Raw genomic sequence first — 57671 nt, forward strand, 5'->3', positions numbered from 1 at the left:
AAAGTCTTTATTGGTTCTTTTAAATCTGGAGAAAATGGAATAATTTCTACTGTATTTTGAAGGCTCATTGTAATGTATTTTAAAATCAATTGTTTCACAGAGATTCGCGAAGATTGCACAAAGGTTCACAAAGTTTCTTATTTATTTTTTGCGTTTCTCTGTGAAAAACTTCATGAACCTCTGTGTTATAGTTTTACCAATTAAGCTAATTTCAATTCTCTTTTTCCATCTGCCAATAACGCAATGGTAACTGTAGAATGTTCATCAGGAATTAAACTGCCGATTTTTTCAGACCATTCAATAAAACACCAGTTTCCGGAATACAAATAATCATCAACTCCCATATCAAGAGCTTCAGTTTCTTTGTTTAATCGGTAAAAATCAAAATGATAAACAATTTCATTTTTGTTGGTGTAATATTCATTCACTAAAGAAAATGTCGGGCTGCTTGTAGCGTCCTGAACTCCTAAACTTTTACATAATTGTTTGATTAAGGTCGTTTTTCCAACACCCATTTCTCCATTAAAAAGAATAATTTTTTTTGGATTTGATGCTATAATTTGCGCTGCAACTTCTTGAATTTGATCTAATGAAAAAACGATATTCATTTCTATATTTATTTTATATAATAGTCGGAGTTTTCAGTCTCAGTTGAAAACTGTAAACTGCGACTGAAAACTTTTTTATTTCGGATTAAATACCAAAAACGGAATAATCATTTCTTCTAACGAAATACCGCCGTGCTGATACGTGTTTTTATAATAACTTACATAATGATTGTAGTTGTTTACGTAAGCTAAAAACAAATCATTTTTGGCAAAAATAAACGAACTACTCATGTTTATAGCAGGCAAACCAATTATTTTAGGCTCTTTTACGACATAAACATCTTTTTGTTCATACGTTAAACTACGTCCTGTTTTATAACGCAAATTTAAGCTTGTATTTTTATCTCCAACAACTTTTGAAGGGTTTTTTACATTAATCGTTCCGTGATCTGTTGTCAGGATTAATTTGAAACCTAAAAGTTGGGCTTGCTGAATAATTTCCAATAATGGCGAATTTTTAAACCAGCTTAATGTTAGTGAACGATACGCTTTATCATCAGATGCAAGTTCTTTTACAACATCCATTTCTGTTTTGGCGTGCGATAACATATCTACAAAATTATAAACTACGGTCACTAAATCATTGCCTTTTAAGGCTTTGAAATTTTCGGCTAATTTTTTACCGCCGGCGTAATTGGTGATTTTAAAATAATCTTCTTTAAGATTCAGCCCTAAACGTTTTAATTGTGCCGATAAAAATTCAGCTTCATAAAGGTTTTTTCCACCGTCTTCAACATCGTTTTTCCAATATTGGGGAAATTGTTTTTCCATTTCGGTTGGCAATAAACCAGAGAAAATAGCATTTCTGGCGTATTGTGTAGCAGTTGGAAGAATAGAAAAGTACGGAACTTCTTTTTCTAATTTGTAATAATTGGCAACAACGGTTTCAAAAGATTTCCATTGATCGTAACGCAAATTATCAATCACAACAAATAAAACGGGTTTGTCTTTCTTTTTGATTTCGGGAACTACCAATTCCTTAAATAAGTTGTGCGATTGAATAGGTTTGTCAGCTTTTGGCGCAAACCAATCTTCATAATTTCTTTCGATATATTTTCCGAATTGAGAATTTGCTTCAACCTTTTGTGATTCGAGAATTTCAATCATTCCCTGATCATTGATATTTTCAAGTTCTAATTCCCAAAAAATCAATTTTTTATATAATTCTACCCAATCTTCATAAGAATTGACCATCGCCATTTCCATGGAAATTTTACGGAATTCCTTTTGATAATCTAAAGTTGTTTTTTCAGAAATTAACCTCGAATGATCCAGATTTTTCTTCAAACTCAATAAAATCTGATTCGGATTTACCGGTTTAATTAAATAATCAGCGATTTTTGAGCCAATGGCTTCTTCCATTATATATTCTTCCTCACTTTTGGTAATCATAATCATCGGAATGGCTGATTTTTTTTCTTTCATGTCCGAAAGTGTTTCCAAACCGCTCATTCCGGGCATATTTTCATCCAGAAAAACAATATCAAAATTGTCTTCTTCAAATAATGCTATTGCATCTAAACCATTGTTACAAGTGGTTACAGCGTAGTTTTTCTTTTCAAGAAATAATATATGTGGCTTTAAAAGATCGATTTCATCATCGACCCAAAGTATTTTAATCTTATCCATAAACAAATTTAATTTTAATGCAATTTAGAAGTATAGAACTTAAAAAGTATTAAAAATAGTATAAAATTCAGAATAAGAAATAGAGTTTTTATTTATAAATGTTTTTTGATTGTATTATTATTTAACAGTTAGTTACTTTAAAATGCTAATATTAAAGTAAAAAACTAAAATCTCTTTATAGTTATTTCCTTATATTTGTTGACCTAAAAAAGAACTCTATAGTGACCCATATAAATAAATTAAAAATATTTAACGATCCCATTTACGGGTTCATTTCCATCCCAAACGAGCTTATTTACGACTTAATCCAGCATCCGTATTTTCAGCGTTTGCGCCGTATTTCTCAAATGGGATTATCTTATTTGGTATATCCGGGCGCTAATCATACGCGTTTTCATCATGCTTTGGGATGTATGCATTTAATGCAGAAAGCTATTGAAACACTTCGTTTTAAAGGAGTTGCTATTTCAAATGATGAAGAATGTGCTTTATTAATTGCTATTTTACTGCATGATATTGGTCACGGTCCTTTTTCGCATGCCATGGAAAAAAGTATTGTTGAAGATGTAAATCATGAAGCTATTTCATTGTTATTTATGAATCAGTTAAATGATGAATTTGATGGAAAACTGAGCCTTGCAATTCAGGTTTTTAAAGGTGATTATCATAGAAAATTCATGTTGCAATTGATTTCTAGTCAGTTAGATATGGATCGAATGGATTACTTAAAACGTGATAGTTTTTATACCGGAGTTGCAGAAGGAAACGTTAATTCTGAACGTTTGATTCAAATGATGAATGTGGTTGACGGGGTTTTGGTAATTGAAGAGAAAGGTATTTATTCTGTCGAAAAATTTCTGCTTTCCAGACGATTAATGTACTGGCAGGCTTATTTGCATAAAACGAGTTTGGTTGCCGAATTAATTTTGATGAAAGCTTTAAAAAGGGCTAAAGAATTGACATTAAAAGGCGTTTCATTGCCTTGCAGCGAGCCTTTGTTGTTTTTTATGCAAAACAAAATAACGTTAGAAGATTTTGATGCCGAAAAATTGGATTTGTTTTCGCAATTGGATGATTTTGATATTATAAGTGCATTAAAAGCGTGGCAAAAACAAGATGATTTTATACTCTCTACTTTGAGTAAAATGATCATTAACAGAGATTTATTAAAGATTAAACTGAGTGCGGAAAAAATTCCGATGGAAGAATCTCAATTGTTAAAAGAAGAGTTTGCCAGCGAACACCATATTACACTATTAGAAGCAGGATATTTTATATTTAGGGGAAAAATTAAAAACCAGGCATATAGTAAAGAGGCTGAACCGATAAGAATTTTGAAAAAAGATAAGACAATTGAAGATGTTGTTGAAGCGTCTGATCAGCTGAATTTGAAATCGTTATCTAAATTGGTGACAAAATATTATATCTGTTTTCCAAAACAACTTATATAAAATTAACATTTAAAATCTATTTTTTATATTTTTGTCGCAATGAAATTTACAGCAGAACAAATAGCAGGAATTTTAGAAGGAGAAGTAGTTGGGAATCCCAATGCAGAAGTTTCTCGCTTATCTAAAATAGAAGAAGGCGAAGAAGGATCGCTTACTTTTTTGGCTAATCCCAAATATATCAATTACATATATAGTACAAAAGCAACGGTAACAATTGTTAATGATACCTTTGTACCAGAAGCCGAAATCACTACAACTTTGATAAAAGTAGAAGATGCTTATGCATCTTTTTCTAAACTTTTACATTTTTACAATCAGGTAAAGTTAAATAAAAACGGAATAGAAGTGCACTCTTTTATATCTGAAGGAACTAAATATGGAGAGAATTTATATTTAGGAAGCTTTAGTTATGTAGGGCAAAATGTTGTTTTAGGTAATAACGTAAAAATATATCCTAATAGTTTTATTGGTGATAATGTTGTTATTGGAGATAATGTATATATTTTTGCAGGCGCTAAAATATATTCTGAAACTATAATAGGAAATAATTGTACGATTCATTCAGGAACTATTATAGGTGCAGATGGTTTTGGTTTTGTACCAAATGAAGAAGGAGTTTACAGTAAAGTACCGCAAATAGGAAATGTTATTATAGAAGATAATGTTGATATTGGTGCTAATACGACAATAGACAGGGCAACTCTTGGTTCTACCATTATCAGAAAAGGAGTCAAATTAGACAATCAGATTCAGATTGCACATAATGTAGAAATTGGAAAAAATACTGTAATTGCTGCTCAATCAGGCGTTGCAGGTTCTACAAAAATTGGCGAAAACTGTATGATTGGCGGGCAGGTTGGTATCGCAGGCCATTTAGTTATAGGTAACAATGTTAGGCTTCAGGCTCAATCAGGAGTGGCAAGAAACATTAAAGATGATGAAATTTTGCAAGGGTCACCATCGTTAGGATATAGTGATTTTAATAAATCATATGTTCATTTTAAAAACCTATCTAAAATAGTGGCCGAAGTGGAAGAATTAAAGAAACAAATAATAAACCCAAAAAATGGAAATAATGGTTAAACAGAAGACCATCAAAAATGAAATTTCACTAACAGGAGTTGGATTACATACTGGAAAAGAAGTTACAATGACTTTTAAACCTGCTCCAATAGATAATGGTTTCACTTTTGTGAGAATAGATTTGCAAGGCCAGCCAGTGATTGAAGCTGATGCCAATTATGTTGTTAATACTCAAAGAGGAACTAATTTAGAAAAATTAGGTGTAAAAATACAAACTCCGGAGCACGTTTTAGCAGCAGTTGTTGGTTGTGATTTGGATAATATTATTATTGAATTGAATGCCTCTGAACTTCCTATCATGGACGGTTCATCAAAATATTTTGTTGAAGCAATTGAAAAAGCCGGTATCGAAGAACAAGATGCAAGCCGTAATGTTTATGTTGTAAAAGAAGTTATTTCATTTACTGATGAAGCAACCGGAAGCGAAATTCTTGTAATGCCAAGCGATGATTATCAGGTAACAACAATGGTAGATTTTGGTACTAAAGTATTAGGTACACAAAACGCTACTCTTAAAAGCATTTCTGATTTTAAAGCTGAAATTGCAAATTCAAGAACTTTTAGCTTCTTGCATGAATTGGAATCTTTATTAGAGCACGGATTAATTAAAGGTGGAGATTTAAACAATGCTATTGTTTATGTAGACAAAGAAATTTCTGAATCTACAATGGCTAATTTAAAGAAAGCTTTTGGTAAAGAAGAGATTTCTGTAAAACCAAACGGAGTTTTAGATAACCTTACTTTGCATTATCCAAACGAAGCAGCAAGACATAAATTGCTTGATGTTATTGGAGATTTATCTTTAATTGGAGTTCGTATTCAGGGAAAAATTATTGCAAACAAACCTGGTCATTACGTAAATACTCAATTTGCTAAAAAATTGGCTAAAATTATTAAAATAGAACAGAGAAATCACGTTCCTGTTTATGATTTGAACCAAGAGCCATTGATGGATATTCACAAAATCATGGCAATGTTGCCACACAGACCTCCATTTTTATTGATCGACAGAATTATAGAAATGTCTGATCGTCATGTTGTTGGTTTGAAAAATGTTACGATGAATGAAAACTTCTTCGTGGGACATTTTCCTGAGGCTCCGGTTATGCCAGGTGTTCTAATTGTTGAAGCTATGGCACAAACAGGAGGGATTTTGGTTTTAAGTACGGTTCCTGATCCGGAAAATTATTTGACATATTTCATGAAAATTGACAATGTTAAATTCAAGCATAAAGTATTGCCGGGAGATACCTTAATTTTCAAATGCGAATTGATTTCTCCTATCAGAAGAGGGATTTGTCACATGCAGGCAAATGCATACGCAAATGGCAAATTAGTTACTGAGGCAGAATTAATGGCTCAAATTGTTAGAAAACAATAATTTTAATCAAATTTATTGTTTACGTTTGTTGCCCAAATTAGACTATTTTAATTTAAAATATAAAACATACAGATGAATCAACCATTAGCATATGTTCATCCTGGCGCCAAAATCGCTAAAAACGTTGTAATTGAGCCTTTTACAACAATTCACAATAATGTTGTTATTGGTGATGGTACCTGGATTGGTTCAAATGTAACCATCATGGAAGGCGCTCGAATTGGTAAAAATTGCAATATTTTTCCAGGAGCTGTTATTTCAGCTGTTCCACAAGATTTAAAATTTGGTGGAGAAGATTCTCTTGCAATAATTGGTGACAATTGTACAATTAGAGAATGTGTAACTATAAATAGAGGTACAGTTGCTTCAGGGCAAACTATTTTAGGAAATAACTGTTTGGTTATGGCTTATGCACATATTGCGCACGATTGTGAAATTGGAAATAATGCCATTATCGTAAACGGAGTTGCATTAGCAGGTCACGTAGTAGTTGGAAATCACGCCGTAATTGGAGGTTTGGCAGCTATTCACCAATTTATTCATATTGGAGATCATGCTATGATTTCTGGAGGATCTTTGGTAAGAAAAGATGTTCCGCCATATACAAAAGCAGCAAAAGAACCTTTATCATACGTAGGGATTAATTCTGTAGGTTTAAGAAGAAGAGGATTTAGTACTGAAAAAATTAGAGAAATTCAGGAAATTTATAGAATTCTATACCAAAAAAATTACAATACAACGCAAGCTTTAAGTATTATTGAAGCTGAAATGGAAGCTACTCCTGAGAGAGATGAAATTTTAGATTTTATCAGAAATTCATCAAGAGGAATTATGAAAGGTTATTCAGGAAACTATTAATTTTAGAGTTTAGATTTCTAAACCGCACATTAAAATTAAAAATAGAATTATTAAAAATAAAAGAATGGAAGATTTATTCTGTTGAGAATCTAAAATCTACATTCTAAAATCTAAAATAAAACAAATGGCGTCTACATCAGATATTAGAAACGGATTGTGTATTAAATTTAATCACGATATTTATAAAATAGTCGAATTTCTTCACGTAAAACCTGGGAAAGGTCCGGCTTTCGTTAGAACAAAATTAAGAAGTTTAACTACAGGAAGAGTATTAGACAATACATTTTCTGCAGGACATAAAATTGACGACGTGCGTGTAGAGACACATAACTACCAATTTTTATATGCTGAAGGTGATGAATTTCATTTTATGAATACAGAATCTTTTGAGCAAATTTCTTTGAATAAAAATATCCTGGATGCTCCGGGATTATTAAAAGAAGGAACAAGTGTAATGGTTCAGGTAAATACTGAAACTGATTTGCCTTTATCAGTAGATATGCCATCTTCTGTAATCCTTGAAGTTACATACGCTGAGCCGGGAGTAAAAGGAAATACAGCTACAAATGCAACTAAATCTGCTACGGTAGAAACAGGTGCTACAGTAAACGTTCCGTTATTCATCAACGAAGGTGATAAAATTAAAATTGATACAGCTTCAGGTTCTTACATGGAGCGTGTAAAAGAGTAGTTTTTATAAGTTTTCAGTTTTCAGTCGCAGTTAGCAGTTTGTTGATAGATTGAAAACTGAGACTGAAAACTGAGACTAAAAACTAAATATATTATGAAATTTCCAAAAGTTCACTCTTTAGAAGAAATTGCAAATTTGCTTAATTGCGAATTTATTGGTGACAAAAACTTTGAGGTTTTAGGCATGAATGAAATACATGTTGTTGAACCTGGTGATATTGTTTTTGTTGACCATCCTAAATACTATGACAAAGCTTTACAGTCTGCGGCTACGATTGTTTTAATTAACAAAAAAGTAGATTGTCCTGAAGGTAAAGCACTTTTAATTTCTGATGATCCTTTCAGAGATTTCAATACCCTAACCAAACATTTTAGACCTTTTCAGGCAACTTCTGTATCTATTGCTCTTTCTGCAACGATTGGAGAAGGAACTGTAATTCAGCCAAATAGTTTTGTTGGAAACAACGTTACAATAGGTAAAAACTGTTTGATACATTCTAATGTTTCTATTTACGACCATACAGTAATTGGTGATAATGTAATTATTCATGCAGGAACTATTTTAGGTGCCGATGCTTTTTATTACAAAAAACGCCCGGATGGTTTCGATCAGTTAATTTCTGGTGGAAGAGTAGTCATTCAGGATAATGTTGGTATTGGTGCCCTTTGTACTATTGATAAAGGGGTTACAGGTGACACTACAATTGGAGAAGGTACAAAACTTGATAATCAGGTGCATGTTGGCCATGATACAGTAATAGGAAAAAAATGTTTAATTGCATCACAAACTGGTATTGCCGGTTGCGTTGTTATTGAAGATGAAGTTATAATTTGGGGACAAGTTGGTACAACAAGCGGTATCACAATAGGAGCGAAGGCTGTTATTATGGGACAAACAGGTGTTACTAAATCGGTTGAAGGCGGAAAATCTTATTTTGGAACTCCAATTGAAGAATCAAGAGAAAAGTTAAAGCAATTAGCCAATATCAAGAAGATTCCTGAAATTCTAAATAAATTGAAGTAATATGTCTATAAAAGAATTTGTTCAAAAATTTTATAAGTCGGATGCCTTGATTGATAGTGAAATCATGAAAATTTACTTGCATCCTGAGGTAAAGTTAGATTGGCATAGCACCAAAGGATTAATCGAAATGGATTATAATTCGATGTTAGCTATGGCGAATGAACTAAGTCGTGCTTATGTACGTTCGAAAGTTAGAATAAGTCATATTATTGCCGAAGATGATTTAGTATCAATACGTTATTCTCATTTTGTAAAAACGATTGAAAACCCAAGAGAAGAGATGTTATTAGCTCATTTTGCTACAATTTGGCAAATTAAAGATGACAAATTATATCGCGGTTATCAGATGAGTCAATTTTCTTAATTTTTTTGAAGACAAAAAGGTTAAAATAGATTACAAAACCTTATTTTTGCAACACAATTTTAAAAACTACATAAAATATATATCATGAGTGTTTTAGTTAATAAAGATTCCAAAATAATTGTTCAAGGATTTACAGGAAGCGAAGGAACTTTCCATGCTTCTCAAATGATTGAGTACGGTACTAATGTTGTTGGTGGTGTTACTCCGGGAAAAGGAGGAACTAGCCATTTAGATCGTCCGGTTTTTAATACAGTAAAAGACGCTGTAGATCAAGCTGGAGCTGATACATCTATCATTTTTGTACCGCCGGCTTTTGCTGCTGATGCAATTATGGAAGCTGCTGATGCTGGAATCAAAGTAATTATTGCTATTACAGAAGGAATTCCTGTAGCAGATATGATTAAAGCAAATAATTATGTTAAAGAAAGAAATTCTAGATTAATCGGACCAAACTGTCCGGGAGTAATTACTCCGGGTGAAGCTAAAGTTGGTATTATGCCAGGTTTCGTTTTCAAAAAAGGTACAGTTGGTATCGTTTCTAAATCAGGAACTTTAACTTATGAAGCTGCTGACCAAGTTGTAAAACAAGGTTTAGGAATTACTACAGCTATTGGTATTGGTGGAGATCCAATTATTGGAACTACTACTAAAGAAGCTGTTGAATTATTAATGAACGATCCGGAAACTGAAATTATCATCATGATTGGTGAAATTGGAGGTCAATTAGAAGCTGATGCTGCTAAATGGGTAAGAGCTGATGGTAACCGTAAACCAGTTGTTGGTTTTATCGCTGGAGAAACTGCTCCTGCTGGTAGAACAATGGGTCATGCAGGTGCTATTGTTGGTGGTTCTGATGATACAGCTGCTGCTAAAAAACAAATTATGAGAGACAATGGAATTCACGTTGTTGATTCACCAGCTGAAATTGGTAAAAAAGTAAAAGAAGTACTTGGATAATATCCAATATTTGAAATAAAAAATTCCAAAAAAAGTCTCAATATTTTGTTGAGACTTTTTTACATTTTTAAAATGTTGGAATAAAATTAAAAATCTTAGCAGCTCAGATTCTCAGAACCTTAGAAGCTTAAAAAAGAAAAATATGTACAAAGAATTAAAAAAGTTTAAAGTAAGCAATAGTTTTACTTTTACTATTGAAGACAGTTTAGAACAAGTTTGCAATGCTCCTGAAGGAGGTGCAGGTGTTTTTGTTGTTTATGCAGTTGAAGGTGATGCAAAAGAATTGATTATGGTTGGTTCTACAGGAACTGTTCAGAATGACGGAACTTTGAAAAGCAAAAATGGTGGTTTGTATGATAAAATCGTAAACGGACACCAATTTGCTAAAACAGGAAGAAAATATTCTTGGCCGGCACAAATGAAATTAGAAAATATCTCTGCTCTTGAAGTGGTTTGGTATGAAACTTTTAATGCAGCTGCAAAAGCAATTCCAACTGCAGTTGAAGGACAAGTTTTGCAAAATTTCTTAGATGAAAATGCAAAATTACCAAGATGGAATGTAGCTTTCTAAAAGCTGTTTTTAAATAAAATTTATTGAAAGCCTTGCTATTTATTTAGTAAGGCTTTTTTTATTAAGTAATTAGGTTTTAAGTTTTGAGCTTTATATATTTATCATCCAAAAACAAACCAAAACTATGATAAAAAACTACTTATTATTACTGGCTTTATGCTTTTTTTCTTCTATAAATGCTCAAATAATAAATTTTACTGATGCTAATTTTAAAACAAAATTACTTCAGGCAAGCGAGAATAATAAAATTGCCAAAGATTTAACTGCAAAATATTTTAAAATTGACTCTAATAATAATGGAGAAATTGAAATAGCAGAAGCCTTAAACGTGACATATCTAGATTTAACGAATTCTAATATTTCTTCATTAGATGAAATCAAAAATTTGAACAATTTAAATGATTTAAATTGTTCAAATAATAACTTGAAATTACTGGATGTAGGTAATTTAAAAAATCTTAATAGATTAGTATGCTCATCAAATGAAATTAGCGATTTAAACCTTGCAGATTTAAACAAGATAACAACATTAATTTGTGCACAAAATAAGTTAACTTCAATAAACGTCTCTAATTTAAGCTTAAACATATTTGAATGCAATAATAATAGTTTAAATAATTTAGATGTTTCAAATAGTTCTAATCTTCAAGAACTTGTTTGTTATGAAAATAAACTTACTGAATTGAAACTTCCAAACTCTACTCAATTGTGGTTTTTAAGATGTGCCCAAAATTCATTAACTAGTCTAGATATTACAAAATTAAAAGGACTCCAATATTTTGATTTTTGGAATAATAAAATTGCAAATATTGATTTTTCAAATTCTAATAAATTAACAGATTGTTATGGCGGAATAAATCCGATAGAGTCTATTAATTTATCTAATTTGCAGCTTTTAAAAACTTTATGGATAGGGCATACGCTTATCAAAACGTTAGACTTAAGTAATTTAAAAAATTTAAAAGATCTAAATATATCGGATTGTCCTAATTTAGAATTTCTTAATATTAAGAATGGAACTATTGAAAATTTAAATTTTTTAGAAACTGCCTTAATCTCTTTGGGATATAACGGACTTAATTTTTCAAATTGTCCAAAACTTCAATATATTTGCGATGATGAATCTAATTTAGAGATTGTTACGCAAAAAATAGCTCCATATAATTATATAAATTGTGTAGTTGGAAATTATTGTTCATTTAAGCCTGGCGAAATAAATTACACATTTCAGGGTAAAAGCCAAGTCGATTTCAATAATGATGGCTGCGACGCTGGTGATATCGCAACTTCATATTTAAAATTTTCTATTTCAAATGGTAATAAAGTAGAGAGCTATATTACAGATTCAAATGGTTTATATTCTTTTAAGGTTCCTGCAGGTTCGTACACAATTACTCCCATTATTGAAAATACAAGCTATTTTTCGATTTTACCAGCTTCTATAAATATTGTTTTTCCAACACAAACTAGTGCTTTAAATCAGAATGTTTGTTTAGTACCAAACGGTTCTCATAAAGATTTAGAAATAAGCTTTCTACCGTTGGAAACTGCAAGTCCGGGTTTTGATGTAAAGTATAAAATTATTTATAAAAATAAAGGAAATGTAGTTCAATCCGGTAAAATCAATCTGTCTTTTAGTGATTCTGTTTTAGATTTAGTTTCTACAAGTTTAACAGTTTCAAATCAAACACAAAATAATTTAATTTGGGATTTTTCTAATTTAAAGCCTTTTGAGTCAAGAGAAATAACTTTAACTTTGAATGTCAATTCTCCAACAGAAATACCTGCAGTAAATAACAATGATATTTTAAAATATACCGCATCAATAAATTCTTCTGAAATTGATGAAACACCTATAGATAACATTTTTGAATTAAATCAAACAGTATTAGGCTCTTATGATCCAAATGATAAAACATGTTTGGAGGGTGATGTTATTAAACCGGAATTAATTGGAGAATATGTTCATTATTTAATTCGCTTTGAAAATACCGGAACTTATCCGGCAGAAAATATTGTAGTAAAAGACATGATCGATTTATCAAAATTTGACATTTCAACTTTGGTACCAACTAGTGCAAGCCACTCGTATACTACTAAAATATCAAACGGAAATAAAGTAGAATTCATCTTCGAAAAAATAAATCTTCCTTTTGATGATGCTAACAATGACGGGTATATAGCTTTTAAAATCAAAACTTTGTCAAGTTTGAAAGTAGGCGATAAATTTCAAAATGAAGCTAATATTTATTTTGATTATAACTTCCCAATTTTAACAAATAAAGCAACATCAACTTTTAAAACTCTAGGAACTCAGGATTTTGAATTTTCTAATTATTTTAATGTTTATCCAAATCCGGCAAAAAATGATTTAAATATTTCTTTGAATAATCAAATTGCAATCCAGTCAATCTCAATATATAATATTTTGGGACAATTGGTAATTGCTGTTCCTAATGCTGAAAAGGCTACAAAAGTCGACGTTTCAAAATTACGAACTGGAAGTTATATTTTGAAAATTAAAACTGACAAAGGAATTTCAGGAACAAAGTTTATTAAGGAATAAACTTATATCCATATAACATGATAAATTCTTACATTTTAGATATTCTTTAAAATAATATTTTTTTTAACATTTATTTAAGAAGTCTGTCATAGTCAAAGTTACAAGCGGTTTCTGTATTAAGAAACCGCTTCTTTTTTGTAAATAAATTGGTTTTTATTTATTTGCTTTTATATATTTATCGAACAAACTTAAAGAATAATGTTAAAATATTATTCTCTTACTATTAAGCAAAGCCTGTTTTCTAAATATACGACGCCTCAAATAAATATGAAAAGCCCAATCTTAAACAATAAACTTTTAGATGATAATACGCTTTGGAGTAACTTAAAAGCTGGTGATGAAAAATCATTTTCATTACTTTTTGAGAGATATTACAAAGATTTAATTAGCTACGGAAATTCGCTTTCTCCATTTCAGGAAAAAGTGCAGGATTGTGTACAGGATGTTTTCGCTGATGTGTGGGTATATCGAAATTCATTGCAGGAAAGTGTAATTGTAAAAGCGTACTTGCTATCAAGTGTAAGAAAAAGAATTGCCCGCTTATTTCAAAGAGATCATATATTTCGTAAAACAACTTCAACAGAAGCACTTGAATTTCTTTTTGATTTTTCTATAGAAAATGAATTAGTAGAAGATGAAGTAACTGCAGAACGTGTTTTGTATCTTAATAAATTATTGAACGATTTGCCTCCACGTCAAAAAGAAGCTTTGTATCTTAGATATCATCAAGGCTTGGCTGTAGAACAAATTGCAGAATTGCTGGATGTTAATTATCAATCAGCAAATAACTTATTATATCGAGGATTATTAAGTCTTCGCAAAGAATGGAAAGGTAATTTATCTTATATTTTACTAGTATCTTCAGGGGTTTTGCAATTTTCTTAAAAAAAACTTAAAAATAATCACAATTAGGTGAGTATGTAATAAGAAAAGTGTCCTCTATGTTTTTGTAACCCTAATTCTAAGATGCAAAAACGTAATAATTATACCGAAATCGAAGATTTTTTAGCTGATGAATCATTTCAATTATGGATTCTTTCCAAAATTGATGAACAAGGCTGGGAAGAATGGACATTAGAAAATCGTCAACGAGCCAAATTAGTTGAGGATGCCAGACTTTTATTATTAGCAATGAAAGTTACTGATGTGAATTTGTCTCAAAATGAGATTCACGAAGCGTTAGAATCTACCTGGAATAAAATCGAAGAAAAAGAAAACTTTTATAAGCAAACTGCAAAATCAAAAATTAGATTTTTGCAAAGATATTGGTTAAGTGCTTCTGTAGCGGCAGTTTTGTTAATCTTTATATCACTTTATGTTTTCAGAAATAATAACATCACAACCAATACTGTTGTTACCTACAATGAATTGATTGAAGAAAATAATGAAGGATTGGTTGAACAAACCAATAATTCAGATATATCTCAAATCATAACATTATCAGATGGAAGTTCTGTTTTATTACAACCTAATAGTAAATTAAGTTATCCTAAAATCTTTACCGGGAATGAAAGAAAGGTCTATTTATCCGGCGAAGGTTTCTTTGAAATTAGTAAAAATCCCAAAAAGCCTTTTTTTGTTTATGCTAACGAAATTGTAACAAGAGTTGTTGGTACTAGTTTTAGAATTAAAGCATATCAGGATCAACAAAATGTTGAAGTTCTTGTTCGCACCGGTAAAGTAAGGGTAAAATCAAATAGTCTTGTTTCTAACGCAACTGATCACGAAGTAGTATTGCTTCCAAATCAGGCACTTCGATTCATTCGTAAAGATTTGGTATTTAATAAAATAACAAATATAACTAAAGACGAAGTTCTGGTTCATAGTGTTGGAAATATTGAGCAGCTTAGTTTTGAATTTAATGATATTCCAATCACTCAAATTTTTGAGACAATCGAGCAGGCTTATTTAGTTAATATTGATTATCCAAAAGATAAACTAAAAGATTGTCACTTAACAACATCACTAAGCGATCAGCCGTTACCGGAAAAACTTAAAATCATTTGCAAAAGTATTGGAGGTGATAGTACATTCGAGATGAATGGAAATCAAATTACCATACATTCAGAAGGTTGTAATTAAGCATATTTATTTCAAATAAATTTTATCTATAAACTAAACTAAAACTAAATATAATTAAAAGCCTATGTAACAATAAAATACATTAAAAAAAGTGCCGAAATGCTGTAACATTATCGACACTTAATAAAATTGAATTTCTCTCTGTAAAGAGTTATTCATTACGTTTCTTAAAAATACACTCGAACAGTATTAATCAAAACACACCAAAATTATGAAAAAACCAGTTGTTAAACAACGATTACTCTACCGAATCATGAAAATAACGCTATTTCAGTTTGTCTTAGCACTTGTATTTTCAAGTGTTACGATGGCAAACAGTATAAACGGGCAGAAAAAACTAGATACCAAAGTTACAATTACAGTTGAAAATTTGACTTTGGACAATGCATTGTCTAAAATTGAGAAGTCTGCACATGTAAAATTTTCTTACAATTCAAGACTTCCTCAGCTAAATTATAAAGTTAGTATAGATGCTAATGATGAAGTACTGTCTAGTATTCTTAGCCGAATTCTAGCGCCTTTTAATATTACTTACTCAGAAATTAGTAATCAGATTATTTTGCAAAAAAGTGCAGCTGCAGATCCTTTTGCAAAAGCAGATAATCGCGATTCTCTTTTTGAAATATTAACGGCAGGTCCAATTATCAAAGGAAAAGTTACTGACCCAAGTGGAGTACCATTACCTGGAGCAACAGTATTGGCAAAAGGAACAAAAATTGCTGTATTGACAGATTTTGATGGTAATTTTTCTATCGAAATGCCTGCTAACAGCACAGGTCTTGTTATTTCTTATGTTGGTATGGAAACCAAAGAAGTAGGTATTGAAAATACTTCACCAACGATTATTTTAAATGAAGCAGGGCAAAACTTAAAAGAAGTTGTAGTTACTACAGGTTACGAAAAAACATCTAAAAGAACTTTTACAGGAGCAATCAGTAAAATTTCAGGAGCTGAACTTAAAGTTGATGGTGTTGTAGACGTGAGTAGAATGATTGAAGGTAAAGCTGCCGGAGTTACAGTTCAAAACGTAACAGGTACTTTTGGTACAGCTCCTAAAATTACCGTTCGTGGATCTTCTTCTATTTTTGGAGATACAAAACCATTATGGGTAATTGACGGTGTAGTTCAGGAAGATATCATTAATTTATCATTTGCAGATTTGGCCTCTGGAAATTCAGAAACATTATTGAGTTCTTCTGTTGCAGGTTTAAATGCAAACGATATTCAGAGTATTGAGATTCTTAAAGATGCATCTGCAACTTCGATCTATGGTTCAAGATCATTAAATGGAGTTGTAGTTATTACAACAAAACAAGGTCGTAGAGATTCTCCATTAAAAGTAAGTTATGGTTTAGAACAAAGTGTTAGAGCAGTTCCAAATTACAGCCAATATGATATCTTAAATTCTCAGGAATCTATGAGTATTATGAAGGAAATGGAAGCTAAAGGTTATTTAGATTTACCTTCTACAGTAAACGGAAGATATGGTGGAGCTTATAATATTTTAGGTAGAGCTATAAATACTTATGTGCCTGAAACAGATAGTTATTTAGTTAACAATGATCCGGTTAGCCGTAATAATTTTTTAAAGAAATACGAATTGGCAAATACAGATTGGTTTAATGTTTTATTCAGACCGTCTATTACACAAAATCACTCTTTAAGTTTTTCTGGAGGTGGTAAAAACAATACATTTTATGCTTCTTTAGGATATTATACAGATCCGGGATGGACAATTGCTGATGATGTAAAACAAATTTCATCAAATATTAGAGGTACATTTTATGTAAATGACAGATTAAATATTACTTTATCTACATTGGCTTCGATTCGTGATCAAGGTGCGCCGGGAAGTTATGAAAGTGAAAAAGATGTTGTATTTGGAAAAGTAACTCGTGATTTTGATATCAACCCATTTAATTATGTATTAAATACAAGTAGAACTTTACGTCCTTATGACGAAAAAGGTAATCTTGAATATTACAGAAATAACTGGGCTAAAATGAACATCATTAACGAATTGGCAAACAATTATATGGAAATCGAAGTTAAAGATATCCGTTTCCAATTAGATTTAGATTATAAAATTACGCCGCATTTAAATTACAATCTGACAGGTTCAGCTCGTTATGCAAACACAAGCCGTGAGCATAAAATATTAGAAGGTTCAAACGTTGTTGGAGCTTATAAAGCGGGTACACCAGATGGTGAAGATGGAGTAAATACATTAGTAAGAGATGCTAATATCTTTTTATATCAGGATCCTAATGATTTAACAGCGCCTAAAGTTTCTGTTTTACCAAATGGAGGTTTCTTAAGAAAATTCACAAACGACTTAACTTCTTACAACTTAAGAAATAGTGTTAATTACAGAAACACATTCAATGATAAACATGAAGTAGAAGGTTTATTTGGTACAGAGTTAAGAGTAGTTGACAGAAGCAGTGATAATTTTACTGCTGCAGGTTTACAATATGACAGAGGTTTAACTGCATTTACTGATCCTAGAATTATCGAAAAAATCATCAATGGAGGAGATTCTTATTATGGTTTTAATGAAGAAAAAGAAAGAACAGTAGGTTTCTTCGGAAAAGTTGGATATACGTATGATCGTCGTTATACATTCTCGGTTACAGGACGTTATGACGGATCAAACAGACAAGGAAACAGTGATTCATCAAGATGGTTACCAACTTATACTTTTAGTGGAAAATGGAATGTTGCTGAAGAAAGTTTCATGAAAAACATTGAATCAGTTAATACTTTGGCATTAAGAGCTTCTTACGGTTTAACAGCTACGGCAGGACCAGCAACAAACTCTTTGGCAATTTACAAAAGTTATGTTACAGATCGTTTTAATCTTGATGACAGAGAAACCGGAATTCAGATTGATGAACTACAAAATGGAAGTTTAACTTGGGAAAAACAATTTGAAACTAACATAGGTGTTGATCTTGGTATGTTTAACAATAGAGTTCAGTTAACAACAGATATTTACCGTCGTAAAGCATTTGATTTAGTAGATTATGTAATTACTTCAGGAATTGGAGGTCAAAGAATCAGACAAGGAAACAATGCTGATATGGAAACTAAAGGTTTAGAGATTGGATTTACAACTAAAAATATTGATGCTAAAGACTTTAAATGGTCTACAACGCTTAATTTTTCTGTTTATAAACAAGAAATTACAAAGTTAGAAAATACTCCTACAGCATTTGATTTAATCGATGCAAATGGAGGTAACACACTTGGACATCCTAGAAATTCATTGTATTCATACCAATTTACAGGTTTGAACAATCAAGGTTTGCCAACTTTTGTAATGGCTGACGGAGAAACGGATAATATTACAGGAGCAAATTTTCAGGATAATTTAAATGTTACTAAATATTTGAAATACGAAGGATCTATTGAACCAAATAAATCTATAGGTTTAGCAAATACGTTTACGTATAAAAACTGGTCTTTATATGTATTTTTTGTTGGATCAGGAGGAAACAAAGTTCGTTTAAATCCAGTATATGACAGTACTTATGATGATTTAACGGTTTTCACAAAAGATTTTACCAACAGATGGATAAATCCTGGAGATGAAAATTATACAAACATTCCAGTAATCGCAGATAAACGTTTAAATGCTAATTACGGAGGAGAACGTACACTTGCAAGAGCTTACAATACGTATAATTATTCTGATGCTCGTATTGCAGATGGAGATTTTGTTAGACTAAAAAACATCTCTTTAAGTTGGGAATTTCCAAGTGATTTCAAGAGAAAATTAGGACTTAGTACTTTTACCCTAAAAGGTTCAGCAGTTAATCCTTGGTTACTTTACTCTGATAAGAGATTAAACGGTCAGGATCCTGAGTTCCGTAATTCAGGAGGAGTTGCTTTACCGGTAACATCTCAATATACTTTTACTTTAAACCTTTCATTATAATAGTCAAAATTATGAAAAACTTAAAAATAGCATTATCCCTATTAATACTTATAAGTATTACTAGCTGTGATGATTTCCTTTCTGAAAAACCAGATAACAGAACAGAAATAGATACTCCGGATAAAATATCCGAAATATTAGTAAATGCCTATCCTCAAATGAGTTATTTTGATATTGCTGAAACAATGTCAGATAATGTTTTTGATAGTAGAATGCCGGAAACGTTGCTAAAAAACGAACAAAACTATAATTGGGAAATTCAGACAGAAACAGCTGATATTGACACTCAGGCATACTATTGGGATGCTTGTTACAAAGCAATTGCACACGCCAATAAAGCGCTTGAAGCTATTGATCAATTAGGAAATTCAGCAAGTTTGAATCCGCAAAAGGGAGAAGCATTATTAGCCAGAGCCTATTCTCACTTTATGTTGGTCTCTCTTTGGTCTAAACGTTATAATCCTGCTACTGCTGCTACAGATTTAGGAATTCCTTATGTAACAAAACCAGAAACAGAATTATTGACAAAATATAAAAGAAATACTATAAAAGAAGTTTTCGATTTTATTCAAAAAGATATAGAAGATGGTTTACCATTAGTAACAAACGATTACAAACAGCCTAAATTTCACTTTAATGTAAGTGCAGCAAAAGCTTTCGCAAGTAGATTTTATTTAATAAAAGGTGATTGGGACAAAGTTATTGAAGTATCTAATGATTTAGGTTCTAAACCAGTAGGAAGATTAAGAGACTTTTTATCTTATGAATCAATAGCTGTTAATGCACAAAGATTAGCTTATGCAAGCAGTGATGTTGAAACGAACCTATTAATTGTATCTGCAAATTCTATTGTGAGCAGATCTTACTATTCAAATCGCTTTTACCTTTCAGGTTCTCGTTATCCGGAAATTTTCGGTACAGCTACAAGCCTTTTTGCTAAACCATGGTATTATAACTTTTATTCTTCAAATAGTAGTATAACAGTTTTTCTTCCAAAGTTCTACGAATATTTTAAATATTCGAATGTAACAGCTGGAATTGGAGATCCTTATGTTGCCGAAGTTTTATTGAGTAATGATGAATTTTTCTTAAACAGAATTGAAGCTCACGTAATGAAAGGCGATATTGCTTTAGCAAATGATGAGCTTGAATATTTTCTATCAACAAGAACAGTAGGTTATGTTGCTACAGATAAAGTAACTCAGGCAAAAGTTGTAGCCAAATATCCGGTAATTGCTGATGAATTTACACCATTTTACACTATGACTCCGGTGCAGACATCTTATGTAAAAGCACTTGCAGAAACAAGACGTAGAGATTTTGTACATGAAGGAATGAGATGGTTTGATGTTAAGCGTTTTAACCTTGTAGTTAATCACGAAACAACTAATAGACCAACTAATATTTTAGCAAAAGATGACAACCGCAGAGCTTTGCAAATTCCGCTTCATGCGTCAAATACTGGTGTTGAATTAAATCCTAGATAAATTTTAAAAGTAAATTGTTATGAAACTAATAAAATATAATAAAATTGCAATGTTACTTATGGTTTCAATGGCCGTAATTTCATGCGCACACGATGATCAACCGGGAGATAGTCAATTAGATTATACACAACCAATAAGAACAGATTTAGATAATTGGATAGCAACTACATATTTGAATCCATATAATATTAATGTACAATATAAATGGAATCAAAATACGGTTGATAACAGTCGTTATTTATTTCCTCCAACAATAGATAAAGTACAGCCAGCCCTTGAGATTGTTGAAACAATTTGGCTTAAAAGTTATTCTACAATTGGTGGTGCAGATTTCGTAAAAAAAATCGCGCCTCGAGAAATTGTTTTAATTGGTGGTGTGAATTTAAATAGTGTTGGTACAAGAACCTTAGGTTTAGCCGAAGGAGGACAACGTGTTACCTTATTTGAAACAGATTATATAGATCAATCTGATCGCGAAAATGTTTCAGAATTTATTCACACAATTCAACATGAATATATCCATATTTTGAATCAGCATAAACCATTTGATGAAAAATCATGGTCAGCTTTAACACCTGGTGGATATACAGCTGATTGGTATAATTTCTCAATTCCGGTATCAAACGAAATTGGATTTATTACCAGTTATGCCAGATCAAATATTAATGAAGATTTTGCAGAAACAGCTTCAATGATATTAATATATTCAAAAGCAGAATATGCTGCATTTTTAGCTGGCATCCAAAGTCCAACTGCCTTAGCAGCATTAAGAGCGAAAGAAGCTCTTGTTGTAAAATATTTTAAAGAAGCCTACAACATGGATTTCTATGCATTGAGAGATGAAGCTGAAAAAAATACAACTGCTGTAATAAACAACTAAAAGAAGTATCATGAAAATTAAAAACATATATAAGTTCTTATTTGTAGCGCTTCTAGCGTTGCAATTAAGCGGCTGCGATAATAATACAGACGCAGATCCAAAATTCGATCAAACCCCTACTGAACGTTTAAATGCCCGAATGGCTGAATTAAAAGCGGCATTACTTTCGTCGCCTGAAGGGTGGAAAGCAATCTATTTTACAGATAATACTATTTTGGGTGGTTATACTCATTTTTTCAAATTTGCTGCTGACGGTACAGTTGAAATGTCTTCTGATTTTGATGAAGATACAGACACTTATAAAAGTGAATATCAAATACAACTCGGAAGTACAGTAAGTTTAGTATTTACAACAAAAAATAGAATTCACCTTTTATCTGAATCAGACAATTATCCAATTGATGAATTAGAAGCAAAAGGATATTTAGGAGATTTTCAATTTTTGTATTACGGACAGGAAAACGGACAAATTATTTTTAAAGCCAATAGAAACGGACAAGAAATACGTTTTGTAAAGGCAACTAAAGAAGATAGAGATAATCTACCAAAGAATTTTGACACAGAGGCTAATGTGATAGGATCTGATTCAAGACCATTATTCAGGTTATTAGAAACAAATGACGGAACAACAAAACATCAGTTTGATTTTTCATTCTCACCTGTTACACGTTATGCAGCAGCTAATTCTATAGAAACAGGTTATTCTGTAAGTTTTAATTTTGGTGTTGGTTACACGCCAACAGGAATTGAAGTAAATCCTGCAGTTGAAGTAGGAGGGCAAAAATTAAGCACTTTCGTATACAATGATGCTGATGGAAGTTTTACTGCTACAGGAACAAACGGGGTAAGTGCAACCATCAAGTATTCTGCGAAGCCACTTCTTTTAACAGATGATTATAAATTATTATTGCCACCAAGTGGTAACAATGTCTATGCTTATATTTATAATTTAACGAAACCAGAACCAGCGAATTCTCCTTTATTCCTATCGTTGTTAGCAAATGCTGAGGCAGCTGCAGGTACAGGTCTATTGATTCAGAGAATACAGCCATGGTTTAATAATGCAGACGGAACAAATTATATAGAATATAGATTTGCTGCTGTTTCAAATCCAACTGTAGTAGTCGCCAGAAGATATCATTATTTCACCATAACAGGAGATGCTGTAAATAAAACAGTTACTTTAACTCCAGGTGTCTGGAAAGCTACTGCAACAGCAGCCGCTCCGGCAATAGCAACACCAACTTTCTTGAAAGCGTTAGATGATGAATTTATGAATCCACAAGGATTATATTTTGCTAAAACACCAGTTTCAGGTTATACAGCTTATACGTTTACAAGTACAACAACTCCTTTTAGAATGGTTGCGTACTCATTCCAATAATAGTTTTAGTTTTAATTTTTATTTTGAAGAAAAGGCAGCTCAATTTTTGAGCTGCTTTTTTGGATAAAATTTTTGAAACAATAAATTAACCTTAAATTTTAGAAAGTATGATTAAAAAGTATATCACACAAACAAATATCACTTTGTTTTTATGGGGTCCAATACTCATGGCTATATCATGGTTCTATCCAGATTATGCAAGATATTATTTATATCTCTCCATAATAGTACTCCTTTTAGTCATGGTTTTTAAAATAATAAAACAAAGAAAAGATGACAAACTAAATGATACAAGAGAGTTTCAAGCATCTATTTATAAAATGTTTTTTATGGTGGTAGTAGCGTTAATAGTTTTCTTTTTTATAACGAAGCAAAATCATATATAAGTCATTGTTAGTTATCTTTTTTTATTTTAAAGAAAAGGCATTTCAGTTTTTAATTATATTTTTTTTTAAGATTTTACCGAATAAAAATAAATTTAATTGATAAAAAAAACAAGATTATTCGTATATTTTTAATATATTTGGCTAGTTATTAACAACTAAAAAAAAATATATTATGAAAAGATTAAGAAATGTAATTTATCATTTTTCTTTAAATCAAATGAATCTCAAATTATGTATATTCGGATCTATCACGGCGTTAATTATGATAGTCTTTTATTCATGTTCAACTGAAGATGCATCTGTAAATAAACCAGGAAATACCACAACTAAAAAACAATCAGAAAAAACTAAAAGTTTAGATAAATTAGGAATTATTATTTCTGATAATACTGAAGAGAATGTAATTTCATTTTCAGAAGAAATCTTTACCAATTTTGGAAGTTTAGATGTAGCATTAAATAAAAATTCCAAGGTAAACTTTAATGCAAATACAATGCAAATGCTGAATTCTGCAACCAATGAAAATGACTTAAAAAATGTTTTTGCTAATGCAGGAATATCAAACACGCAGGAAATTATTACAATTCTAAAAAATATTGTTGAGACTCAACAAGCTTTTATATTACAAAACCCAGACTTTTATAACTTGACAATAGAAGAACAAACAATATTATTGAATGCAAGTGTTGAAGTATATATTAATTCAAATCCACCTGGTGGTTTAGTTGGTAGTAATAATTGTGCTAGGACTTTTAATAAAACAATAAATAGATGTGCAAGTGATTTCGGAGTTTGTGCAGTATTTGCCGTTGCTGGAGCATATGGTGGAATAGTGCCAGGTTTATTGGGAGCAGCGTATTGTATGGCAACTAAATTAAGTTGCGATGGAAGAGCAAAAGAAGATTATAGAGAATGCCTTGTCGAACCAGTATCTCCTGACGGACCTCCCCCTGTAACTGGAGAGTTAACGATACATTGCACTGATAGGTGGTCGTCAACAGTTGATAGTTGTTGGACAACAGATTCTAATGGTAAGTATGTTGGAAGAATAAATTAATTTTAAATTTTAAAAGTGTAATAATGAGAAATAGTAAAGAAATAAATATTATTCTTCTTTTATGGGGCTTAGTATTTGTCGTTATATCAGTATTTTTCACAGAATATGTAAGATATTTTTATTACCTCTCCATATTAATATTCATTCCAATAATGATTTTAAATATGATAAAACAGAGAAAAGAAGATAAACTTAATGGTACAACAATATTTAAAGCATCTATTTATAGAATGTTGATCATGGCGGCAGTATTGCTAGCTTTCTTTTTTATAACGAAACAAAATCATATATAAGTTATTGTTAGTTCCTATTTTTATTTTGAAGAAAAGCAACTCAAAAGAGTTGCTTTTCTTGATTTTAGAAAATATTTGCTAGTAAGAGTTTTTACTGATATTTAAAAATTCTCGTTTTTAAAAGCTTTTTTATACTTAGGAACTCAGTATCTCAGAAACTTATCCTCTTTGTTACTATGAACCTTTGCAACTTTGAACCTTTTTACATTTGCTATTTTTTTAAAAAGGGAATTGTCATATATTTGACGTGTCATTCAAAGCCCCCGAATGAACCAATCTTCTGCGGTTGTTTTTAATTACAGGAAGGAGGAAGAATAAAAATAAAAATAAAATTAATTTTTTAATATGAAATTACTAGAAGGAAAAGTTGCCATTATTACGGGCGCTAGTCGTGGAATTGGGAAAGGAATTGCTGAAGTTTTTGCTAAACACGGTGCAAATGTTGCATTTACATACAGTTCATCTGCAGCTTCTGCAGAAGCTTTAGAAGCAGAATTGAACAGTTTAGGGGTTAAAGCTAAAGGTTACCAATCAAATGCGGCCGATTTTAATGAAGCACAAACTTTTGTAGAAGCTGTTTTAGCTGATTTTGGAACTGTTGATATCTTAATCAACAACGCCGGAATTACAAAAGATAATTTATTAATGCGTATGTCTGAAGCTGATTTTGACCAGGTTATCGATGTTAACCTGAAATCAGTTTTTAATATGACAAAAGCAATTCAAAAAACTTTTCTTAAGCAACGTGCCGGTTCTATTATCAATATTAGTTCTGTAGTTGGGGTTTCAGGAAATGCAGGCCAAACTAATTATGCTGCATCAAAAGCTGGTGCAATCGGTTTTACAAAATCAGTAGCATTAGAATTGGGTTCACGTAATATTCGTTGCAACGCAATCGCTCCCGGATTTATTGAAACAGAAATGACTGCAAAATTATCTGAAGATGTAGTAAACGGTTGGAGAGAAGGAATTCCGTTAAAACGTGGCGGAACTACTGAAGATGTTGCCAATGCATGTCTTTTCCTGGCTTCAGATATGAGTGCTTACATTACAGGACAAGTACTAAATGTTTGCGGAGGAATGCTAACCTAAGGTACTCTCCCGAAGTTTCGGGACTAAGTTGCAAAGGTTCAAAGGTTTTTTGAAATCTTTGAATTGTTAAATCTTCCAATTATTAAATAAATATGACTACAAACACGATTTTATTATTATTACTTTCTTTAGTAATAGCGGGTGGTTTGTCGTTTTTTCAATATTTTTTCAAAGCCAAAAACAAATCCAATGTGATTTGGTTTTTGGCTTTTTTACGTTTTTTAGCCATTTTCGGATTATTACTTTTATTGATAAATCCAATAATGACTAAAAATTCACTTGAAATTACCAAAACGCCTTTGGCTATTGCGGTAGACAATTCAAGTTCGATTACAGCATTAAAATCAGATAAAAAAGTTACTGAATTATATCAAAAACTAGTTTCAAATCCAGCATTAAAAGAAAAATTTGAAATTCAGTCGTATCAATTCGATGCTGATTTTAAAACTTCAGAACAATTTGATTTTAAAGGAAAGCAAACCAATTTAGATGAAGTTGCGAAGAATTTAAAAAGCATCAACAAAAATCTGATTTTTCCAACGGTCATAATTACTGATGGAAATCAAACTACAGGAAACGATTATGTATATCGTTTTGATCCTGTTAATAAAGTTTATCCTTTGGTTGTGGGAGATACAACCACGTTTTTTGATTTAAAAATCAATCAGCTTAATGTAAATAAATACGCTTTTCATAAAAATAAATTCCCCGTTGAAGTTTTTCTGCAATATGCCGGAGATAAAAATACAACAGCTAATTTTACCATTTCGCAAGGAAACACGGTTGTAGCAAAAGAAAATGTTTCATTTTCTCCATCGAAAAAAACAGCAACCTTAAATCTGCTTTTACCTGCTGATAAAGTTGGTTTACAGATTTTTAAAGCCAGTATTTCTTCAAATCTAAAAGAGAAAAACAGTTACAATAATATCAAGAATTTTGCTGTCGAAATTATAGATCAAAAATCAACAATTGCAATAGTTTCGGCTATAAACCATCCTGATATTGCGGCATTAAAACGTTCTATAGAAGTCAATGCACAACGTAAAGTGATTTTGGTGAAACCAAATGGACTTAATTTATTGCAAGAAGCTTCGGTTTTAGTTTTATATCAGCCAAATACGGCGTTCAAAGCTATTTTTGATAATAATAAACTGGCAGGAACAAATACTTTTATAATAACAGGAAACAGTACCGATTTTAATTTTCTGAACCAACAGCAGAATAATCTGGTATTTAAAATGAGCAATCAAATTGAAGATTATTTAACTGAATTTCAGCCTCAGTTTAATTTGTTTGCTATAGATAATATCGGTTTTGAAAATTTTCCACCATTGCAAAATTTATTCGGAACCATTTCTACAAACGGAAATGTGTCAGTTTTGCTTTCGTCGAAAATTAGAAACGTTTCTACAAATGCGCCGTTATTGGCTTTCGCCGAAAATCAAGGCAAACGTACCGCTTTTCTTTTAGGAGAAAACAGCTGGAAATGGCGCTTGCAAAGCCATATCGATAATCAGTCATTCGATAAATATGATGTTTTTGTAGATAAAATTATTCAGTATTTAGCAACAGCAACATCAAAAAAATCATTGGTAGTAACACACGAAAGTTTTTATAATTCAGGAGAAGCCATTGTTATCAACGCGCAATATTTCAATAAAAACTATGAGTTTGACGAAAAAGCAAGATTAACAATTACCGTTACAAACGCAGCAACTAAACAAACGAAAAACTACGATTTATTAAAAGGAAATAATTCTTTCTCCGTAAATTTAGACGGATTAACGGCCGGAAAATATAATTTCTCAGTAAAAGAATTAAACTCAAACACTTCATATTCGAGTCATTTTGAAATTTTAGATTTTGATATCGAAAAACAATTTGTAAATCCTGACGTTTTAAAACTAAAACAATTAGCATTACAAACCAACGGAAAAGCTTTCTTTGAAAATCAAACTGATGAATTGATTCAGCAGCTTTTAGAAAATAAAGAATACAAATCAATAGAAAAAAATATCTCAACAAAAACTCCTTTAATTGATTGGGTTTGGTTATTGATTTTAATTGCTATTTTATTAACTACAGAATGGTTTGTTAGAAAGTATAATGGGTTACTTTAAGTAGTTGCAAAGGTTCATAGGTACAAAGGCTCAAAGTTTTGTAACTTGAAACTTTAAACTTGAAACAAAAATCACTTATAAAATGGACTTCAGGCTAAAAGTATTTTACACCGTTGCGCTCCGCCTTAACTTTACTAAAGCGGCAACAGAATTGTATATTACGCAGCCAGCAGTTTCGAAACATATTCAGGAACTTGAAGAAACCTATAAAACAAAACTTTTCGAACGAAACGGTTCTAAAATTGTTTTAACTCCAGCCGGAGAAATTCTGCTAAAACATACCAAAAAAATCTTCGAAATTTATCGTGAAATCGATTTTGACATGAGCTCATTCATCAGCGAACGTCAAGGTTTATTAAGGTTGGGGACAAGTACAACAATTTCTCAGTATATTATTTCGCCGGTTTTAGCAAAATTTCATCAAAAGCAAAAAGAGATAAAGGTCAATTTGTTGAATGGAAATACAGAACAAATCGAAAACGCTTTGCTCAATAAAGAAATAGAAATTGGAATTGTCGAAGGACAATCTAAAAATCAATCTATTAAATATGTACAGTTTTTAAAAGACGAATTGGTTTTAGTTTGTAACAGTAATAATCCTTTAGCAAAACAAAATGAAATTTCGCTTGATGATTTAAAATCACTACAATTTATAACAAGAGAACGTGGTTCAGGAACACTTGAAGTTATAGAATATGCTTTAAAACAAGTTGGCGTAAAATTTTCAGATTTACAAATCGAAATGCAATTAGGTAGTACGGGAAGCATAAAATCATATCTCTTAAATTCAGATTGTTTTGCCTTTATGTCTATACATACAGTAGAAAAAGAACTTAAAAACAACGAATTGATTGTTTTAGATGTAGAGAATTTGTCTATCGAAAGATACTTTTACATTATAACATTACTCGGAAAATCAGATCCGTTATCAGAGTTGTTTATCCAAAATATTTCAGCTTACTATAACCTGAAGTTATAGTCGATTGTAATTTACAATTGGCGATTTCAATATAAAGACCAGACCTTTGTAAGGTAATATTTAAGTACCTTATTTTGAAAACGCAACAACATTCAGCAACACATTTATTAGAAGTTAACCTTTATTTTCAGCAAGCCATTTTTGCTTTGGTTATTGTTTTGTGCTTGTTTTCGATTATTTCGCCACCAATTGCTTTATTATTAGGCGTTTTGATTGTGAATATTTTCGGAAATCCGTTTGTTACATTCAATAGCAAAGCGATTACTTTTCTATTGCAATTTTCGGTAGTAGGTTTAGGATTTGGAATGAATGCAACATCAGCAATTTCAGCAGGAAAAGAAGGTTTTTTACTGACTATATTTTCTATTTTCAGCACCTTAATTTTTGGAACACTTTTAGGAAAATGGCTTAAAACTGATAAAAAAACTTCGCATTTAATTTCGTGTGGAACTGCAATTTGTGGAGGAAGTGCCATTGCAGCTATTTCCCCGGTAATAAAATCAAATGAAAACCAAACTTCGATTGCTTTGGGAGTTATTTTTGTGTTGAATTCTATCGCATTATTTGCTTTCCCGTTTATAGGCCATCAACTTGATCTTTCTCAAAAAGAATTTGGTTTGTGGTGCGCTATTGCCATTCACGATACAAGTTCTGTGGTTGGTGCCGCCAATAAATACGGAGCCGAAGCGTTGCAAATTGCAACAACAGTAAAACTAGCCAGAGCTTTATGGATTATTCCGATCTCACTTTTGACAGCAGCAATTTTCAAAAAACAACAAGGAAGCACCGGAACAAAAATAAAAATCCCATACTTTATTGGTTTGTTTATTTTGGCAATGCTTTTCAATACCTATTTGCCTGCAACAGCGATTATATCTCCGGCAATTGTTAGTATTGCTAAAATTGGTTTAACAATAACATTGTTTCTAATTGGAGCAACATTAAATATTAATACTTTAAAATCAGTAGGAGTAAAGCCTTTATTGCAAGGTGTTTTCCTTTGGATATTTATTGCCGGATTGAGTTTAATTTCGATTATTTATCTCAACTAAGATCTATTTTATATTTGAGAATTTCACAACAGGTTTGCCTACAATGTTATAGCGTTTTCCTTTAAATGAAAATCGTCGTTCAATTACAAAATTAAATTGCTTTTTAGTTTTACCCATTTGTGCAATTTCACTTGGCAAATCTACTTCATAATCATCTTCAGTGCCTTTTGCCTTTTTATAAGAACCAGTTGTTGTAATGACAAAATCACGGAAAAACTTTTTGTTATTATCATTAACGACAGTATAAGAACTTGACCATTCTGAACTTACACTATTAAAAAGACTATAATAATCAACTTCCATTAAAGGCTGGTATTTTCCATCAAAACCAACAAGAAGATAAAGATAACCGGAATAAGGAGCCCCACCGCCGCCATTGGCATGCACAAGAGTTAATGCATATTGATCTTCACCAATTTGTACCAATTTGGGAACAGGAGATTTAGCGAAAGAACCAAAAGCCTGGATAGCAGGTTGAAAAGATTTCATTTCCCAGGCATTCTCATTTTTTACAAATTTAGCAATACTCAAAAGGCCGCCCGTAAATCTGCTTGTTTGTAATCCATCAGCATCATAAACAGAATGATTAAAAACCAAAAACTTAAATTGGTTTGCTTTAGAATCAGAGTAATCAATTGTGGTAAGTAATCTTGTAGCAACACCTTCCGTATACGGAAATAATTGATCGCCTTCTTCACCATTTGCATCAACATAAGCAACAGGTTTGCAGGTTTTGCATTTCCAGCTCATAAAAGTATTATGATCCGGCATATTATATAATTTACCGGGAAACAACTTTAGCATTGTTTTTACAGGATCTAATGGTCCTTTTATCAACAATGTTCTTTTGGTATTTAAAATGGTATCGCTAACGTTTTTAAGCTGCACAATATCATCGTCTTGTGCTGAAGAAATAGAAATAAACAGAAAGAAAAAAATACTGGATAGAATTAGGCGCATATAGAAAAGTTTAAAATAAAACAGAACAAATCTACAAAGAAAGTTTAGATCTTTAGTAGAAGTAATAGTAGTTATGCGACTAGAAAAGCTAAAATTAAATTAACACAATATTTATAACTAATCCTTTGAATTATGTTTAAATAAAATAAATTTGCAGTTCAAACAAATTACAAATGAAAAATTTTAAAATGAAACCAAGACTAATCGCATTATTCGCATTAGCAATTGGTTTTTTGACATTATCCTGGGGAATCGTTGGCCACGAACGTATTAATAAAGCTGCAGTAATGGCTTTGCCGCGTCCGCTTCAGATTTTCTTTTACAATCATATCGATTTTATTACACAAGAAGCTTCTGTACCGGATATTCGTAAATATGCCTTGAATTATAAAGATGAAAATCCAAGACATTATTTTGATATGGAAAATTTTGGTTCTGCTGACAGTTTACCAAAAACCATGGAAGAAGCAAAGAAAAAATACGATGCTAAATTCCTGAACGATAACGGAATTTTACCTTGGTATATCGAAGACTTAATGGTTAAATTAACCAAAGCTTTTAAAGATAAAAATAGAGTAGAAATCTTATTTCTTGCTGCAGATCTAGGTCATTATGTTGGTGATGCACATATGCCGTTGCATACTTCTGCAAATCATGATGGACAATTAAGCGACCAAAAAGGAATTCATTCACTTTGGGAAAGCAGACTTCCTGAATTATTTGCTAAAAATTACAAATTAAATGTTCCACTGGCACATTATTATGAAGATGTTCATAAAGCAACCTGGGATATGATTAATGACACGCATAGTTTAGCTCAACCATTATTAGACATCGATAAAAAATTAAGAACTTCAACTCCTGAAAATCAGGTTTATGTTGTAGATGCTGATGGAAAAATCGTTAAAAATAAATATAATTCGGCTAAATTCTCTGATGATTATGCGGCTAAATTAAATAAAGAGCTTAACGGAATGGTTGAAAGCCAAATGAAAAAGGCAATCGTTGCAACATCTAGTTTTTGGTATACTGCCTGGGTTAATGCAGGAAAACCTGATTTAAGCGATTTAGATTCGCCATCGCTTACACAAAGAAATAACGAAGCTTTAAAGGAAGATGTAAAATTGTTTCAAAATGGAGATTTATTCGGAATGAAAAATCAAAATGATTAAATTTTTGTTTTAGATTGAAATATAAAAAAAGGCTCAAATTCATATGTGAATTTTAGCCTTTTTTTATTCCAGTTGTGTCATTTCGACGGAGGAGAAATCACATAACGTTTTTACAGTTCGTTGCTCTCTGGATGTGATTTCTCCTCCGTCGAAATGACACAAAAACCTATTGCGTTGAAACCTGAAACTAAAATAACCTGAAACAAAACCCTACATCTGATATTTCTTTTCTTTCAACATAGCCGAAGCCGTTTGATAAAACGAAATAGTTTCATTTACCAAATCAGTTCTCTCTTTTTTCATAGATTTTTGATCGTAATCAATTTGATATTCGGGAGCAACACCGGGTTTTGAATCCAGTTTTAGCTCAAATTGTTTTACCTGTTGTTTTGGAGATAAAATGGTCAGCACATTATCTTTTATCAATCCTAAATCCTGATAAGTTGCAATAAAAGCTCTTGGTTTATAATCCGTTTTAAAAACATCCTGACCAAAAAACTTGCTTTGATAATCAAAATGAAGCAATCCGAAAAGCGTTGGCATAATATCAATTTGCGACATCAGTTTATTAAATTTTTCCGGTTTTCCATTTGGAGTATAAATAAAAGCAGGAATTCTGTATTTATCCATTGGTAACTCAGTTTTTCCGGCGCTCGACGCACAATGATCGGCAACAATTACAAAAACAGTATTTTTAAACCATGGCTGTTTGCTGGCCATTGCAAAGAATTTTCTTAAAGCATAATCAGTGTATTTTACACCACCATCGCGCGATTTTATATCACCCGGAATATCAATTTTATTGTTAGGATACGTAAAAGGCCTGTGATTACTCACCGTCATAATATGATTAAAGAAAGGTCGGTTTTGTTTGGCCTCAACATTCATAACCTTAATTGCTTTATAATACATATCTTCATCACAAACGCCCCAAACATTAGAAAATGAAATTTCACTCGGAGCAAAACTTGATTTATCAATAATCTGATAACCGTTTCCAGAATAAAAATCCTGCATATTATCAAAAAAAGCATCACCGCCGTACATAAACTTTACGTTATATCCTTTCTGTTTAAAAATAGCGCCCGTTGAAAATTTGTTTTTATTATCTTCTCTTTTTACAACACTTTCTCCTGCAGTTGGAGGCAAAGATAAAGTTACAGCTTCAAGGCCACGAACAGTGCGGTTTCCTGCAGCATACAAATTAGTAAATTGTAAACTTTGTTGAGCTAAACTATCTAAAAAAGGAGTTATATTTTGTTCATTTCCATAAGCTTTCATAAATTCTGCACTGTAGCTTTCGATCGTAATCAAAACCACATTTTTATGATTTTCTGTTGAATCACTTTCAATTTTTCTGCTTGTATTTTCGCCGGAAATGGTTGGAAATTGCTGTTTCAAAATCGCAAAAGCCTCTTTATTTGGCAGTGTTTTGTAGAATTTAAAATAATCTAATTTGTTATTTTCAAAAGCCAAATAAAACTTATACAATCCATTAGACTGTAATTCATTCACAAAAACATTTTTAGAATTTTCTGTTTTAGCCAAAGTAGGAACTACAACTAATGAAACTATAAATAATGCTATATAAAGTGCAGAAATCTTTAGTTTTCCTTTGAAGGTTGGGATATCATCAATATAACTTTTAGAATTTTTCAGAATAAAATAAGTTACAATTCCCGTTACCAGAAACAAAGCCGAAAATATAGGAATTACAGGATAAGACTGCATAATGTTTCCGATAACTTCATTCGTATAAATCAGGTAGTTTACTGCAATGAAATTATATTTTACACCAAATTCATTCCAAAAGAAATACTCACTTAAACCGTTTTGCAGAATCAATAAAACATACAAAAACATAACAAAAGCAAATAACCAATATCTTATTTTGTCTCTTAATTTTGGAAGAAAAAGTAAAAGTGAAAACAAAACCGTTTTGATTCCGATAAAAATTAAAACAATCCTGGGCAAAGCGCCGCCGTATTCGTCAAGAATACTTTTTCCGGAAGCCACATAAGCGAATAAAGCTATAAAAGCGCCTAAAATAATATAACCGTATGGTTTGTTGTATTTAGAATTAGAGATAAAAATCAGATATAACCACAAAAAAACTGCAGCAAGAATAAAGACAAAAAAGTCTGAAACAAGCCCTAAAATAAAGATTTTTAAACTTTCAATAAAAGTAAAAGAACTTTGTGTAATAGGATGAAAAAACAAAACAACTCTTAATATAAAACTGATAATAAAGTAAAATACGCCAAGATTGTAAAAAGGAGAAAGTTTCTTGTAAAATGTCATGGTATTAATTTTTTTACAAAATTAGTTCCGATTGATTAATAGGAGATTAAGATAAACCTTTACATTACTTAGGGTTAACTTAATATTTACTTAAGATGGAGGTGTTTTTTCTGTTGTAATGATTTTAAAATATTTTATCTTTGAAACTATAATCAGAGATCAAATCTTAATTAAATAATATGATATGCATATTTTAATAGTCGAAGATGAGTTAGGAATCATTCAGTTTTTGCAACAAGGTTTGCAGGAAGAAGGATATCAGGTGACGACAGCCAATGATGGTTCAAAAGGATTTGAATTAACTCAAAATCAACAATTTGATTTAATTTTATTAGATTGGATGCTGCCGAAAATAAACGGTTTGGATTTATGCAAAGCCATTAGAATTAAGGATCAGCTAACTCCAATTATATTTTTAACGGCAAAAGATACTGTTCAGGAAACCATTGAAGGCTTAAAAGCCGGAGCCAATGATTATATCAAAAAACCTTTTAGTTTTGAAGAACTTGCAGAACGCATTAAAATTCATTTTAGAAAACATAAAGGATCAGAAACACTCACTTTAGGAAACATTAAAATTGATTTATCAAAATATATTGTTTTAAAAAATAATGAAGAAGTTCCTTTAACACACAGAGAATTTGAATTGTTAACGTATTTAATTCGGAACAAAGGCAAAGTCTGTTCCCGAAACGATATCTTAAGAGATGTTTGGGATATTAATTTTGAGTATGATACAGGCGTGATTGATGTATTTATGAACGCCATCAGAAAAAAACTCAATTTAAAAATTGAAGAAGATTATATAAAAACAATTCGCGGTGTAGGATACATTGCTAACGACTAATAAATGGCACAACTTTCTTTTAAAAACAGAATTGCACTAAACTACATTATCACAACAGGTTTATTGATTTTAGTAGTTTTCTTTGCTATTTATGCCATCGTAAAACTCTCTGTTTACAGTCGCATTGATGAAGACATTAAGGTTGAAGTTCAAAATCATTTTAAAGAAATTAAAATTGTAAACGGTGTCGTAATTTTAGTTGATAAAGAAGAGTGGGAAGAACGCGAGCATAATACCGTTACTATAAATCCTGTTTTTGTTCAGTTTTTAGATACGAATAAAAAAATTATAGAGAAATCACCAAACCTTAAATCAGAAACACTTGTGTTTCATGACAGTGTAGAAAACTTTGAATTGTTTGATACTAAAATAGGCAGTAATACAATAAGGCAAATTCAGGTTCCGCTTTCTATAAAATCTAAGAAAATAGGCTATTTGATTATCGGAATGTCCTTAACCAACTCGCGTTTAGTGCTAAACAATTTGTTTGACATTATGTGTCTTGCTTTTCCTGCGATTTTGGTCTTATTGTTTTTAATAGCACGTTTTTTTGCAGGCCGAAGCATAAAGCCTATAAATGCTATTACAAATACATCTAAAACAATTACGAAAGACAACTTAAAAACAAGAATTCCGTTGCCAAAAACACGTGACGAATTGTACACACTTTCTAAAACGATAAACAATTTATTAAACCGAATTGAAGATGCTATCGAGCGCGAAAAGCAATTTACATCAGATGCATCGCATGAATTAAGAACGCCGTTAACCGTTATTAAAGGCACACTTGAAGTATTAATTCGCAAGCCTCGTGAAACATGGGAATACGAAGAAAAAATTAATTTTTGTATTGAAGAAGTCGATCACCTAAATATGCTGGTTGATCAGCTGCTTTTACTGGCTCGTTTTGAAAATCAAAAACAAAATATTGTTCCGGAATCAATTTATTTGAATGCACTGATTCTTGATATTTTGACTTTATATTCGGATAAAATAAACAACAAGAAACTTCAGGTAAAATTTGAAGCCAAAGAAGATTTTTACATCCATTCAGATACGTATTTGATTCTGACAGTTTTGAGAAATATTATTTCAAATGCCATTAATTATACCAATACAGAAGGAGAAGTATTTATTTCACTTTTAAAAGAAAATAATAAAACAATCTGCATAATAAAAGATAACGGAATCGGGATCGATCAGGAAGATTTGGAAACGGTCTTTAATCCTTTTTACAGATCAAGATCATCAGAACATCCGGAAATTAAAGGAACAGGTTTAGGGCTTTCTATTGTAAAAAGAATTTCAGAATTACTTCATGTTAAATTCAAAATCACCAGTAAAATAGGGGAAGGAACCACGGTAATTTTAAGTTTTGATGAAAACCTGAAATCGTTATCGTAAATCGAAAGTTTGCATCAAAAAACAGCAACTTTAATTTTTTTAACAATAAACTATCGTTAAGTTAAATTAAAAATTGCTTTTTTATGAAATTAACTAGTATATTTGCAACCGAATCAAAGAATAAAACAAAAACAAATCATGATTTCAAATCAATTACATCATCATCATTTTCATTATTGCTCTCAAGCGATGTGTTAATGGTATGTGTGTAAATCATCATATTTTAAAACCCGTTTGAGTACATCAAACGGGTTTTTTTATACCTATTTCTTTGTACTCAGACTATAAACCCAAAAAACTAAAAAATGAGTACTTTAAAAATTGCAATTCAAAAATCAGGTCGTTTAAACGAAGACAGCATTCAAATTCTAAGAGATTGCGGGATTTCGATCAACAACGGAAACGATCAGTTAAAAGCTGAAGCTTCAAATTTTCCTTTAGAAGTTTTATATTTAAGAAATTCAGATATTCCACAATATTTAATTGATGGCGTTGTAGATCTTGCCATTGTTGGCGACAATCTTTTGGTAGAAAAAGGAAAACAAATAGAAGTTGTTCAGAAATTGGGATTCTCAAAATGCAAAGTTTCTGTAGCCGTTCCTAAAACTTTCGAATACAATTCTATTCAGGATTTAGCCGGTTTACGAATTGCCACTTCTTACCCAAACACGGTTAACGAATATTTTGATTCATTTGGATTAAAAGTTGACATTCACCAAATTTCAGGTTCTGTAGAAATCGCACCAAATATTGGCCTTGCCGACGCTATTGTAGATATTGTTTCAAGCGGAAGCACTTTATTCAAAAATAATTTAAGAGAAGTTGAAGTGATCTTAAAAAGTGAAGCAGTTTTAGCCGTTTCACCAAAAGTTTCACCGGAAATTCAAAAACACATTGACACTTTAAAATTCAGAATTCAAGCCGTTTTAAGAGCAAGAAATTCAAAATATATCTTAATGAATGTGCCAAACGATAAAATTGATACAATTGGCAAAATTCTACCTGTTTTAAGAAGTTTAACCGTTTTGCCATTAGCAGAACCGGGTTGGAGCAGCGTACACTCTGTAATTGATAAAGATACATTTTGGGATGTAATAGATCAGCTAAAAGAAGCCGGAGCCGAAGGAATTTTAGTTTGCCCAATTGAAAAAATGGTTCTTTAGAGCTTTGCTCGCTTTAGGCAATAGGCTTTAAGCTATAGGCTTTTGAAAAGCATATTGCAAATCGCCTGCTTTAAGCCAAAAAAAAACACAAAGTTAATAAAGCTTACAGCCTAAAGCCTATAGCTTAAAGCATTAAAAAACACACAAGATAATAAAGCTTATAGCCTAGAGCTTAAAGCCTAAAGCATAAAAAAAAATGAATAAAATAGACAATCCAAAACCAGAAATCTGGTCAGAAATATTAAAACGACCAACCAAAACTATTGATGATATCGAAGTTACGGTAAAAGAAATTTTTAAAGAAATTCAGAAAAAAGGAGATGAAGCCGTTGCAAAATATACTTCAATCTTCGACGGAATTACTTTAGAAAATTATGAAGTTACTCCGGCAGAAATCCAGGAAGCAATTGTATTGATTTCTGATGAATTAAAAGAAGCGATTCAGTTAGCAAAATCAAATATTTATAAATTTCATACGGCTCAAAAAACTGAAAGAATTTCAGTTGAAACGATTGAAGGCGTAAATTGTTGGCAGGAAAAAAGACCAATTCAAAAAATTGGATTGTACATTCCGGGCGGAACCGCACCTTTATTTTCAACCGTTTTAATGTTGGCTGTTCCTGCTGAAATTGCAGGTTCTAAAGAAATTGTTTTGTGTTCGCCTCCGGATAAAACAGGAAAAATAAACCCTGCAATTTTGTACGCAGCAAATTTATGCGGTGTAACCAAAATATTAAAAGTAGGGGGAATTCAGGCCATTGCGGGAATGACATTTGGAACAAAATCAATTCCGAAAGTGTATAAAATTTTTGGGCCCGGAAACCAATTTGTAACGGTTGCAAAACAATTGGCAACGCAATTTGGAGTTGCAATCGATATGCCGGCCGGACCTTCAGAATTGCTGGTTGTGGCAGATGACACGGCCGTTCCTGCATTTGTAGCATCAGATTTGTTGTCGCAGGCAGAACACGGAACAGATAGTCAGGTAATTTTAGTTTCGACTTCAAGAAAATTAATTGATGCTGTAGAAAAAGAAATTCAAACTCAAATAGAAGAACTTCCAAGAAAAGAAATAGCAAAAAAAGCAATCGAAAATTCGAAATTAATTTATGTAGAAAATGATCAGATTGCTTTAGATTTAATCAACGAATACGGACCGGAACACTTTATAATTTGTTCAGAATTTGATGATTTCTATTGCAATGGAGTCGTAAATGCAGGTTCTGTTTTTATCGGGAATTACACGCCGGAAAGTGCCGGAGATTATGCTTCTGGAACAAATCATACGTTACCTACAAACGGATACGCTAAGAATTACAGCGGTGTAAATCTGGATAGTTTTATGAAATCGATGACGTTTCAGAAAATATCTGAAAAAGGAATTCAGAATATCGGAAAAGCAATTGAAATCATGGCTGAAGCTGAAGGTTTACAAGCCCATAAAAATGCAGTTACTTTGAGATTGAAGAGTTTAGAGTAAAGAGAATAGAAGCAAGAGAATAGAATAAAGAGAATAGAGGCAAGAGAATAGAAGCAAGAAGCAAGAGAAAAGAGTGTAACGTAAAATGAGAAGTCTTTTTTCTTTCATCTTGATTCTTTCTTCTTAAAAAAAGAAAAGAAATGGAATTCGATATAAATACAATAACACGTGAAAACGTAAAAACATTAAAACCGTATTCGTCTGCGCGCGATGAATTTGAGGATTTTGATACAGCCGAAATGATTTTTTTGGATGCCAATGAAAATCCCTTTCAGAATGGTGTAAACCGTTATCCGGATCCGCAGCAGAATTCGGTTAAAGCGATTTTAGGTAAAAATAATAATGTAAAATCAAGCCAGATTTTATTAGGAAACGGAAGCGATGAAGTACTTGATTTACTTTTCAGAGCTTTTTGTGAGCCAAAGATTGACAATATTATTTCGTTACCGCCAACGTACGGAATGTACAGTGTTTTGGCAAATATCAATGCTGTAGAAAACAGAGAAGTTTTACTTTCTACTGATTTTCAGCCGCAAGTAGATAAAATTTTAGATGCTGTTGATGCGAATACAAAAATCATTTTTTTATGCTCGCCAAATAATCCAACTGGAAATTCTTTCTCTGATGAAAGTGTTGTAACCTTACTTCAAAATTTTAAAGGTTTGGTTGTAATTGATGAAGCTTATATTGATTTTTCTGCTAAAGAAAGCTGGTTGACAGAAATCGATGAATATCCGAATTTAGTAATTACCCAAACACTTTCTAAAGCTTATGGTTTGGCCGGAATTCGTTTAGGAATTTGTTATGCATCAGAGGCTGTAATTTCGGTTTTAAATAAAATAAAACCGCCTTATAATGTTAATGAATTAACACAGCAAAGAGCGATTGAACGTTTGAAGGATTCAGATAAAATAAAACAAGAAATAGCTTCGATTATTGAACAAAGAGAAGAATTGCTTAAAGTTTTGCTTGATATTAGTTTTGTAGAAAAAGTATATCCAACAGAAGCTAATTTTGTTTTAGTAAAAGTAGATGATGCCAATAAAAGATATGATGAATTAATTGCAAAAGGAATTGTAATTCGTAACAGAACAACTCAGCCTTTATGCGAAAATTGCCTGCGTTTTACAATTGGAATTCCGGAAGAAAATGCAGTTTTGATTAAAGAACTGAAGTTGTTGAAGTAAAAGTTTAATCGCAAAGTTCGCTAAGAATTACGCTAAGTAACAAAGTTTTTTGCCACGAATTTCACGAATTAACACGAATTAAATTAGCGAAAATTTGTGAAATTCGTGGCAAAACAAAAAAGATCTCGAAAACCGTTTTTGCGTGAGGGATAGAGGCGGTATCCTTTTATGAAGTGAAACGGAATAAAAGATATAGCCGAAAGCCCGACCCGGAGGGACACGCCCAAAATATAAATAAATTATGAAAAAAGTACTTTTTATCGATCGTGACGGAACGATTGTTTTAGAACCGGAGAATTATCAGTTAGATGCTTTGGAGAAAATAGAATTTTATCCAAAAGCCTTTCAATATTTGGCTAAAATTGCCAACGAATTAGATTACGAATTGGCAATGGTAACCAATCAGGACGGATTAGGAACGGATAGTTTTCCGGAGGATACGTTTTGGCCAACACAGAATTTTATTTTAAGGGCTTTTGAAAATGAAGGCGTTTTGTTTGATGAAATTTTTGTTGACAGATCGTTTCCGGAAGATAATGCGCCAACACGCAAGCCAAGAACAGGAATGTTGACGAAATATATTGATAATCCGGAATATGATTTGGCAAATTCTTTTGTTTTGGGAGATCGTTTGACGGATGTCGAATTGGCAAAAAACCTTGGTGCAAAAGCCATTTTCATGAATATGACGGACGGAATTGGAAGCAATGAAATTTCGTCGAAACGTGAAGAATTAAACGATACCATTATTCTGCAAACAACAGACTGGAAAACAATTTATGAGTTTTTAAAATTAGAAGCGCGTTCGGCTTCGATTACTCGTAAAACCAATGAAACCGATATTTTTATCGATTTGAATCTTGACGGAACCGGGAAAAGTAAAATCGAAACCGGAATTGCTTTTTTCGATCACATGTTAGATCAAATTTCGCGTCACGGTCAAATGGATTTGGAAATTTTGGTAAAAGGTGATCTTGAAGTCGATGAACATCATACAATTGAAGATACTGCAATTGCGCTTGGCGAAGTTTTCGCAAAAGCATTAGGAAATAAATTAGGGATCGAACGTTACGGATTTTGCTTGCCAATGGACGATTGTTTAGCGCAAGTAGCAATTGATTTTGGCGGAAGAAACTGGCTGGTTTGGGAAACCGAATTTAAACGCGAAATGGTGGGTAAAATGCCAACAGAAATGTTCTATCATTTCTTTAAATCATTCTCTGACGGAGCCAAAGCTAACATCAACATAAAAGCGGAAGGAACGAATGAACACCACAAAATTGAAGCAATTTTTAAAGCTTTTGCAAAAGCAATAAAAGTAGCCGTAAAAAGAGATACAGAAAAAATGATTTTGCCTTCGACGAAAGGAATGCTTTAATTGAGTCAAAAGTTGAAAGTCATAAAGTCAAAAGATTTCTATATTCCAGATATCAAGAAGCGACTTTAAGACTTTGGACTTTGGACTTTAAGACTAAACAAAATGAAAATAGTAATTATAAATTACGGAGCAGGAAATATTCAGAGCATTATGTTTGCTATTGAAAGGTTGGGTTTTAAGGCTGTTTTGAGCAATAATCCCGAAGAAATTCTGGCGGCAGATAAAGTGATTTTTCCTGGTGTGGGCGAAGCGAGTTCGGCAATGAAAAAACTGAAAGAAAGCGGTTTGGATAATTTGATTCCGAACTTGAAACAACCGGTTTTGGGTATTTGTCTGGGAATGCAGTTAATGTGTAAATCATCTGAAGAAGGAAATACTAAAGGTTTAGGTATTTTTGATGTTGATGTGGTTAAATTCACTCCAAAAGTAAAAGTACCACAAATGGGATGGAATCAGATTTATGATTTGAAATCGGATTTATTTAAAGGAATTCAAGAGAATGAATTTATGTATCTCGTGCATAGTTTTTACGCTCCAAATTGTGTTGAAGCCATTGCTACAACCAATTATGAATTAGAATACGCATCGGCTTTGCAAAAGGATAATTTTTACGGAACTCAGTTTCACCCGGAGAAAAGTGGAGCGGTTGGAGAGAAAATATTAGAGAATTTTTTAAAAATATAAAGAGAGATTTAAAGACTTTACGACTTTAGACTTTCAAACTTTAAGACTTAAATAAATGAGAATAATACCAGCCATAGATATCATTGACGGAAAATGTGTTCGTTTATCAAAAGGTGATTATGATACCAAAATAATTTACAACGAAAATCCGCTTGAAGTAGCGAAATCATTTGAAGCGCACGGAATCGAATATTTGCATTTAGTCGATTTAGACGGTGCAAAATCGAGTAAAATTGTGAATTATAAAATACTGGAACAAATTGCAAATCAAACCAGTTTAAAAATTGATTTTGGCGGCGGTTTAAAATCTGATGATGATTTGAGAATTGCTTTTGAAAGCGGTGCAAATCAAATAACGGGCGGAAGTATTGCGGTTAAAAACAGAGCGATTTTCGAAAAATGGATTTCAGAATATGGTTCAGATAAAATCATTTTGGGCGCTGATGCAAAAGATGAAAAAATTGCCGTTTCTGGTTGGTTAGAAGATTCTGATGAAAAATTAATTCCGTTTATTCAGGATTATCAAAACAAAGGAATTCAGTATGTTATATGTACAGATATTGCAAAAGACGGAATGTTAGAAGGCCCAAGTTTTGATTTATATGAGAAAATATTAAACGAAGCCAAAGGTGTAAAACTAATTGCTTCCGGCGGAATTTCAACTTTTGATGAATTACCAAAATTAGCTGAATTGGGTTGTGAAGGAACGATAATCGGAAAAGCGATTTACGAAGGAAGAATTACTTTAAAACAGTTAGAAAACTATATTTTAAATAAATAGATATTTCGCAAAGACACTCTAAGAAGCGCAAAGATTCACAAATTTTCGCGTATCTCTGTGAGACTTAGTGAATCTCTGTGAAACAAATAAAAAAAATGTTAGCAAAAAGAATCATTCCTTGTTTGGATATAAAAAACGGAAGAACCGTAAAAGGCGTTAATTTTGTTGACTTGCGCGATGCGGGCGATCCGGTTGAACTGGCAGAAATTTATTCTGCTGAAGGTGCTGATGAATTGGTTTTTCTGGATATTTCAGCAACCGAAGAACGACGTAAAACGTTGGTTAATATGGTACGAAGCGTTGCGGGAAAAATCAATATTCCGTTTACCGTTGGCGGTGGAATTTCATCTGTCGAAGATGTTGAAATTCTGTTGAATAATGGAGCTGATAAAGTATCTATTAATTCATCGGCAGTAAAAAATCCGCAATTGATCAATGATTTAGCTCAGAAATTTGGAAGTCAATGCGTTGTGGTTGCTATCGATGCCAAACAAATTGACGGACAATGGATTGTGCATTTGGTTGGCGGAAAAGTACCAACAGAACTCAATTTATTCGATTGGGCTGTTGAAGTTGCAGAACGCGGCGCCGGCGAAATTTTATTCACATCAATGGATAATGACGGAACTAAAAATGGTTTTGCGAACGAAGCTTTAGCTAAATTGTCTGAATTAATCAATATTCCGATAATCGCTTCTGGCGGCGCAGGAAATATACAGCATTTTGTAGATTCATTCAAAGTCGGAAAAGCTGATGCAGCTTTGGCCGCAAGCGTTTTTCACTTTAAAGAAATAGAAATCAAAACTTTGAAGGAAGAACTTAGGGATAATGGTATTGAAGTTAGAATCTAGAAAATAGAACAAAGAAGAAAGACAAAAGAGTTAATCTAAAATAACAAGACTTTAGAAATAGAGGCAAGAAGCAAGATATAAGACAATAGATTAAAATCTAAACAATAAAATAATAATAGAAGTTCGAATTTAGTTTTAACTTTAAGACTTTCGGCTTTACAACTTTAGATTAAAAGAAATATGAACATAGATATAAAAAGTGCACACGGATTAATTCCTGCTATTATTCAGGATTCTGAAACAAAAAATGTTTTGATGCTGGGTTATATGAACGAAGAATCGCTTCAAAAAACAATCGAAACTCAAAAAGTAACTTTTTTTAGCCGTTCAAAACAAAGACTTTGGACAAAGGGCGAGGAGAGTGGCAACTTTTTGAATCTTGTCAATATTAAAAATGATTGTGATGGCGATACACTTTTAATTCAGGCAAAACCAGTAGGGCCAACTTGTCACACAGGTGCAGATACTTGTTGGCAGGAAGAAAATAAGGAAAATTACGGTTTCATTTCTGACTTAGAAAAAACAATTGCAACTCGTAGGGAAAATGCTGATTCTGAGAAAAGTTATGTAGCATCTTTATTCGAAAAAGGAATCAATAAAATTGCTCAAAAAGTAGGTGAAGAAGCTGTCGAAGTAGTTATTGAAGCAAAAGATAATAACGATGATCTATTCCTGAGCGAAAGTGCTGATTTATTATTTCATTACCTGATTTTATTGCAGGCAAAAGGTTTTAAACTGAATGATGTTGTAGAAGTTTTGAAGAAACGCCAGAAGTAGTTTTTTTGGTTAATCGTTTAATTGTTTAAGTGTTTATTTGGTTAATCGTTTAAACGTTTATTAGTTAATCGATACTTTGTGTCATTTCGACGAAGAAGAAATCACATCCAGAGAGCAACGTACTGCAATTCCGTTATGTGATTTCTCTTTGTTCGAAATAAAATAATTTATAAAATTTGATTTTCTAAATAATTATCAAATCAATTCTTCAACATGTTTTTTGATATTTTCTGAGATTTTTTTGGTTGGTAAATCGTTTTCATCATCACCAAACGGATCTTCTATTTCTTCGGCAATAAGTTCTAAACTTGCCAATACATAAAAAATAAAAACAACTACAGGCGCTACTAAATATCCTAAACTCACAGAATATCCAAATGGCAAAGTCATTGTATAGAAAAATATAAATTTTTTGATGAAAGCACTGTAAGAATAGGGAATAGGTGTGTTTTTTATTCTCTCGCAAGCACCGCAAATATCTGTAAACGATTGTAATTCCTCGTTTAAAATTCGAAGTTGATCTCCAGTGATTTTTTTTGTTTCGTAAAGATCATTAATCTTATGAAACATCATTCTTTTTACCTGATTAGGTTTGTGTTTATGATGGTCAATTTCCAGATCTACATCTTCAAAAAGCTGTTTGCTAATGTCAGCATCTTTTAAATGTTTATGCAGAATATCTGCATATAGCGGAATGAATTTTCTAAAAAACTTTCTGTCATTTTCATCTTTCAGCATTGCCGAAAGTTTAATAGCAAGGTTTCGGCTATTATTTACAAGTCCGCCCCATAATTTACGGCCTTCCCACCAGCGGTCGTAGGCAGTATTGGTTCTGAAAACAAGCAATAATGAAATTACAAAACCTAACATTCCGTGCATAATTGGAATATTATGAATATAATCGTTTTTTCCAATTTTAAAATATTCAACTTCCAGATAACCTACTGCTGCAGCATAAATTCCGATAGCCAGCATGATTGGAAATAATTTTCTAACGGTGTCTGATTTATGAAAATGAAAGATAAAAGAGAACCAGTCTTTGGTATTGTATGAAATCATTTAAGTTTGTTTTGAAACAAATTTAAATTAAAAATTAATATTTCCTGCTAATTCTTTCAATGCAATTTCAGATAATTTTGCCTCATATTGAGCATTACTGTAACGCACTTTTGCGTTTACATAATTAAGCTGAGCCGTTCTGAAATCAATAGTTGTGATCGTTCCAATTCTGAATTTATCCAACGTAATTTGAAGATTTTGTTTTGCAATTGCTTCGTTATCTTCTTCCAGATCAATCAATTCAAGATTCGTTAAATACGTTTGAAAAGCAGTACTCAATTGCGTGTTCAAAATCATATTTTGTTGTTCGATTGCAATTTGAGAGTTTTCAATTTGAAGTTTGGCTACTTTCTCGTTTCGATGCTGGTTAAAACCATCAAATACATTTACTGAAGCTGTAAAACCATACGTTAAACCTCTTGCAGAAGACTGACTTGTAAATCCTAAACTAGATTGGCTTTCGGCAAAATTATATCCTGAATTTAAAGTTACGATTGGATAACGATTTGCTCTAACCTGTTTAAGCTGCAATTCTGCGATACGTTTATTGATGATTTGAGATTCTAATGCCGGATTTTGTTTTTGTGCTAAATCTATCAAATTAGCCAAAACTAAAGTATTATCTACAGTAACTAAATCAGTTACTTTAAAATCGATTTTTGGATCACGTGCTAAATATTGATTCAGTAAAATTTTGGCATTCGCATAAGATTCTTTTTGTCTTAACAAAGCAACCTGATCTGAATTTAAATCAACCTGAGCGTTTAAAACCTCTAATTTTGAAGCTTTTCCGATACTGAAACGATTCTGAGCCAGTGTTAATCTTTGTTTAGAAATTACAATTGTAGTGTCTAAAGCTGCCAATTGGTGTTGCTGTTGCACTAAATCATAATAAGAAGAATTTACCTGACCAATTTTTACCAGAACAGTTCTCTTTAATTCAGAATCGCCTAATTTTTGAAGTTCTTTTAACTGATCTAATTTGGCAAACATTTTCATTCCGTCAAAAACCGTCCAGCCAAGATTAACCCCGTAATTTAAGGAGTTATTTTTAGCATTGTTCAATGATGTCGAAGTACCGTCCTGACGTGTTTGAGATGAATTCTGAATGCTATTATTGTCTGTTACCGAAGCCGTTGCAATTGGCAGCATTCCGGCATTTCCAATAGTAACATTAGTTTCGCTGATTAGGGTATTATTTTTGGCAATCCTAATTTCAAAATTATTTTCAAGTGCTATTTTCATAGCATCTTCAATATTCAGAACTTCCTGTGCATTTATTTTAGTAATGCAAAAGAAGCATATTAGTAAACTGCGGAACAAAATTGTAGTATTCATATTTTGATTTCTTTTGCCAAAAATTCACGAATTTTATTGAATTAATTCGTGAATTCCAGGCTAATAAATTATTTACTTTCTCTCTCGTATTCTTCGATATGATCAAATTCCGGATAATGTTTTCTGGCTTTAGACCACATTAAATAAATTGCCGGAATTACAAAAAGTGTTAATGCTAATGAGAAAATAGTTCCTCCAACAATTACAACTCCCATTCCGATTCTACTCGTAGACGCAGCTCCAAGTGACATTGCAATTGGTAAAGCTCCTAAAGCAATGGCTAAACTCGTCATTAAAATTGGACGTAAACGCGCTTCTGAAGCTTCTAAAATGGCTTCTAATTTTGGTTTTCCCTGTTCTCGTAACTGATTCGCGAATTCAACAATCAAAATACCATTTTTGGTTACCAAACCAATAAGCATTACGGTACCAATCTGGCTAAAAATATTCCATGTTTGATTGAATAACCATAAAGAGAATAAAGCTCCCGCAACTGCCATTGGTACAGTTAAAATGATAATAAACGGATCGATAAAACTTTCAAACTGAGCGGCCAGAATCAAGAAGATTAATAATAATGCTAATCCAAAAGCGAATGAAGTATTAGAACTACTTTCAACAAAATCTCGCGATTCTCCACTTAAATCTGTTGTAAAGCTTTGATCTAAAACTTTTGCCTTAATTCTGTCCATTTCTTCAATACCATCACTGATACTTTTTCCCGGTGCCAAACCTGCAGCAACAGTTGCAGACATATATCTGTTATTATGATACAATTGCGGCGGATTACTTTGTTCTTCGACTTTTACAACGTTATCCATTTGAATAAGTTGTCCGCTTTTGCTTTTCACAAATATAGAAGTTAAATCCAAAGGCTTCGAACGGTCTTTTTGATCAAATTGACCAATAACCTGATATTGTTTTCCGTTTTTAATGAAATATCCAAAACGTTGTCCGCTTAACGAAAGTTGCAGTGTCTGAGCAATATCCATGATCGATATTCCTAAACTTTCTGCTTTTGCACGATCGATACTTACATTGATTTCAGGTTTATTAAATTTCAGGTTCACATCTGTAGTCGAAAAAACATCACTTTTTCCAACTTCATCCATAAAAACAGGAATTTTTTCTCTCAGTTTTTCAAAAGTAGGTGCCTGAATAATATATTGAATAGGAAGTCCGCCACGTCTGTTTACGGCAATTGTAGGTTGTTGCGTTACAGAAGTTTTGGCACTCGGATATTTTTTAGTCCATTTTGTTAATTTATCAGCAATATCTTTTTGGGATGTTTTTCGATCTTCAACATCTTTCAAAGTAAGTCTCACTAACCCTGAGTTTACAGAATTAGAGCTAAATCCGGGAGAAGTAATCACCAAACTTACTTTTTTATCCGGAATAGAATCGTCAATTAGTTTCGAGATTTCCTGCATGAAACGATCTGTATATTCATACGAAGAACCTTCAGGAGTTGTCATTCTCATGGTTACAGAACTACGATCATCATAAGGAGCAGTTTCTTTTGGAAGTATGGTAAAAAACAAATAAATCAATCCAAAACAAACAATCAGAATTGGAAAACTAATCCATTTTTTATCAATAAAACGTTGTAAAGATTCCGCATAACCACTATTCAATTTTTCGAAAAAAGGTTCTGTTTTTACATAGAATTTAGATTTTTTCTGTTCTCCGCCTTTCATTAAATAAGCATTCAACATTGGCGTTAAAGTCAATGATACAAAGGCAGAAATTAATACCGCGGCTCCAATTACAACACCAAATTCCCGAAAGAGTCGGCCAACGAAACCTTCTAAGAAAATTACAGGTAAAAATACCGCTGCAAGTGTTACCGAAATAGAAATTACAGCATAGAAAATTTCATTTGAACCTTTTATGGCCGCTTCAATTGGCGACATTCCTTCTTCTACCTTTTTGAAGATATTTTCTGTTACCACAATTCCGTCATCTACAACCAAACCGGTTGCCAAAACAATTGCTAATAAAGTCAATACATTGATAGAGAATCCAAAAAGCCACATAATGAAGAAAGTAGCAATTAATGAAACCGGAATATCAATTAAAGGCCTGAAAGCAATTGCCCAATCCCTAAAGAATAAATAGATAATGATAATTACCAGAATGATAGAAATTCCTAAAGTTTCAGCAACTTCAAGTACTGATTTTTTTACGAAAATGGTATTATCCAGTGCAATGTTTAATTTGATATCTTTTGGAAGATCTTTCTTTAAAGCCTCATATTTTTTATAAAATTCTTTCGAAATATCTAAGTAATTGGCACCAGGCATTGGTACAATTGCCAAACCAATTAACGGAAGTCCTGACTGGCTTAATTTTGTTTCTAAATTTTCAGGTCCTAATTCTGCACCTCCAACATCACTTAAGCGAACAATTTTATCTCCATCGGTACGAATGATAATATTATTGAATTCTTCCGGTTTAGATAAATTTCCGATTGTTTTTACGGTTAACTCTGTATTATTTCCGGTTAACTTTCCTGAAGGCAATTCAACATTTTGTGCGTTTAATGCATCTCGGACTTCAGCGACCGTACAGCCGTAGGCCGTTAATTTTACAGGATCAATCCACAAACGCATTGCATAACGTTTTTGTCCCCAAATTTGCACGCTGCTTACTCCGGGAATTGTCTCTAAACGTTGTGAAATTACATTCTCTGCATAATCACTTAATTCTAAAGAGTTTCTGCTGTCACTCTGAACTGTCATCGAGATAATAGCTTCACTATCAGCATCAGCTTTAGAAACAACCGGCGGCGCATCAATATCCTGCGGTAAACTTCTCACGGCTTGCGAAACTTTATCACGAACATCATTCGCAGCTTCTTCAAGATTTTTGTCTAAGTTAAATTCTATGGTAATATTACTGCTTCCCTGATTACTTGATGACGTAATATTTCGGATTCCGTCAATAGCATTTACGGCTTTTTCAAGAGGTTCAGTAATTTGTGATTCTATAATATCAGAATTGGCTCCGGTGTAGCTTGTTCTGATAGAAACCTGCGCCGGATCGATAGAAGGGAATTCTCGAACACCCAAAAAGGTATAACCAATGAAACCGAATAAAATAATCAAAAGATTCAGTACAATGGTTAAAACGGGTCTTCTTATACTTGTAGTTGATAAACTCATTATGATTTTAGATTGCTGACTTTAGAGTTCAGATTTTAGATTTTTCAAACTTTTGACTTTAAGACTTTCGACTTTAAGACTTATTTCTTTACTTTAACTTTTATCGGGGCTTCGTTTTTTAATGACATTACGCCACTTGTAATCAAGGTGTCTCCGGCTTTTAATCCTGATAAAATCAAAATAGAAGAATCTGTTCTTGTTGTAGCATCTACCATAATTTCTTTGGCTTTGCCCATATTTGTAACATATACTTTTTTACCGTCTTGCACAGGAACAATCGCTTCTGTAGGAACTACGATAGCATCTTTAATAATGTTTAATGGCAATTTTACATCTGCAAACGTTCCCGGAAAAAGTTTTCCGTCGATGTTATCTGCAATGGCGCGAATTTTTAAGGTACGGGTTGCAACCTCAATTTCCGGTTCAATAGCGTAAATTTTTGCAGTGTAAATTTTATCTGATCCAGAAACAGAAAAATCGATTATAGAACCTGATTTTACTTCTGCAGCATATTTTTCAGGAATAGAAAATGTTATTTTTAATTTTCCGGTATTTACCAGTTTTGCTACTACAACAGTTGGCGTAATATAAGTTCCCGGTGAAATAGAACGTAAACCAATTTTTCCTGAAAATGGAGCTTTTACAGCTGTTTTTGCAATTTGGGCTCTTATCAATTGGCTTTGCGCTTTCATCGAAGCATAATCAGCATTGGCAACATCAAATTCTTCCTGACTAATGGCTTCTTTTTGCAAAAGTAATTTGGCTCTTCTTTCGTTTTCTCCAGCCAAACCTTCTTTGGTAACGGCTTGTCTTAGTTGTGCTTTTAATTCAATATCATTTACTTTAAAAAGTACCTGACCTTTATTTACATACGTTCCTTCAGTAAAATAAATACCTTCTACAATTCCCGAAACTTCACTGTGAATTTCTATTTGCTCATTTGCTTCAATAGAACCTGATAATGATAAATTATTATCAAAAGTTGTAGTTTTAACTACTATTCCTGTAACAGTTGTTGGTTTGTCTTTATCGCCAGATTTTTTAGATTCGTCGTTTTTACTTTTGTTAGATACAACTCTGTAAGCGATGAACCCTCCGAGTACTATAATTATAAGGGCGTAAATAAGGTTTTTTACTTTCATAAAATTGAGGTAAATGTATTTTTTTGGATATGTTTAGTAGCTCACAAATTTAACTTTTTGTATCGAAACCAAAAGGCGTTAGCTTTTATTTAACACTTGGATCACGATAATTTCAAACAACTGTTTAATAGGCTTTTTTGCAAAACTTTTTGCAATTAGACACGCTTTTCGATGAAAGGTTTAATGTGATTTAGTTTTTTTTGAAATTAATTTTCAATCCCTGCAGTAATTTTTTGGTATTGATATTAAAATCAGTTTGTTATTAATTGTAAAAGAAAAAACTAATTGAGAATATTTTTTTCTTTTGCGCCCAGTAAATACAAGGAGTGAGTTAAAAATTAATATTTTTTTTCTGATTTTGTCCGATTTTCTTTGCACTTTATCGATTTTATTCGTAACATTGATAAGCTTAAACAAAATGGTAGTTTTTTTGTGAGAATATTAATGTTTTCGGCGGTTAAGTGTTGAATTATGTAAGTTTTTATTTTATTTTAAGTTAAATATGTGCCTTGCTTGAATTAATAAATTAACAAGTGTTTAATATTGATTCAGTTTTATATCAAAAACTACCTATTTATGAGAAAAAAAATACTCGTTGGTTTATGGATCACATTATTGTTTTGCGCCATCTCATTTTTATTTTGGCAAAATGAATTAAAATTCTCCTTACCTACGCCGGTTCCGGCCAATTATCATAATGTTGCTATGGGCAGCAGAATTGATTTAGGCAAATGCTGGTCAACGCACAACAAACCAATTTTTATACATTTTTTTAATCCGGATTGTCCGTGTTCACGCTTCAATATTCCTCACGTAAGCGATTTAATTAAAAAATACGGCGACAAAATCAATTTTAAAATTGTTGTTCTCAATAAACACAAGGATTTTACTATAGAAGAAATCCAGAAAAAGTTTGGCGCCAGTATTCCGGTGTATTTTGATGACGCAATGGCAAAAAAATGTGGTGTTTTTTCTACTCCGCAAGCGGTACTTATTGACGCTTCTCAAAAATTATATTACCGCGGAAACTACAATAAAACAAGATATTGCACCAATGCCGATAGTAATTATGCACAAATGGCAATAGATTCTTTGCTTAAACAAAACCAGCCCCCCTTATTTGATGCTTTAGCTCTTAGAGCTTATGGATGTTCGTTACCAAAATGTACTAAATAAATCTAACCCTTAACCTAAATTACAAACATTATGAAAACAAAAGCCAGTTTAAATGAGCAGGACTATCTGCACAGTTTTATGTCGACAATGACGCAAAAATCGGACACTATTATTAACTATGTTCTTGCCGCTTATTTTCTTCTCGGGATCGGACTTTCTTTTAAATACGATACTTTCGAGATTGGAGTAGGAGTTGGTACTTTAAATTTGTTAATGTATTACTCGGCTAAAATTTTACTTAAAAAATCAAATTTCTACCAGTATGTTTTGTCAGTTGTACTGGCGATTTTTATGGCGCAGTATATTTATCAGATGCATGGTTTATTCGAAATGCATTTCACGGTATTTATAGCAAGTACAATCCTGATTATTTACCAAAACTGGAAATTGCAAATTCCACTAACGCTTTTGGTGGTTGTGCATCATGCAGGTTTGGCGTATTTGCAAAACTTTCTTTATCAGGATCCAAAAGGATTACAAATTTATTTTTCACAAGTAAATTTTGATATCGAAACTTTACTTATTCACGTTGTATTAGCGGCTGTAGTATTTTTTATGAACGGCTACTGGGCGTATTATTTTAAAGAACACAGCCAAAACCATATTTCTAAAATATCTGATGAATATGAATTAGAAAACATCAAATTAGCATCGGCTAAATACAGTTCACAGTCTGCTACTAAAGAGTATAATGATTTTGTACACAGAACTACTTTAGATTTAAAATTGCCTGTAAGTTCTGTTTTAAAATTAATTGATGTTTCTAAAGGACATACCGATAATGACAAACTACTGAGTTATCTGGAAATGATGAGAGAAAGTGCCAAAAAAATTGATGATTTAGTGAATGATATTCACGTAAAATCGACAAATAGCAAAAGCTAAAAGCTGATGTTATACCAAAATCAATTATAAACTTAATCTCATTTTATGTCTAAACATGATTTTGAATCAGCAAACACCAAGCTGATTATTTTAAGAAGGTCTTTTGATGTTTTTCTGAAAAATAACGCCGCGCTGGATTCCTTTGAAAGAATCGAATCACAAACCGAATTTGGAAAAGTGGTTACTGAAATTTTTAATGATAACAAGGATAATCCCAACGCTAAAAATTTAGATTTTCAATACAAAAAACTCATTCAGATCGCCAACGATATTCACCATCTAAAATCAGTAAATGACAATACTTTACCTGATTGGTTAGAAGATGAATTAGAAGCGGTTTTCAAGAAAATAAAAGACTTATTAGCGATTTTAGAAAAAGAACTTCATTAGCATAATACTTTAGAAATGTAATTACATCATTAATTTAAAATACAAGATTTATGGATACCAGAATTACCCGCCCGAACCCATCTGACAGAGAAGTTGATTGGATTAAAACTAAGGTATTACTCAGCAAAACAGACACAAAAGGAACGATTTTATATGCCAATGAAGCTTTTATTGATGTTTCCGGTTATGATGAATTTGAGTTGATCGGACAGCCGCACAACGTTATTCGTCATCCGGATATGCCAAAAGTAATTTTTAAGTTTTTATGGGACAGTATTAAATCGAACGAAAATATTCATGCAATTATCAAAAACATGTCTAAAACAGGCCGATATTATTGGGTAATCACCGATTTTAAAATTATAGCCGATACAGATGGGGAAATTGTAGGGTATTTTGGAACCAGAAAATCTGTTCCTGAAGACATTATTGTAAAATTTATTGAACCTCTGTATAAAAAACTACTTCACATTGAGGAAGTTAGCGGAATAGGGGCTTCAGAAGATTATTTGGTTGGTTTTTTAGAAGAACGAAAGAAAACCTATATGGAATATGTGGATCATCTTGTGGCAACAGGAAAAGATGATAAAAACAAAGTAAGTAAAGGTTTTTTTAACGGTTTCTTCGAAAAGAAAAACAATACTAAAAAGTGAAAATAGAGTAGAATAAAGAATAAAGAATAAAGAATAAAGAATAAAGAATAAAGAATAAAGAATAAAGAATAAAGAATAAAGAATAAAGAGTGGAAATATAACTATATGCTTCATTTATAACTAAAATATTCAACTTAAAATTTGCACCCCAACAAATCTAAATCAACTTTACCTTAACGGTAATTGAATATTTTTAAACTTTGAAGTATATAGTTTTTTTTGAAATTAAAAATCTGGAATTAAAACCCCGAGACAAAACCTCAGAACCATAGTAGCTTAGAGACTTAACAACTTAAAAGAAACCTTTGTCCCTCAGAACCTTTGTCCCTCAGAACCTAACTTATATAATTCCAAATACTTTTTTTCTTTGTCAATTCAATAAAAACAGCTTTTAAGACCGCATGTTCCGGTTTTTGTAATGGAGCATCTTCTTTCAGGATTTTCATGGCATAATTTCTGGCCAAAGTCAAAATATCGCGATCGCGAACAATATCAGCAATTTGAAGGTTTAATACGCCGCTTTGTTGTGTTCCCATTAAATCACCAGGACCACGAAGTTTAAGATCGACTTCGGCAATTTCAAAACCATCATTGGTCTGTACCATAGTTTCCATACGCGTTTTACTGTCAGCACTTAATTTATGGCTTGTCATCAAAATACAATAACTTTGTTCAGCGCCACGACCAACACGGCCACGTAATTGGTGCAATTGAGATAAACCAAAACGTTCGGCACTTTCAATAATCATAACACTGGCGTTGGGTACATTTACACCAACTTCAATAACAGTTGTTGCCACCATAATGTTAGTTTTACCTTCAGAGAAACGTTTCATTTCAGCATCTTTATCTGCAGGTTTCATTTTTCCGTGCAAAATCGAAATCGAATATTGAGGCAACGGAAAATCACGTGAAATACTTTCGTAACCATCCATCAAATCTTTAAAATCCATTTTTTCAGATTCCTGAATTAACGGATAAACTATATAAATTTGTCTTCCTTTAGCGATTTCGTCGCGCAGAAATTTCCAGACCTTCAAACGATTACTATCAAAACGATGCACGGTTTGAATTGGTTTTCTTCCCGGCGGTAATTCATCAATTACAGAAATATCCAAATCGCCATACAAACTCATAGCCAAAGTTCTCGGAATAGGCGTAGCGGTCATCACTAAAACGTGTGGCGGAATTTCGTTTTTCTTCCACAATTTAGAGCGTTGTTCTACTCCAAAACGATGTTGTTCGTCAATTACGGCTAAACCTAAATTCTTAAATTTTACTTTGTCTTCAAGTAAAGCATGAGTTCCTATTAAAATATGTAAAGTTCCGTTTTCAAGCTCTTCGTGAATGATCCTTCGGGCGGCTATTTTGGTTGAACCCGTTAATATTTTAATGTTGATATTTAAGGTATTCGCTAATTCTGATAAACCAATAAAATGCTGATTTGCCAGGATTTCAGTCGGCGCCATTAAACAAGCCTGAAAGCCGTTATCAATAGCTAAAAGCATACTTAAAAAAGCTACAATTGTTTTTCCTGAACCAACATCTCCTTGCAATAAACGGTTCATTTGGGCATTGCTTCCCATATCTGAACGAATTTCTTTTACCACTCTTTTTTGAGCATTTGTCAATTCAAAAGGCAAATGGTTTTGGTAAAACTCATTAAAAAACTCGCCAACTTTAGTAAACGGATGTCCTTTTATTTTATGTTTCCGAATCAGATTTTTGGTAATCAACTGCAACTGAATAAAGAACAATTCTTCAAATTTTAATCGGAATTGTGCTTTCGCCAAAGCATCGGTACTTTTAGGAAAATGTATATTGAATAAAGCCGCTTTTTTAGAAATCAACTTTAATTCTTCGACTAAATAAGAAGGAAAAGTTTCAGAAAATAAATTCTGCGTTTCAATAAACAATTGCTGCATTAATTTGTTTATTGTACGATTTGAAATTCCACGATTCGTTAATGTTTCCGTTGAAGGATAAACAGGCTGCATCGCTGAACGAAGGCTTTTTTCATGTTCTGTCAACAACTCGATTTCCGGATGTGCCATACTAAACTGACTTCCGTAAAGTGAACATTTTCCGAATATTACACAAACTTCATTGAGCTTTAAACTCTCTCGAATCCATTTATGTCCCTGAAACCAATTCAGGTCAATTTGCCCTGTATCATCCACGAAAGTGGCCACCAAACGTTTTTTGTTTTTAGCAAATTCAACCGTTTTGATGTTGATAATTTTTCCAATAATCTGAACTTCAGATCCTGTATTTTGAAGTTCGTTTATTTTGTAATAACGTGTTCTGTCAATATATCGGTTCGGAAAAAAATTAATTAAATCTCCGTATTTATGAATTCCCAATTCCTTACGAAGCAATTGGCCACGACTGGGACCAACACCTTTTAGGTATTCAATTGGGGTATCCAGGAGATTATTAGACATTAATTATTTTAGAGTTTAGATTGTTGATTTCAGATTTCAGAATAAAGAAAAATAGAACAAAGATTTAGTCTATATTCTTTACTCTTTATTCTATTTTCTTTGAGATAGCGAAGATAGATTTTAATTAGGAAATTTGAAAGAGGCAATAATTTTCAAATTGAACTTTATTATATATTACCTTTGGTAAAATAGCCATTGAAAGCAATTAAGTTATAATCAAACTAAAATAGAGTAAATGACAAATGATATAATAATGCTAATTATTGGAACATTTCTTGGTTTTGGAGCATCAATCGCTACAATTAAATATCAAGAATATGACAAAAGAAAGAGAGCTTTAAATATATTTCAGATCGAATTGTATAAGATTGATAAAATTGTTTCTGCTTTTGCAATGGCAGATAATCAGTCTGTAGTGACAGAGACTAATGAAACGATAATATTTAGCGGCATTTCGACGTTTGAAATTCCAAATTTTAAAATGGTTATCCAAATTGATGT

At 32.1% G+C, this 57671-nt stretch carries 48 protein-coding genes (2 of these 48 cut by a window edge); 38 read left to right on the forward strand and 10 right to left on the reverse strand.

Translation table 11 applies throughout. From position 1 onward, the window contains the following. From GKZ86_RS05305 to GKZ86_RS05315, 3 genes are all read right to left on the reverse strand, one after another. Positions 1-68 carry the start of a GNAT family N-acetyltransferase gene (locus GKZ86_RS05305; protein ID WP_154782068.1) on the reverse strand. Its footprint begins 406 nt before the window's first position, so 68 of the gene's 474 nt are visible here — the first part of the coding sequence; it begins with the start codon at positions 66-68; its stop codon lies beyond the left edge, outside the window. Between the two features lie 132 nt (positions 69-200). Beyond that, positions 201-608 carry a tRNA (adenosine(37)-N6)-threonylcarbamoyltransferase complex ATPase subunit type 1 TsaE gene (gene tsaE, locus GKZ86_RS05310; protein ID WP_154782069.1) on the reverse strand — a complete coding sequence of 136 codons (408 nt, stop codon included), beginning with the start codon at positions 606-608 and terminating at the stop codon, positions 201-203. A gap of 75 nt (positions 609-683) precedes the next feature. Next, positions 684-2237 carry a bifunctional response regulator/alkaline phosphatase family protein gene (locus GKZ86_RS05315; RefSeq protein ID WP_154782070.1) on the reverse strand — a complete coding sequence of 518 codons (1554 nt, stop codon included), beginning with the start codon at positions 2235-2237 and terminating at the stop codon, positions 684-686. A gap of 221 nt (positions 2238-2458) precedes the next feature. On the opposite strand from GKZ86_RS05315, the gene GKZ86_RS05320 reads away from it, so the two are divergent. The 22 genes from GKZ86_RS05320 to GKZ86_RS05425 all read left to right on the forward strand — a co-directional run bounded on the left by GKZ86_RS05320 (position 2459) and on the right by GKZ86_RS05425 (position 29934). Beyond that, positions 2459-3688 (forward strand): HD domain-containing protein, encoded by a 1230-nt coding sequence (locus tag GKZ86_RS05320; protein WP_194632450.1) that lies wholly within the window; start codon positions 2459-2461, stop codon positions 3686-3688. Positions 3689-3727: 39 nt separating this feature from the next. After that, positions 3728-4771 (forward strand): UDP-3-O-(3-hydroxymyristoyl)glucosamine N-acyltransferase, encoded by a 1044-nt coding sequence (lpxD, locus tag GKZ86_RS05325; protein ID WP_154782071.1) that lies wholly within the window; start codon positions 3728-3730, stop codon positions 4769-4771. After that, on the forward strand, positions 4764-6152 hold the full coding sequence (locus tag GKZ86_RS05330; protein ID WP_059115789.1) for a bifunctional UDP-3-O-[3-hydroxymyristoyl] N-acetylglucosamine deacetylase/3-hydroxyacyl-ACP dehydratase: 1389 nt from the start codon (positions 4764-4766) through the stop codon (positions 6150-6152). Before lpxD ends, GKZ86_RS05330 begins: the two co-directional genes overlap by 8 nt. Before the next feature lie 72 nt (positions 6153-6224). Next, positions 6225-7010, forward strand: coding sequence for an acyl-ACP--UDP-N-acetylglucosamine O-acyltransferase (gene lpxA / locus GKZ86_RS05335; protein WP_029270176.1), 786 nt, complete (start codon positions 6225-6227; stop codon positions 7008-7010). Between the two features lie 124 nt (positions 7011-7134). Then, positions 7135-7701, forward strand: coding sequence for an elongation factor P (efp, locus tag GKZ86_RS05340; protein ID WP_035624093.1), 567 nt, complete (start codon positions 7135-7137; stop codon positions 7699-7701). A gap of 93 nt (positions 7702-7794) precedes the next feature. Beyond that, the gene (locus GKZ86_RS05345) at positions 7795-8724 is read left to right on the forward strand and encodes a UDP-3-O-(3-hydroxymyristoyl)glucosamine N-acyltransferase (protein ID WP_154782072.1); all 930 of its coding nucleotides are present in this window, start codon (positions 7795-7797) and stop codon (positions 8722-8724) included. Between the two features lie 64 nt (positions 8725-8788). Further along, the gene (locus GKZ86_RS05350) at positions 8789-9088 is read left to right on the forward strand and encodes a nuclear transport factor 2 family protein (RefSeq protein ID WP_228526537.1); all 300 of its coding nucleotides are present in this window, start codon (positions 8789-8791) and stop codon (positions 9086-9088) included. Positions 9089-9172: 84 nt separating this feature from the next. Beyond that, complete coding sequence (gene sucD / locus GKZ86_RS05355; protein ID WP_007808093.1) at positions 9173-10045, forward strand: succinate--CoA ligase subunit alpha; 873 nt, start codon at positions 9173-9175, stop codon at positions 10043-10045. Between the two features lie 142 nt (positions 10046-10187). Beyond that, positions 10188-10616, forward strand: coding sequence for a hypothetical protein (locus GKZ86_RS05360; protein WP_154782074.1), 429 nt, complete (start codon positions 10188-10190; stop codon positions 10614-10616). Positions 10617-10740: 124 nt separating this feature from the next. Further along, a complete protein-coding gene (locus tag GKZ86_RS05365; protein ID WP_154782075.1) occupies positions 10741-13182 on the forward strand; it encodes a T9SS type A sorting domain-containing protein in 2442 nt (813 codons plus the stop codon). Positions 13183-13449: 267 nt separating this feature from the next. Further along, positions 13450-14067, forward strand: coding sequence for an RNA polymerase sigma factor (locus tag GKZ86_RS05370; protein ID WP_154782076.1), 618 nt, complete (start codon positions 13450-13452; stop codon positions 14065-14067). A gap of 81 nt (positions 14068-14148) precedes the next feature. Next, on the forward strand, positions 14149-15264 hold the full coding sequence (locus tag GKZ86_RS05375; protein ID WP_154782077.1) for a FecR family protein: 1116 nt from the start codon (positions 14149-14151) through the stop codon (positions 15262-15264). 211 nt (positions 15265-15475) lie between these two features. Continuing rightward, positions 15476-19204, forward strand: a complete 3729-nt coding sequence (locus GKZ86_RS05380; protein ID WP_154782078.1) for a SusC/RagA family TonB-linked outer membrane protein — start codon at positions 15476-15478, stop codon at positions 19202-19204. A gap of 11 nt (positions 19205-19215) precedes the next feature. After that, positions 19216-20691: a RagB/SusD family nutrient uptake outer membrane protein gene (locus tag GKZ86_RS05385; protein WP_154782079.1), complete on the forward strand. Its 1476-nt coding sequence runs from the start codon at positions 19216-19218 to the stop codon at positions 20689-20691. 19 nt (positions 20692-20710) lie between these two features. Then, the gene (locus GKZ86_RS05390; protein ID WP_154782080.1) at positions 20711-21571 is read left to right on the forward strand and encodes a substrate import-associated zinc metallohydrolase lipoprotein; all 861 of its coding nucleotides are present in this window, start codon (positions 20711-20713) and stop codon (positions 21569-21571) included. Between the two features lie 10 nt (positions 21572-21581). After that, a complete protein-coding gene (locus tag GKZ86_RS05395) occupies positions 21582-22955 on the forward strand; it encodes a DUF4302 domain-containing protein (protein WP_154782081.1) in 1374 nt (457 codons plus the stop codon). A 558-nt stretch (positions 22956-23513) separates the two neighbouring features. Further along, positions 23514-24398 carry a hypothetical protein gene (locus GKZ86_RS05400; RefSeq protein ID WP_154782082.1) on the forward strand — a complete coding sequence of 295 codons (885 nt, stop codon included), beginning with the start codon at positions 23514-23516 and terminating at the stop codon, positions 24396-24398. 23 nt (positions 24399-24421) lie between these two features. Then, positions 24422-24691 carry a hypothetical protein gene (locus GKZ86_RS05405; RefSeq protein ID WP_154782083.1) on the forward strand — a complete coding sequence of 90 codons (270 nt, stop codon included), beginning with the start codon at positions 24422-24424 and terminating at the stop codon, positions 24689-24691. Positions 24692-25036: 345 nt separating this feature from the next. Next, complete coding sequence (gene fabG, locus GKZ86_RS05410) at positions 25037-25783, forward strand: 3-oxoacyl-[acyl-carrier-protein] reductase (protein ID WP_154782084.1); 747 nt, start codon at positions 25037-25039, stop codon at positions 25781-25783. A gap of 92 nt (positions 25784-25875) precedes the next feature. Continuing rightward, a complete protein-coding gene (locus tag GKZ86_RS05415) occupies positions 25876-27903 on the forward strand; it encodes a hypothetical protein (RefSeq protein ID WP_154782085.1) in 2028 nt (675 codons plus the stop codon). 82 nt (positions 27904-27985) lie between these two features. Beyond that, positions 27986-28882 carry a LysR family transcriptional regulator gene (locus tag GKZ86_RS05420; protein ID WP_154782086.1) on the forward strand — a complete coding sequence of 299 codons (897 nt, stop codon included), beginning with the start codon at positions 27986-27988 and terminating at the stop codon, positions 28880-28882. A gap of 74 nt (positions 28883-28956) precedes the next feature. Next, positions 28957-29934: a YeiH family protein gene (locus GKZ86_RS05425; RefSeq protein WP_154782087.1), complete on the forward strand. Its 978-nt coding sequence runs from the start codon at positions 28957-28959 to the stop codon at positions 29932-29934. Positions 29935-29937: 3 nt separating this feature from the next. Here the strand turns inward: GKZ86_RS05425 and GKZ86_RS05430 are convergent, their stop codons facing one another. Continuing rightward, the gene (locus GKZ86_RS05430; protein ID WP_154782088.1) at positions 29938-30894 is read right to left on the reverse strand and encodes a hypothetical protein; all 957 of its coding nucleotides are present in this window, start codon (positions 30892-30894) and stop codon (positions 29938-29940) included. 173 nt (positions 30895-31067) lie between these two features. On the opposite strand from GKZ86_RS05430, the gene GKZ86_RS05435 reads away from it, so the two are divergent. Beyond that, entirely contained in the window at positions 31068-32066 is a 999-nt protein-coding gene (locus GKZ86_RS05435) for a zinc dependent phospholipase C family protein (RefSeq protein WP_154782089.1), read from the forward strand. A 210-nt stretch (positions 32067-32276) separates the two neighbouring features. On the opposite strand, the gene GKZ86_RS05440 is transcribed toward GKZ86_RS05435, so the two are convergent. Then, positions 32277-34367: an LTA synthase family protein gene (locus GKZ86_RS05440; protein WP_154782090.1), complete on the reverse strand. Its 2091-nt coding sequence runs from the start codon at positions 34365-34367 to the stop codon at positions 32277-32279. A 184-nt stretch (positions 34368-34551) separates the two neighbouring features. Between GKZ86_RS05440 and GKZ86_RS05445 the strand changes: the two genes are divergently transcribed. The 10 genes from GKZ86_RS05445 (at position 34552) to hisIE (ending at position 44919) form a co-directional block, all read left to right on the forward strand. Further along, positions 34552-35214, forward strand: a complete 663-nt coding sequence (locus GKZ86_RS05445; protein ID WP_154782091.1) for a response regulator transcription factor — start codon at positions 34552-34554, stop codon at positions 35212-35214. Positions 35215-35217: 3 nt separating this feature from the next. Continuing rightward, positions 35218-36618 (forward strand): cell wall metabolism sensor histidine kinase WalK, encoded by a 1401-nt coding sequence (locus GKZ86_RS05450; protein ID WP_154782092.1) that lies wholly within the window; start codon positions 35218-35220, stop codon positions 36616-36618. A 305-nt stretch (positions 36619-36923) separates the two neighbouring features. Next, positions 36924-37781, forward strand: a complete 858-nt coding sequence (gene hisG, locus GKZ86_RS05455; protein ID WP_154782093.1) for an ATP phosphoribosyltransferase — start codon at positions 36924-36926, stop codon at positions 37779-37781. Positions 37782-37977: 196 nt separating this feature from the next. Further along, entirely contained in the window at positions 37978-39261 is a 1284-nt protein-coding gene (gene hisD, locus GKZ86_RS05460) for a histidinol dehydrogenase (RefSeq protein ID WP_154782094.1), read from the forward strand. A gap of 140 nt (positions 39262-39401) precedes the next feature. Next, positions 39402-40448, forward strand: coding sequence for a histidinol-phosphate transaminase (hisC, locus tag GKZ86_RS05465; protein WP_154782095.1), 1047 nt, complete (start codon positions 39402-39404; stop codon positions 40446-40448). 241 nt (positions 40449-40689) lie between these two features. Next, on the forward strand, positions 40690-41826 hold the full coding sequence (hisB, locus tag GKZ86_RS05470) for a bifunctional histidinol-phosphatase/imidazoleglycerol-phosphate dehydratase HisB (RefSeq protein ID WP_154782096.1): 1137 nt from the start codon (positions 40690-40692) through the stop codon (positions 41824-41826). Positions 41827-41928: 102 nt separating this feature from the next. Next, the gene (gene hisH, locus GKZ86_RS05475) at positions 41929-42510 is read left to right on the forward strand and encodes an imidazole glycerol phosphate synthase subunit HisH (RefSeq protein ID WP_154782097.1); all 582 of its coding nucleotides are present in this window, start codon (positions 41929-41931) and stop codon (positions 42508-42510) included. A gap of 55 nt (positions 42511-42565) precedes the next feature. Further along, complete coding sequence (gene hisA, locus GKZ86_RS05480) at positions 42566-43291, forward strand: 1-(5-phosphoribosyl)-5-[(5-phosphoribosylamino)methylideneamino]imidazole-4-carboxamide isomerase (protein WP_154782098.1); 726 nt, start codon at positions 42566-42568, stop codon at positions 43289-43291. Positions 43292-43386: 95 nt separating this feature from the next. Continuing rightward, complete coding sequence (hisF, locus tag GKZ86_RS05485; protein ID WP_154782099.1) at positions 43387-44142, forward strand: imidazole glycerol phosphate synthase subunit HisF; 756 nt, start codon at positions 43387-43389, stop codon at positions 44140-44142. Positions 44143-44322: 180 nt separating this feature from the next. Continuing rightward, positions 44323-44919 carry a bifunctional phosphoribosyl-AMP cyclohydrolase/phosphoribosyl-ATP diphosphatase HisIE gene (gene hisIE, locus GKZ86_RS05490; protein WP_154782100.1) on the forward strand — a complete coding sequence of 199 codons (597 nt, stop codon included), beginning with the start codon at positions 44323-44325 and terminating at the stop codon, positions 44917-44919. Positions 44920-45114: 195 nt separating this feature from the next. Here the strand turns inward: hisIE and GKZ86_RS05495 are convergent, their stop codons facing one another. The 4 genes from GKZ86_RS05495 to GKZ86_RS05510 all read right to left on the reverse strand — a co-directional run bounded on the left by GKZ86_RS05495 (position 45115) and on the right by GKZ86_RS05510 (position 51622). Continuing rightward, positions 45115-45978 (reverse strand): bestrophin family protein, encoded by an 864-nt coding sequence (locus GKZ86_RS05495; protein ID WP_154782101.1) that lies wholly within the window; start codon positions 45976-45978, stop codon positions 45115-45117. Positions 45979-46005: 27 nt separating this feature from the next. Continuing rightward, the gene (locus GKZ86_RS05500; protein WP_154782102.1) at positions 46006-47316 is read right to left on the reverse strand and encodes a TolC family protein; all 1311 of its coding nucleotides are present in this window, start codon (positions 47314-47316) and stop codon (positions 46006-46008) included. Between the two features lie 68 nt (positions 47317-47384). Beyond that, complete coding sequence (locus GKZ86_RS05505; protein WP_154782103.1) at positions 47385-50480, reverse strand: efflux RND transporter permease subunit; 3096 nt, start codon at positions 50478-50480, stop codon at positions 47385-47387. Positions 50481-50560: 80 nt separating this feature from the next. Then, complete coding sequence (locus GKZ86_RS05510) at positions 50561-51622, reverse strand: efflux RND transporter periplasmic adaptor subunit (RefSeq protein WP_154782104.1); 1062 nt, start codon at positions 51620-51622, stop codon at positions 50561-50563. Positions 51623-52198: 576 nt separating this feature from the next. Here GKZ86_RS05510 and GKZ86_RS05515 point away from each other — a divergent pair. The 4 genes from GKZ86_RS05515 to GKZ86_RS05530 are packed head-to-tail and all read left to right on the forward strand — an operon-like array spanning position 52199 to position 54726. Continuing rightward, entirely contained in the window at positions 52199-52798 is a 600-nt protein-coding gene (locus tag GKZ86_RS05515) for a thioredoxin fold domain-containing protein (protein WP_154782105.1), read from the forward strand. A gap of 30 nt (positions 52799-52828) precedes the next feature. After that, positions 52829-53683 carry a hypothetical protein gene (locus GKZ86_RS05520; RefSeq protein WP_154782106.1) on the forward strand — a complete coding sequence of 285 codons (855 nt, stop codon included), beginning with the start codon at positions 52829-52831 and terminating at the stop codon, positions 53681-53683. A 45-nt stretch (positions 53684-53728) separates the two neighbouring features. Next, a complete protein-coding gene (locus tag GKZ86_RS05525) occupies positions 53729-54073 on the forward strand; it encodes a hypothetical protein (RefSeq protein ID WP_154782107.1) in 345 nt (114 codons plus the stop codon). Between the two features lie 50 nt (positions 54074-54123). Continuing rightward, positions 54124-54726 (forward strand): PAS domain-containing protein, encoded by a 603-nt coding sequence (locus GKZ86_RS05530; RefSeq protein ID WP_154782108.1) that lies wholly within the window; start codon positions 54124-54126, stop codon positions 54724-54726. A gap of 335 nt (positions 54727-55061) precedes the next feature. Here GKZ86_RS05530 and recG read toward each other — a convergent pair whose 3' ends face one another. Beyond that, positions 55062-57170 carry an ATP-dependent DNA helicase RecG gene (gene recG, locus GKZ86_RS05535; RefSeq protein ID WP_154782109.1) on the reverse strand — a complete coding sequence of 703 codons (2109 nt, stop codon included), beginning with the start codon at positions 57168-57170 and terminating at the stop codon, positions 55062-55064. Positions 57171-57405: 235 nt separating this feature from the next. On the opposite strand from recG, the gene GKZ86_RS05540 reads away from it, so the two are divergent. Continuing rightward, positions 57406-57671, forward strand: partial view of a hypothetical protein gene (locus GKZ86_RS05540; protein WP_154782110.1) — the 5' portion only. It continues 211 nt past the right edge of the window; 266 of the gene's 477 nt are visible here — the first part of the coding sequence; its start codon is at positions 57406-57408; its stop codon lies beyond the right edge, outside the window.

Origin of the sequence: Flavobacterium sp. LC2016-13 (assembly GCF_009707955.1) — a bacterium.
Lineage (GTDB): Bacteria > Bacteroidota > Bacteroidia > Flavobacteriales > Flavobacteriaceae > Flavobacterium.

Coding starts and splice junctions, on each gene's coding strand:
- tsaE (WP_154782069.1), bottom strand. CDS start 608: ATGAATATCGTTTTTTCATTAGATCAAATTCAAGAAGTTGCAGCGCAA.
- GKZ86_RS05315 (WP_154782070.1), bottom strand. CDS start 2,237: ATGGATAAGATTAAAATACTTTGGGTCGATGATGAAATCGATCTTTTA.
- lpxD (WP_154782071.1), top strand. CDS start 3,728: ATGAAATTTACAGCAGAACAAATAGCAGGAATTTTAGAAGGAGAAGTA.
- GKZ86_RS05330 (WP_059115789.1), top strand. CDS start 4,764: ATGGTTAAACAGAAGACCATCAAAAATGAAATTTCACTAACAGGAGTT.
- lpxA (WP_029270176.1), top strand. CDS start 6,225: ATGAATCAACCATTAGCATATGTTCATCCTGGCGCCAAAATCGCTAAA.
- efp (WP_035624093.1), top strand. CDS start 7,135: ATGGCGTCTACATCAGATATTAGAAACGGATTGTGTATTAAATTTAAT.
- GKZ86_RS05345 (WP_154782072.1), top strand. CDS start 7,795: ATGAAATTTCCAAAAGTTCACTCTTTAGAAGAAATTGCAAATTTGCTT.
- GKZ86_RS05350 (WP_228526537.1), top strand. CDS start 8,789: ATGAAAATTTACTTGCATCCTGAGGTAAAGTTAGATTGGCATAGCACC.
- sucD (WP_007808093.1), top strand. CDS start 9,173: ATGAGTGTTTTAGTTAATAAAGATTCCAAAATAATTGTTCAAGGATTT.
- GKZ86_RS05360 (WP_154782074.1), top strand. CDS start 10,188: ATGTACAAAGAATTAAAAAAGTTTAAAGTAAGCAATAGTTTTACTTTT.
- GKZ86_RS05365 (WP_154782075.1), top strand. CDS start 10,741: ATGATAAAAAACTACTTATTATTACTGGCTTTATGCTTTTTTTCTTCT.
- GKZ86_RS05370 (WP_154782076.1), top strand. CDS start 13,450: ATGAAAAGCCCAATCTTAAACAATAAACTTTTAGATGATAATACGCTT.
- GKZ86_RS05375 (WP_154782077.1), top strand. CDS start 14,149: ATGCAAAAACGTAATAATTATACCGAAATCGAAGATTTTTTAGCTGAT.
- GKZ86_RS05380 (WP_154782078.1), top strand. CDS start 15,476: ATGAAAAAACCAGTTGTTAAACAACGATTACTCTACCGAATCATGAAA.
- GKZ86_RS05385 (WP_154782079.1), top strand. CDS start 19,216: ATGAAAAACTTAAAAATAGCATTATCCCTATTAATACTTATAAGTATT.
- GKZ86_RS05390 (WP_154782080.1), top strand. CDS start 20,711: ATGAAACTAATAAAATATAATAAAATTGCAATGTTACTTATGGTTTCA.
- GKZ86_RS05395 (WP_154782081.1), top strand. CDS start 21,582: ATGAAAATTAAAAACATATATAAGTTCTTATTTGTAGCGCTTCTAGCG.
- GKZ86_RS05400 (WP_154782082.1), top strand. CDS start 23,514: ATGAAAAGATTAAGAAATGTAATTTATCATTTTTCTTTAAATCAAATG.
- GKZ86_RS05405 (WP_154782083.1), top strand. CDS start 24,422: ATGAGAAATAGTAAAGAAATAAATATTATTCTTCTTTTATGGGGCTTA.
- fabG (WP_154782084.1), top strand. CDS start 25,037: ATGAAATTACTAGAAGGAAAAGTTGCCATTATTACGGGCGCTAGTCGT.
- GKZ86_RS05415 (WP_154782085.1), top strand. CDS start 25,876: ATGACTACAAACACGATTTTATTATTATTACTTTCTTTAGTAATAGCG.
- GKZ86_RS05420 (WP_154782086.1), top strand. CDS start 27,986: ATGGACTTCAGGCTAAAAGTATTTTACACCGTTGCGCTCCGCCTTAAC.
- GKZ86_RS05430 (WP_154782088.1), bottom strand. CDS start 30,894: ATGCGCCTAATTCTATCCAGTATTTTTTTCTTTCTGTTTATTTCTATT.
- GKZ86_RS05435 (WP_154782089.1), top strand. CDS start 31,068: ATGAAAAATTTTAAAATGAAACCAAGACTAATCGCATTATTCGCATTA.
- GKZ86_RS05440 (WP_154782090.1), bottom strand. CDS start 34,367: ATGACATTTTACAAGAAACTTTCTCCTTTTTACAATCTTGGCGTATTT.
- GKZ86_RS05445 (WP_154782091.1), top strand. CDS start 34,552: ATGCATATTTTAATAGTCGAAGATGAGTTAGGAATCATTCAGTTTTTG.
- GKZ86_RS05450 (WP_154782092.1), top strand. CDS start 35,218: ATGGCACAACTTTCTTTTAAAAACAGAATTGCACTAAACTACATTATC.
- hisG (WP_154782093.1), top strand. CDS start 36,924: ATGAGTACTTTAAAAATTGCAATTCAAAAATCAGGTCGTTTAAACGAA.
- hisD (WP_154782094.1), top strand. CDS start 37,978: ATGAATAAAATAGACAATCCAAAACCAGAAATCTGGTCAGAAATATTA.
- hisC (WP_154782095.1), top strand. CDS start 39,402: ATGGAATTCGATATAAATACAATAACACGTGAAAACGTAAAAACATTA.
- hisB (WP_154782096.1), top strand. CDS start 40,690: ATGAAAAAAGTACTTTTTATCGATCGTGACGGAACGATTGTTTTAGAA.
- hisH (WP_154782097.1), top strand. CDS start 41,929: ATGAAAATAGTAATTATAAATTACGGAGCAGGAAATATTCAGAGCATT.
- hisA (WP_154782098.1), top strand. CDS start 42,566: ATGAGAATAATACCAGCCATAGATATCATTGACGGAAAATGTGTTCGT.
- hisF (WP_154782099.1), top strand. CDS start 43,387: ATGTTAGCAAAAAGAATCATTCCTTGTTTGGATATAAAAAACGGAAGA.
- hisIE (WP_154782100.1), top strand. CDS start 44,323: ATGAACATAGATATAAAAAGTGCACACGGATTAATTCCTGCTATTATT.
- GKZ86_RS05495 (WP_154782101.1), bottom strand. CDS start 45,978: ATGATTTCATACAATACCAAAGACTGGTTCTCTTTTATCTTTCATTTT.
- GKZ86_RS05500 (WP_154782102.1), bottom strand. CDS start 47,316: ATGAATACTACAATTTTGTTCCGCAGTTTACTAATATGCTTCTTTTGC.
- GKZ86_RS05505 (WP_154782103.1), bottom strand. CDS start 50,480: ATGAGTTTATCAACTACAAGTATAAGAAGACCCGTTTTAACCATTGTA.
- GKZ86_RS05510 (WP_154782104.1), bottom strand. CDS start 51,622: ATGAAAGTAAAAAACCTTATTTACGCCCTTATAATTATAGTACTCGGA.
- GKZ86_RS05515 (WP_154782105.1), top strand. CDS start 52,199: ATGAGAAAAAAAATACTCGTTGGTTTATGGATCACATTATTGTTTTGC.
- GKZ86_RS05520 (WP_154782106.1), top strand. CDS start 52,829: ATGAAAACAAAAGCCAGTTTAAATGAGCAGGACTATCTGCACAGTTTT.
- GKZ86_RS05525 (WP_154782107.1), top strand. CDS start 53,729: ATGTCTAAACATGATTTTGAATCAGCAAACACCAAGCTGATTATTTTA.
- GKZ86_RS05530 (WP_154782108.1), top strand. CDS start 54,124: ATGGATACCAGAATTACCCGCCCGAACCCATCTGACAGAGAAGTTGAT.
- recG (WP_154782109.1), bottom strand. CDS start 57,170: ATGTCTAATAATCTCCTGGATACCCCAATTGAATACCTAAAAGGTGTT.